The 47,387-nt window shown below is 67.4% G+C and carries 44 protein-coding genes; 28 read left to right on the forward strand and 16 right to left on the reverse strand.

Annotated elements, in window-relative coordinates:
- Nucleotides 1–91 precede the first annotated feature (91 nt).
- Nucleotides 92–1,174, reverse strand: a complete 1,083-nt coding sequence (gene disA, locus ACWDTI_RS26335) for a DNA integrity scanning diadenylate cyclase DisA (protein WP_449741090.1) — start codon at nucleotides 1,172–1,174, stop codon at nucleotides 92–94.
- Between the two features lie 71 nt (nucleotides 1,175–1,245).
- On the opposite strand from disA, the gene ACWDTI_RS26340 reads away from it, so the two are divergent.
- Complete coding sequence (locus ACWDTI_RS26340; RefSeq protein ID WP_449741091.1) at nucleotides 1,246–1,794, forward strand: PaaI family thioesterase; 549 nt, start codon at nucleotides 1,246–1,248, stop codon at nucleotides 1,792–1,794.
- Between the two features lie 5 nt (nucleotides 1,795–1,799).
- On the opposite strand, the gene radA is transcribed toward ACWDTI_RS26340, so the two are convergent.
- Together radA and ACWDTI_RS26350 are read right to left on the reverse strand one after the other, a co-directional pair.
- The gene (gene radA / locus ACWDTI_RS26345; protein ID WP_449741092.1) at nucleotides 1,800–3,176 is read right to left on the reverse strand and encodes a DNA repair protein RadA; all 1,377 of its coding nucleotides are present in this window, start codon (nucleotides 3,174–3,176) and stop codon (nucleotides 1,800–1,802) included.
- A gap of 66 nt (nucleotides 3,177–3,242) precedes the next feature.
- Nucleotides 3,243–3,884, reverse strand: coding sequence for a hypothetical protein (locus ACWDTI_RS26350; protein ID WP_449741093.1), 642 nt, complete (start codon nucleotides 3,882–3,884; stop codon nucleotides 3,243–3,245).
- Nucleotides 3,885–4,235: 351 nt separating this feature from the next.
- Here ACWDTI_RS26350 and ACWDTI_RS26355 point away from each other — a divergent pair, with 351 nt between their 5' ends.
- The 7 genes from ACWDTI_RS26355 (at nucleotide 4,236) to ACWDTI_RS26385 (ending at nucleotide 10,892) form a co-directional block, all read left to right on the forward strand.
- Complete coding sequence (locus ACWDTI_RS26355) at nucleotides 4,236–4,724, forward strand: CarD family transcriptional regulator (protein ID WP_449741094.1); 489 nt, start codon at nucleotides 4,236–4,238, stop codon at nucleotides 4,722–4,724.
- Between the two features lie 43 nt (nucleotides 4,725–4,767).
- Nucleotides 4,768–5,574 (forward strand): 2-C-methyl-D-erythritol 4-phosphate cytidylyltransferase, encoded by an 807-nt coding sequence (ispD, locus tag ACWDTI_RS26360; RefSeq protein WP_449741095.1) that lies wholly within the window; start codon nucleotides 4,768–4,770, stop codon nucleotides 5,572–5,574.
- Nucleotides 5,571–6,035 (forward strand): 2-C-methyl-D-erythritol 2,4-cyclodiphosphate synthase, encoded by a 465-nt coding sequence (ispF, locus tag ACWDTI_RS26365; protein WP_449741096.1) that lies wholly within the window; start codon nucleotides 5,571–5,573, stop codon nucleotides 6,033–6,035. Before ispD ends, ispF begins: the two co-directional genes overlap by 4 nt.
- 11 nt (nucleotides 6,036–6,046) lie before the next feature.
- A complete protein-coding gene (cysS, locus tag ACWDTI_RS26370; RefSeq protein ID WP_449741097.1) occupies nucleotides 6,047–7,441 on the forward strand; it encodes a cysteine--tRNA ligase in 1,395 nt (464 codons plus the stop codon).
- A 1-nt stretch (nucleotide 7,442) separates the two neighbouring features.
- A complete protein-coding gene (gene rlmB / locus ACWDTI_RS26375) occupies nucleotides 7,443–8,396 on the forward strand; it encodes a 23S rRNA (guanosine(2251)-2'-O)-methyltransferase RlmB (protein ID WP_449741098.1) in 954 nt (317 codons plus the stop codon).
- A 90-nt stretch (nucleotides 8,397–8,486) separates the two neighbouring features.
- Complete coding sequence (locus ACWDTI_RS26380; protein ID WP_449741099.1) at nucleotides 8,487–9,251, forward strand: LamB/YcsF family protein; 765 nt, start codon at nucleotides 8,487–8,489, stop codon at nucleotides 9,249–9,251.
- Between the two features lie 72 nt (nucleotides 9,252–9,323).
- The gene (locus tag ACWDTI_RS26385) at nucleotides 9,324–10,892 is read left to right on the forward strand and encodes a carboxylesterase/lipase family protein (protein ID WP_449741100.1); all 1,569 of its coding nucleotides are present in this window, start codon (nucleotides 9,324–9,326) and stop codon (nucleotides 10,890–10,892) included.
- A gap of 3 nt (nucleotides 10,893–10,895) precedes the next feature.
- Here ACWDTI_RS26385 and ACWDTI_RS26390 read toward each other — a convergent pair whose 3' ends face one another.
- Nucleotides 10,896–11,696 carry an alpha/beta fold hydrolase gene (locus ACWDTI_RS26390; protein ID WP_449741101.1) on the reverse strand — a complete coding sequence of 267 codons (801 nt, stop codon included), beginning with the start codon at nucleotides 11,694–11,696 and terminating at the stop codon, nucleotides 10,896–10,898.
- 269 nt (nucleotides 11,697–11,965) lie between these two features.
- Here ACWDTI_RS26390 and ACWDTI_RS26395 point away from each other — a divergent pair, with 269 nt between their 5' ends.
- From ACWDTI_RS26395 to ACWDTI_RS26410, 4 genes are read left to right on the forward strand one after another with little or no spacing between them, the layout of a single operon-like run.
- Nucleotides 11,966–13,897, forward strand: a complete 1,932-nt coding sequence (locus ACWDTI_RS26395; RefSeq protein WP_449741102.1) for a hypothetical protein — start codon at nucleotides 11,966–11,968, stop codon at nucleotides 13,895–13,897.
- Complete coding sequence (locus ACWDTI_RS26400; protein ID WP_449741103.1) at nucleotides 13,894–15,414, forward strand: hypothetical protein; 1,521 nt, start codon at nucleotides 13,894–13,896, stop codon at nucleotides 15,412–15,414. The genes ACWDTI_RS26395 and ACWDTI_RS26400 overlap by 4 nt, the downstream gene beginning before the upstream one ends.
- On the forward strand, nucleotides 15,411–16,940 hold the full coding sequence (locus ACWDTI_RS26405; RefSeq protein ID WP_449741104.1) for a glycosyltransferase: 1,530 nt from the start codon (nucleotides 15,411–15,413) through the stop codon (nucleotides 16,938–16,940). The genes ACWDTI_RS26400 and ACWDTI_RS26405 overlap by 4 nt, the downstream gene beginning before the upstream one ends.
- Nucleotides 16,937–18,595 (forward strand): glycosyltransferase family 39 protein, encoded by a 1,659-nt coding sequence (locus ACWDTI_RS26410; protein WP_449741105.1) that lies wholly within the window; start codon nucleotides 16,937–16,939, stop codon nucleotides 18,593–18,595. Before ACWDTI_RS26405 ends, ACWDTI_RS26410 begins: the two co-directional genes overlap by 4 nt.
- A 6-nt stretch (nucleotides 18,596–18,601) precedes the next feature.
- Here the strand turns inward: ACWDTI_RS26410 and ACWDTI_RS26415 are convergent, their stop codons facing one another.
- Complete coding sequence (locus ACWDTI_RS26415; RefSeq protein WP_449741106.1) at nucleotides 18,602–19,732, reverse strand: beta-mannosidase; 1,131 nt, start codon at nucleotides 19,730–19,732, stop codon at nucleotides 18,602–18,604.
- 40 nt (nucleotides 19,733–19,772) lie between these two features.
- On the opposite strand from ACWDTI_RS26415, the gene ACWDTI_RS26420 reads away from it, so the two are divergent.
- Complete coding sequence (locus ACWDTI_RS26420; RefSeq protein WP_449741107.1) at nucleotides 19,773–20,267, forward strand: DUF2599 domain-containing protein; 495 nt, start codon at nucleotides 19,773–19,775, stop codon at nucleotides 20,265–20,267.
- A 21-nt stretch (nucleotides 20,268–20,288) separates the two neighbouring features.
- Here ACWDTI_RS26420 and ACWDTI_RS26425 read toward each other — a convergent pair whose 3' ends face one another.
- From ACWDTI_RS26425 to ACWDTI_RS26450, 6 genes are all read right to left on the reverse strand, one after another.
- A complete protein-coding gene (locus ACWDTI_RS26425) occupies nucleotides 20,289–21,158 on the reverse strand; it encodes a metal ABC transporter permease (protein WP_449741108.1) in 870 nt (289 codons plus the stop codon).
- Nucleotides 21,155–21,958: a metal ABC transporter ATP-binding protein gene (locus ACWDTI_RS26430; RefSeq protein WP_449741109.1), complete on the reverse strand. Its 804-nt coding sequence runs from the start codon at nucleotides 21,956–21,958 to the stop codon at nucleotides 21,155–21,157. The genes ACWDTI_RS26425 and ACWDTI_RS26430 overlap by 4 nt, the downstream gene beginning before the upstream one ends.
- 4 nt (nucleotides 21,959–21,962) lie before the next feature.
- On the reverse strand, nucleotides 21,963–22,901 hold the full coding sequence (locus tag ACWDTI_RS26435; protein ID WP_449741110.1) for a metal ABC transporter solute-binding protein, Zn/Mn family: 939 nt from the start codon (nucleotides 22,899–22,901) through the stop codon (nucleotides 21,963–21,965).
- Nucleotides 22,902–22,988: 87 nt separating this feature from the next.
- Nucleotides 22,989–23,771, reverse strand: a complete 783-nt coding sequence (locus tag ACWDTI_RS26440) for an N-acetylmuramoyl-L-alanine amidase (protein ID WP_449741111.1) — start codon at nucleotides 23,769–23,771, stop codon at nucleotides 22,989–22,991.
- Between the two features lie 53 nt (nucleotides 23,772–23,824).
- Nucleotides 23,825–24,391, reverse strand: a complete 567-nt coding sequence (locus ACWDTI_RS26445) for a TetR/AcrR family transcriptional regulator (RefSeq protein ID WP_449741112.1) — start codon at nucleotides 24,389–24,391, stop codon at nucleotides 23,825–23,827.
- On the reverse strand, nucleotides 24,384–25,622 hold the full coding sequence (locus tag ACWDTI_RS26450) for a cytochrome P450 (RefSeq protein ID WP_449741113.1): 1,239 nt from the start codon (nucleotides 25,620–25,622) through the stop codon (nucleotides 24,384–24,386). The genes ACWDTI_RS26445 and ACWDTI_RS26450 overlap by 8 nt, the downstream gene beginning before the upstream one ends.
- Nucleotides 25,623–25,753: 131 nt before the next feature.
- Between ACWDTI_RS26450 and mshA the strand changes: the two genes are divergently transcribed.
- Together mshA and ACWDTI_RS26460 are read left to right on the forward strand one after the other, a co-directional pair.
- Nucleotides 25,754–27,094, forward strand: coding sequence for a D-inositol-3-phosphate glycosyltransferase (mshA, locus tag ACWDTI_RS26455; RefSeq protein ID WP_449741114.1), 1,341 nt, complete (start codon nucleotides 25,754–25,756; stop codon nucleotides 27,092–27,094).
- Nucleotides 27,095–27,121: 27 nt separating this feature from the next.
- Entirely contained in the window at nucleotides 27,122–27,736 is a 615-nt protein-coding gene (locus tag ACWDTI_RS26460; RefSeq protein WP_449741115.1) for a YbjN domain-containing protein, read from the forward strand.
- A 21-nt stretch (nucleotides 27,737–27,757) separates the two neighbouring features.
- Here the strand turns inward: ACWDTI_RS26460 and ACWDTI_RS26465 are convergent, their stop codons facing one another.
- The 4 genes from ACWDTI_RS26465 to ACWDTI_RS26480 form a co-directional block, all read right to left on the reverse strand.
- Entirely contained in the window at nucleotides 27,758–29,182 is a 1,425-nt protein-coding gene (locus ACWDTI_RS26465; protein WP_449741116.1) for an APC family permease, read from the reverse strand.
- 123 nt (nucleotides 29,183–29,305) lie between these two features.
- A complete protein-coding gene (locus ACWDTI_RS26470; RefSeq protein ID WP_449741117.1) occupies nucleotides 29,306–30,103 on the reverse strand; it encodes an IclR family transcriptional regulator in 798 nt (265 codons plus the stop codon).
- 73 nt (nucleotides 30,104–30,176) lie between these two features.
- On the reverse strand, nucleotides 30,177–31,394 hold the full coding sequence (locus ACWDTI_RS26475; RefSeq protein ID WP_449741118.1) for a M24 family metallopeptidase: 1,218 nt from the start codon (nucleotides 31,392–31,394) through the stop codon (nucleotides 30,177–30,179).
- A 37-nt stretch (nucleotides 31,395–31,431) separates the two neighbouring features.
- On the reverse strand, nucleotides 31,432–32,745 hold the full coding sequence (locus tag ACWDTI_RS26480; RefSeq protein WP_449741131.1) for an MFS transporter: 1,314 nt from the start codon (nucleotides 32,743–32,745) through the stop codon (nucleotides 31,432–31,434).
- 461 nt (nucleotides 32,746–33,206) lie between these two features.
- Between ACWDTI_RS26480 and ACWDTI_RS26485 the strand changes: the two genes are divergently transcribed.
- The 4 genes from ACWDTI_RS26485 to ACWDTI_RS26500 all read left to right on the forward strand — a co-directional run bounded on the left by ACWDTI_RS26485 (nucleotide 33,207) and on the right by ACWDTI_RS26500 (nucleotide 36,616).
- The gene (locus ACWDTI_RS26485; protein ID WP_449741119.1) at nucleotides 33,207–33,953 is read left to right on the forward strand and encodes a phosphoglyceromutase; all 747 of its coding nucleotides are present in this window, start codon (nucleotides 33,207–33,209) and stop codon (nucleotides 33,951–33,953) included.
- Nucleotides 33,954–34,024: 71 nt separating this feature from the next.
- Complete coding sequence (locus tag ACWDTI_RS26490) at nucleotides 34,025–34,357, forward strand: GNAT family N-acetyltransferase (protein WP_449741120.1); 333 nt, start codon at nucleotides 34,025–34,027, stop codon at nucleotides 34,355–34,357.
- Nucleotides 34,358–34,464: 107 nt separating this feature from the next.
- Complete coding sequence (locus ACWDTI_RS26495; protein ID WP_449741121.1) at nucleotides 34,465–35,907, forward strand: sensor histidine kinase; 1,443 nt, start codon at nucleotides 34,465–34,467, stop codon at nucleotides 35,905–35,907.
- 22 nt (nucleotides 35,908–35,929) lie between these two features.
- Nucleotides 35,930–36,616 (forward strand): response regulator, encoded by a 687-nt coding sequence (locus ACWDTI_RS26500; protein WP_449741122.1) that lies wholly within the window; start codon nucleotides 35,930–35,932, stop codon nucleotides 36,614–36,616.
- 528 nt (nucleotides 36,617–37,144) lie between these two features.
- Here ACWDTI_RS26500 and ACWDTI_RS26505 read toward each other — a convergent pair.
- Nucleotides 37,145–37,978, reverse strand: a complete 834-nt coding sequence (locus tag ACWDTI_RS26505) for a hypothetical protein (RefSeq protein ID WP_449741132.1) — start codon at nucleotides 37,976–37,978, stop codon at nucleotides 37,145–37,147.
- A gap of 158 nt (nucleotides 37,979–38,136) precedes the next feature.
- On the opposite strand from ACWDTI_RS26505, the gene ACWDTI_RS26510 reads away from it, so the two are divergent.
- The 9 genes from ACWDTI_RS26510 to ACWDTI_RS26550 all read left to right on the forward strand — a co-directional run bounded on the left by ACWDTI_RS26510 (nucleotide 38,137) and on the right by ACWDTI_RS26550 (nucleotide 47,114).
- Complete coding sequence (locus tag ACWDTI_RS26510; protein WP_449741123.1) at nucleotides 38,137–39,129, forward strand: Ppx/GppA phosphatase family protein; 993 nt, start codon at nucleotides 38,137–38,139, stop codon at nucleotides 39,127–39,129.
- 103 nt (nucleotides 39,130–39,232) lie between these two features.
- The gene (locus ACWDTI_RS26515) at nucleotides 39,233–41,089 is read left to right on the forward strand and encodes a hypothetical protein (RefSeq protein WP_449741124.1); all 1,857 of its coding nucleotides are present in this window, start codon (nucleotides 39,233–39,235) and stop codon (nucleotides 41,087–41,089) included.
- A gap of 25 nt (nucleotides 41,090–41,114) precedes the next feature.
- On the forward strand, nucleotides 41,115–42,071 hold the full coding sequence (locus ACWDTI_RS26520; RefSeq protein WP_449741125.1) for a sugar phosphate isomerase/epimerase family protein: 957 nt from the start codon (nucleotides 41,115–41,117) through the stop codon (nucleotides 42,069–42,071).
- Nucleotides 42,016–42,861, forward strand: a complete 846-nt coding sequence (locus ACWDTI_RS26525; RefSeq protein WP_449741126.1) for a thioesterase family protein — start codon at nucleotides 42,016–42,018, stop codon at nucleotides 42,859–42,861. Before ACWDTI_RS26520 ends, ACWDTI_RS26525 begins: the two co-directional genes overlap by 56 nt.
- A 42-nt stretch (nucleotides 42,862–42,903) precedes the next feature.
- A complete protein-coding gene (gene proC, locus ACWDTI_RS26530; protein ID WP_449741127.1) occupies nucleotides 42,904–43,752 on the forward strand; it encodes a pyrroline-5-carboxylate reductase in 849 nt (282 codons plus the stop codon).
- A gap of 212 nt (nucleotides 43,753–43,964) precedes the next feature.
- The gene (locus ACWDTI_RS26535; RefSeq protein WP_449741128.1) at nucleotides 43,965–44,210 is read left to right on the forward strand and encodes a helix-turn-helix domain-containing protein; all 246 of its coding nucleotides are present in this window, start codon (nucleotides 43,965–43,967) and stop codon (nucleotides 44,208–44,210) included.
- A gap of 255 nt (nucleotides 44,211–44,465) precedes the next feature.
- Nucleotides 44,466–44,567, forward strand: coding sequence for a 30S ribosomal protein bS22 (locus ACWDTI_RS26540; protein WP_003402602.1), 102 nt, complete (start codon nucleotides 44,466–44,468; stop codon nucleotides 44,565–44,567).
- A gap of 132 nt (nucleotides 44,568–44,699) precedes the next feature.
- Entirely contained in the window at nucleotides 44,700–45,752 is a 1,053-nt protein-coding gene (locus tag ACWDTI_RS26545) for an NAD-dependent epimerase/dehydratase family protein (RefSeq protein WP_449741129.1), read from the forward strand.
- A 180-nt stretch (nucleotides 45,753–45,932) separates the two neighbouring features.
- Nucleotides 45,933–47,114 (forward strand): lysophospholipid acyltransferase family protein, encoded by a 1,182-nt coding sequence (locus tag ACWDTI_RS26550; protein ID WP_449741130.1) that lies wholly within the window; start codon nucleotides 45,933–45,935, stop codon nucleotides 47,112–47,114.
- Nucleotides 47,115–47,387: the final 273 nt, after the last annotated feature.

The following is a 47,387-nucleotide window of genomic DNA, read 5'->3' on the forward strand; positions in this document are numbered from 1 at the left end:
CATCACTACGCACCCAAACACCGAAAACTACAGACCACAACACAATTCAGGCCCCAACACAATCAGCCCGAATCAGCGCGAAAAATCTAGGCTAGTCGTAGCGCTCGATACTCGTCTCGGCCAGCCGGGACAGCCCCTCGCGGATGTGCCGCGCCCAGATGCTGCCGATGCCCTCGACCGCCTGCAGGTCGGCGGCGCTGGTTGCGAGCAGCGCCTGCAGGGTGCCGAAGGATCGGACCAGCCGGTCGATGTGGGCGAACTGCAGCCGCGAGATGCGGGCCAGCATGCGGTAGCCGCGCGGACTCATCGCGGTGTCCTGCGCCTCCATGGTCGTGGGGTAGCCGAACGCACCGGCCAGTAGCGTCAGGTCGAGCAGGTCGGTGTCGGACAGGTGCTCGACGGTCTCCAGGGCCTGCCGGACCTCATCGGTGGTGGCGGGCTCCGGACTCGCGTAGTAGTCGCGGACCAGCAGCTCCCGCATGGTGTCGAGGTCGTTGATGAGCTCCTCGAGTTGCAGACTCACCTGCCGGCCGTTGGTGCCGAGTTCGAGAACGTACTCGTCGATCTCCACCGACACTCGGCGCACCATCTCCATCCGCTGCGCCGTGACGATCGCGTCGCGCAACATGACGTAGTCCTCGATCTCGGCTCGCGACAGCTGCGCGACCACCTCGTCGAGGCGGAGCTTGTAGCGCTCGAGTGTGGCGAGTGCGACGTTGGCGCGCGACAGGATCGGGTCCGGGCTCTCCACGACGCGCCGGGCCCCGTCGACGTAGACCGACACGATCGACATCGACGCGCTCACCGAGATCACCGGGTGGCCGGTCTGGATCGCCGTGCGCTCGGCCGCCCGATGCCGCGTCCCCGACTCCTCCGTCGGGATAGACGGATCCGGCACCAGTTGCACGTTCGCTCGCACGATCCGCTTGCCGTCGGTCGAAAGAACAACGGCGCCATCCATTTTCGCAAGCTCACGCAGTCGGGTGGGCGCGAACTCGACATCGAGGTGGAAGCCGCCGTCGCAGATCTTCTCGACGTCGGAGTCGTGACCGAGCACGATGAGCGCGCCGGTCCCGCCGCGCAGGATGCGTTCGAGGCCGTCGCGCAGCCCGCTGCCGGGGGCGACCCGGGCGAGCGTCTCGCGGGTCAGCTCGGACTTTGCGATCTCGACCATCTGTTCCTCTTCTGCGGCAGGCGGCCTGGCCACATCGGCTCGGACACGCGCATGCCCTAGGGTAACGGGACGTGAAGAGCAGTTTCGTGGTCCCCTCTGACCTTGATCCCGTCGAGCGGCATCCCAAGGCGGTCGCGCCCGGCGAACGGATGCGGATGCACAATCCGCTCTGCTACGGCTGCGGTGAGGAGTCGGTCGAGGGACTGCACCTGCAGATGTTCGCCGGCGAGGACTTCGCGGTGACCGCCACGATGGACGTGGCGCCACGTTTCGAGGGTGGCCCCGGTGTGATCCACGGTGGCGTGCTCGCGACCGCGTTCGACGACGTGATGGGCATGGTGCCGCTCCTGGTCGGGCCGTCCGCGGTGACCGTTCACCTCGAGATCGACTATCAACTGCCCATCCCGATCGGTTCGACACTGCAGTTCACCGCGACACTGCTCGGGCGTCAGCGTCGCAAGATCTATGTCGAGGCGGTCGGCCACCTCGGCGATCCGGACAAGCCGGTGGCGACCGCACACGGCATCTTCGTGACCATCAACGCCCGTGAGCACTTCGCCGACCACCTCGAGAACAGTCGACTCGGCGACGAGTACAAGGCGAGGCTGTCGCGGCCGTAGGGCCGTCAGAACGACGTTTCGACCACACTGACCATTCCGGCGCGAACGGCCTGATGCAGGTCGCCGACGCGGCTGACCCGGATGCCCGACGGCAACTTCTCGTCGGTCCCTGCCGGGACGATGGCGTGGCGGAAGCCGAGCCGCTTGGCCTCGGCGACGCGCCGGGCGACCGCGGACACGCGCCGGACCTCACCGGCCAGGCCGACCTCGCCGATCGCGACCGTGGTGTGCGGGACCGGCGTCTGGTTCATCACCGACGAGACCGCCAGTGCGATGGCCAGATCGGCGGCCGGCTCGGTGACGCGCATACCGCCGACGGTGGCGGCGTAGATCTCGTGGTCGCCCAGCGGTGCGCCGAGGCGGTTCTGCAGCACCGCGAGCACCATGGCCACCCGCGCCGAATCCAGTCCGGATACCGCCCGCCGGGGTGTGGGCATGGGGCTCTTGTTCGCGAGCGCCTGGATCTCGCCGACCAGGGCGCGCTTGCCGTCCATCGCCACCATCGCCGTCGAGCCGGTGACATCCGAATCGCGCTGATGGACAAAGATTCCCGACGGGTCGGTGACCTGATGGATGCCGTCGTCGCGCTGTTCGAAGCAGCCGACCTCGTCGGCCGCGCCGAAGCGGTTCTTGATGCCGCGCACCATGCGCAGAGTCGAGTGCCGGTCACCCTCGAAGCTCAGCACGACGTCCACGAGATGCTCGAGCGATCGTGGACCGGCGACCGCGCCGTCCTTGGTGACGTGACCCACCAGGATCACCGCGATCCCGCGGTTCTTGGCCAGCGACACCAGCGCGGTGGTGACGGCGCGGATCTGGGTGACACCGCCGGTCACGCCGTCGGATCCGGTCGCCACCACGGTCTGCACCGAATCCACCACCACCAGTGACGGATTCACCGCGTCGACGTGTCCGAGGATGGTCGCGAGGTCGGATTCGGCGGCGAGATAGACCTTCTCGTGCACAGCACCGGTTCGTTCGGCCCGCATCCGGACCTGCCCGGCGGATTCCTCTCCCGTCAGGTAGAGCGCGGTTCGGCCGCCCTGCGCCCAGTGCTTGACCGTCTCCAACAGCAGGGTGGATTTTCCGACACCCGGTTCACCGGCGAGCAGGATCACCGACCCGGGCACCACGCCCCGGCCGAGAACCCGGTCGAGTTCGGCGATGCCGGTCGGCAGGGCCGCCGACGAGTTGGCGTCGATCTCGGTGATCGGGCGGGCGGGACTGGTGGGGGTGATGCCCCCGACCCCGTTCGGCCGCGTCGTCGCCGCGGCGACCTCGTCGATCGAGCCCCATTCACCGCATTCGGGGCAGCGGCCCACCCACTTGGCCACGGCGTGGCCGCAGGCGCTGCAGCGGAACGAGGACTTGGATCTGGCCACGTCGGACAGAGTAGGTGCGGCTACCGACAACCGGTCATGCCGGATGGCACGACGGCGCTCGGCTGCTCAGTGACCGCCGGAATGCTCGTCGGCCGGTGCTTCGGCCTCGCGGACCTGGTCCTGACGCTCGGCGAGCCCACTCGCGTCGACCGGCGTGCGGACCGTCACCGTGCCGGCCTTCTCGAAGCGGAACTGCAACGGAGTCGTCAGGCCCGCGGCGACACTGTCGCCGGCGTTGTTGAGCACCACGGTGATGCGCTGCTCTTCGGTCTTGTCCTGCACTTCCTCGGGCAGCAGCAGACCGGCCGGTTTGCCGGCGCGAAGCGCCTGGCCGGGGGGGATCTTGGTGCCGTCGCCCGTGGCGGTGATCGTGACCGTGCCGCCGTCCGGTGCGGTGATGCCGAGCAGGCGGTCCTCGACGGTCTGGCTCAGATTGTTGATCACGAAGGCGACGTCGAAGGGGCCGCCGTTACCGAAGACCTCGTCGGCCTTGTCGGTGGGGTAGATGATCTGGACGTCGCGCAGCTGCAATTCACCGACGTTGGCGTAGTTCCCGTTGACGGCGGGCTCCTGGTTGGCGGTCTGCGAGATCTGACCCGCGCCGCATGCCGAGGTCCCGAGTGCGACCGCGATGCCGAACGCCGCAACCGCTGCGGCCTTGGTTGCGCTGCCGGCCGAACGCCGAGCGGTTTTCCGAAGCACAGACACCCGTTCCTCCCAGGTCATCAAAGGCCGATCAGCCATCACGCGAACCCTGCACTACGCAGCGTAGTGGGCGGTGGCCGGAAAAGTCCGACGGGGTGCCAGATTGATCCCGTATCCGTGTCGGGGCGGCGCCTCGCCGACGTCCGGGCGCCGGTCGCGGACACCGTGACCCGAGGCCGGCGAAAGGGCGTCGAACGGGGGCACTGTGCGAGCGATCACGCAGCGCTTTCCGCTGGTCCGTGACGCCTCCCGGGGGTGCCCAACCGGACGGTACAGCGCGTTGACCTGCACCGTTGTGTGGGCCCCTTCGGACGCCCGTGCTAGACTGGGTCTACTCGAAAGGGGCATGGAACATTGAACTTCAAAGTTGGCGACACCGTTGTCTACCCCCATCACGGTGCTGCTCGAGTCGAAGACATCGTGACTCGGACCATCAAGGGAGAACAGGTCGAATATCTCGTTCTCAAAGTTGCCGATGGTGACATGACCGTTCAGATCCCCTCATCGAAGTTGGAGTACGTCGGAGTTCGCGACGTCGTGGGTGAAGAGGGTCTCGACCAGGTGTTCCAGGTGCTCCGCGCACCGCACACCGAAGAGCCGACCAACTGGGCGCGCCGCTTCAAGGCCAACCAGGAGAAGCTCATCTCGGGCGACATCATCAAGGTCGCCGAAATCGTGCGTGACCTGTGGCGTCGCGAGCAGGACCGTGGCCTGTCGGCGGGGGAGAAGCGCATGCTGACCCGCGCCCGTCGGGTGCTTGTCGACGAGCTCTCGCTGGCGCAGAACACCGACGACGAGAAGGCGACGAGCATTCTCGACGAGGTTCTCGCCGCCGCGTCCTGACGCATCACGTGACCACGCCGCTGCATCCCGTGGTGGGGTGCGCGTGTCGGTAGGTGTGATCGTTCCGGCCGCGGGTTCCGGCACGCGGCTCGGTGAGTCGATCCCCAAGGCATTCGTCGATCTCGACGGCCGCAGCATCCTCGAGGTGTGCGTGGCGGGGATCGTCGATGCCGCGGTGGCCGACACCATCGTCGTGGTGGTGCCCGCCGACCTGATCGGCGAGGCGCAGCGTCTGGTGCCGGATGCGGTCATCGTCGCAGGCGGCGCGCATCGATCGGAGTCGGTCCGGGCGGGAATCGCAGCGCTCGGGCCGAATGCGGACATCGTGCTGGTGCACGACGCCGCGCGCCCTCTGGTGCCCGCCGGTGTGTTCGGCCGCGTCGTCGGCGCCGTCCGTGCAGGTCACCGCGCTGTGGTGCCCGGTCTGCCCGTCGCCGACACCCTCAAACAGATCGATCCGGTGGCGCAGGATTCGCCCGTCGGAGCCGAGACCGTCGTCGCCACCGTCGACCGCGACCTGCTGCGTGCCGTCCAGACGCCGCAGGGCTTCACGCGCGATGCGCTGCTGCGCGCACATGCCGACGACTCCGGGCTCGCCACCGACGACGCCGGGCTCGCCGAACGGTGCGGTATCGACGTGCATCTCGTCCCCGGCGACCCGCTGGCCTTCAAGATCACCACGCCGTGGGATCTGCGTATCGCCCGCGACGTGCTGGCCGAGGGATTCTCCGCCGGTCTAGTAGTCGACGAGCGCAGCGAGGAGACGTATCCGGTGGGTCGGGTAAGCCGGGCGACGAAGGAGTCGGTGCAACGAGACCGCTCCCACGCCGAGGATCGGAGGCTCCCATGAGGGTCGGCATCGGAACCGACGCGCACCGCGTGGACCCGGACACACCCTGCTGGATGGTCGGCCTGCACTTCCCCGACACGCCCGGGTGCGAAGGGCATTCCGACGGCGATGTGGGCGCCCACGCGCTCTGCGACGCGGTGCTCTCGGCGGCCGGTCTCGGTGACGTCGGTTCGGTGTTCGGCACCGGCCGCCCGGAGTGGGCGGGCGTGTCCGGGGTGGCGATGCTCGAACATGTGCGGGAACTGGTCGCCGCGGCCGGATTCACCGTCGCCAACGCCGCCGTGCAGGTGATCGGCAATCGGCCCAAGATCGGGCCCCGCCGCGACGAGGCACAGCGGGTGCTCGGTGCCGCGCTCGGCGCGCCGGTCTCGGTGTCGGCGACGACGACCGACGGCCTGGGGATGACCGGGCGCGGTGAAGGTGTCGCCGCGGTGGCCACTGCGCTGTTGCTGAGCAGGTAAGATCGCACGTCGTGACCCTGCGCTTGTATGACACCGCCACCCGAGAGGTGCGCGACTTCACGCCGCTGCACCCCGGCCGTGCGACGGTCTACCTGTGCGGCGCGACGGTTCAGGGAGTGCCGCACATCGGGCACGTGCGCAGCGGCATCGCCTTCGACATCTTGCGTCGCTGGCTCGAATACCAGGGTCTCGACGTGTGGTTCGTCCGCAACGTCACCGACATCGAGGACAAGATCCTCAGCAAGGCGGATGAGGCCGGCCGGCCGTGGTGGGAATGGGCGGCGACCCACGAACGCGAGTTCACCGATGCCTACGACGCGCTGGGTGTGCAGCCGCCGTCCGGCGAGCCCCGTGCCACCGGCTTCGTCACGCAGATGATCGAATACATGGAGCGGCTCATCGAGCGAGGGCACGCGTATGCCGCCGACGGCAACGTCTACTTCGACGTGCGGAGTCTGCCGGACTACGGGTCGCTGTCGGGCCACAAACTCGACGACGTACACCAGGGGGAGAGTGCCGGCACCGGCAAGCGTGATCCCCGGGACTTCACCCTGTGGAAGGCGGAGAAGCCCGGTGAGCCGTCGTGGCCCACCCCGTGGGGTCGGGGACGACCGGGCTGGCACCTGGAGTGCTCCGCGATGGCCACGTCGCTGCTCGGTCCGGAGTTCGACATTCATTGCGGCGGAATGGATCTCATCTTCCCGCATCACGAGAACGAGATCGCCCAGGCGCACGGTGCGGGGGACCCGTTCGCGCGCTACTGGCTGCACAACGGGTGGGTCACCATGGGTGGCGAGAAGATGAGCAAGTCACTCGGCAACGTCGTCGCCATTCCGGCGATGCTGCAACGGATCCGCGCGGTGGAACTGCGCTACTACCTCGGCAGCGCGCACTACCGGTCGATGCTCGAATACTCCGAGGGTGCGCTCACCGAGGCCGCGGCCGGGTATCGGCGGGTCGAGTCGTTCGTGCACCGGGTGTCCTCGCGTGTCGGCGAGGTGGCGATCGGCGAGGTGCCCGACGCATTCGCGGTCGCACTCGACGACGACCTCGCCGTGCCCGCGGCGCTCGCCGTCGTCCACAACGTTGTGCGCGAAGGGAATACCGCGCTGGAGTCCGGTGACGGGGCCGGTGCGCTGGCCGCCGCCGCCGCGGTGCGCGGCATGATGGGCGTGCTGGGCGTCGACCCACTCGATCCCCATTGGGCCGACACCGACACCGACGACTCCGCCGCGCATTCCGCGCTGGACGTGCTGGTGCGTGCCGAACTGGCCCGGCGCGCGCAGGCACGCGCCGACAAGGACTGGGCCACCGCCGATGCCGTGCGGGATCGCCTGTCGGAGGCCGGAATCGAGGTCACCGACACCCCGGACGGTGTGCAGTGGTCGCTGAAGGGAGCGTCCTGACATGGCGGGTAACTCCAAACGCAAAGGCGCGGTGCGCAAGTCGGGCTCCAAGAAGGGGCAGACCGTCGGTTCCGGCGGGCAGCGTCGTCGCGGACTCGAAGGCCGCGGCGCCACCCCGAAGGCCGTCGACCGTCCGTACCACGTCGCCCACAAGCGGGCCAAGGCCGCCGGGAAGTCCGTGGCCGGACGTGGCGGCGCACGGCACCACAAGGACGACGGTCCCGAATACGTGTTGGGACGCAACCCGGTTCTGGAGTGTCTGCGGGCCGGGGTCCCGGCCACCGCGCTCTATCTGGTGACCACGTCCGAACCCGACGAGCGGGTTGCGGAGGCGGCGAAACTCGCCGGCGACAAGGGCATCTCGATCCTCGAGGTCGGCAAGGGAGAGCTGGATCGGCTGTCCGCCAACGGTTTGCACCAGGGCGTCGCTCTGCAGGTGCCGGAGTATTCCTACGCGCACCCGGACGACCTCATGCAGGCGGCGAGGGACAGCGGCACTGCGCCGTTGCTGGTGGCCCTCGACAACATCACCGACCCACGCAACCTCGGTGCGGTGATCCGGTCGGTGGCCGCATTCGGCGGTCACGGTGTGGTCATCCCGCAGCGCCGCAGCGCGAGCGTCACCGCGGTGGCGTGGCGGACCAGTGCCGGCGCGGCCGCACGACTGCCCGTCGCCCAGGCGTCGAATCTCACTCGCACACTGAAGGATTGGGCTGCGTCGGGAGCCCAGCTCGTCGGGCTGGACGCCGACGGCGACGTCACGCTCGACGAGTACGACGGCACCGGCCCCACGGTGATCGTCGTGGGGTCCGAGGGCAAGGGCCTGTCGCGGCTCGTGCGCGAGACCTGCGACTCGATCCTGTCCATCCCGATGGCCGGTGACGTGGAGAGCCTGAACGCGTCGGTCGCCGCCGGCGTGGTGCTCGCCGAGTTCGCGCGCCAGCGGCGACAGTAGACGGGCGGGACTTCCGCGGAGGTCGTGCTCCGGCCCGATCCCCGGGCCGGATCGCAACATCGTCCTGGTGCCGCCCATACACTCGGAGGAGTGGCAGTCACGCAACGTTCGTCCGGCCTGATCGTCGACCTGAACGCCGACCTCGGCGAGGGTGTCGGCGACGACGAGGCCATGCTCGGACTCGTGACCAGTGCGAACGTCGCCTGCGGTTTCCATGCCGGCACGCCGGCCGAATTGCTGGCGACGTGCCGGGCGGCGGCCGCCGCCGGCGTCCGCGTCGGCGCCCAGGTCTCCTACCCCGACCGGGAGAACTTCGGGCGACGCTTCATGGACGTCGATCCCGCCGCCCTGACGGCCGACATCCTCTATCAGATCGGCGCCCTCGACGCCATCGCCCGGTCCGCGGGGACATCGGTCACCTACGTGAAACCGCATGGGGCGCTGTACAACTCGATTGTCGCGCACGACCGCCAGGCGAAGGCCGTGATCGACGCCGTCGCCGAATACGGCGGGCGGCTGCCGCTGATGGGTCTGCCCGACTCGCTGTCGCTGCGACTCGCCGAACGGGCCGGCATACCGGTCATCACCGAGGCGTTCGCCGACCGCGCATACCGGCCGGACGGAACCCTGGTGCCGCGGTCGGAGAGCGGTGCGGTGCTCTCGGACACCGCGCAGATCGCGCACCGCGTCGTGACGCTGGTCGTCGAGGGCACGGTGACGGCGTCGGACGGGTCGGTGATCCGGATCGACGCCGCATCGGTGTGTCTGCACGGAGACACGCCCGGTGCCGTCGAGCACGCCCGTGCGGTACGGCGCTCGCTCGACGACGCCGGGATCGTCGTCGCCGCGCACTGACGCAGGGCTGCTCGGACAGCGAAGTGGCGTGGGCCACACACCCCGTTCGGAGAGCGGGCTATGGTAGTCATCATGACAACGACCGATAGCAGGGTTACCACGGCCGATGGCATCGTCGAGGGGGCGCGCGGCAAACGCAGCCGCCGCGGCACCATCAGCTGGAAGGGGATCCCGTTTGCTGCCCCGCCGGTCGCCGGTGACCGGTTCCGGGACCCGCAGCCGGTTCATCCGTGGCCGGGCGTCCGCGACTGCTCCCGTTTCGGGAAGGCGGGAATCCAGGAGAAGCGGTTCGTCGCCGTCGCGCCGGGCAAGTACCAGCCGATGAGCGAGGACTGCCTCACGCTCAACGTGTATGCCCCCGACCGGCCGTCGTCGAGGCCCCGTCCGGTGATGGTCTTCATCCACGGTGGTGCCTACATCCTGGGCACCGCGGCGACACCGCTGTACGAAGGGTCGCTGCTGGCCCGCGGCCAGGACGTGATCGTGGTGACCGTGCAGTACCGGTTCGGCCCGTTCGGTTACCTCGATCTGTCGGCCTACTCCACCGACGAGCGGACATATGACTCCAATCTGGGATTGAAAGACCAGGTGGCTGCGCTGCAATGGGTGCAGCGCAACATCGCGGCCTTCGGCGGCGATCCGGCCAACGTGACGGTCTTCGGCGAGAGCGCGGGCGGATCGGCCGTCGTCACACTGCTGTCCACCCCGGCCGCCGAGGGCCTGTTCGCGCGGGGGATCGCCGAGAGCCCGGCGTGCGAGCTGATCGTCACCGCCGACTCGGCCCGGACCTACGCCGACGAGTTCCTGCGCCTGCTGCGCGATCCGGAACGGCGGACCGGCAGCGGCGCCGTGAACGCGGAACGTCTCGCGCCCGAGGATGCGCAGCGGCTGCTGGCGCGCTCGTCACCGCGGGAGATCCATCGCGCCGGTGACCGCCTGATGAAGTATGCGATGCACGCCGACACCGCGGAGACGGTGCCGTTCGCCCCGGTGATCGACGGCACCTACCTGCCGTCGTCGCCGCTCGAGACGGCCTCGCGGGGCAAGACGCTGCCCGTGCCGCTGATGGTCGGCAGCAACCACGACGAGGGATTGCTGTTCACCAAGCTGTGGAACGTCCTGCCCGACGCCGAGAAGACGCTCCTGCGAGTGGATGACGAGCAGGCTCGCACCGAGCTGTCGGCGCTCTACGACGGCGACCGTGACCGCATCGAGCTGACCGGGGACGCCGTCTTCTGGGGTCCGATGACGGCGTTCGCCGCCGGACACGCTGCGGTCGCCCCCACCTACGTCTACCGCTACGACTTCCACACCCGGCTTCTCGCGGCGGCCGGCGTCCGGGCCACGCACGCCACCGAGCTGTTCGCGGTCTTCGGTGCCTACCGGACGGCGTTGGGCGCCGGGCTCGCGGTCGGCGACTGGCGCTCGACGGGGCGTGTCATGACCGACGTCCAGGAGCGGTGGGGTGCGTTCGCCGCGGGCGGTGTTCCCGGGGTCGGCTGGCCGACCTACGACCACGACCGCAAGGTCCTCATCATCGACGACCCCGACCGGATCGAGGTCGACCCGGAGGGTCGTCGGCGCGAAGCGTGGAGTCGAGTGCACGCCTTACCCGAGCAGCGGGATTCGGTGGCGGGGTAGGGCCTACGGCCCCCAATCGCTCGGCGGGTCGGCGGCGAGGAACGAGATCACGAGCGGGTTGAACAGTTCGGGTGACTCCAAGGGCAGGATGTGCGTGCCCGGCAGGACGGCGAGCCGGCCTCTCGGCAGGGTGCGGAACATGGCCAGCGCATGTTCCAGCCGCACCACGCCCCGGTCGGCGGCGACCACCAGGGTCGGCGTGGTCACCGCGGCGAACTGGCTCAGCGCATATTCCGGCTCGACCTCGAGCATGGTGAGTGTCTTGTCCATGACATCGTCGAAATGCCCTGCGCCGTCGGGTGATACCGCTGCGTACCCGTTGCGCAGGTAGTTCACTGTCTGCGGATTGCGATCGCGGATGTGACGAAGGAACTCGTCGGCGTCGCGACCGCTGCTGTTGAGGTAGTTTGCGACGACGACCATGCGATCCACCAGATCCGGGCGTTCGCGCGCGACCAGCAGGGCGATCACCGCGCCGTCGACCCATCCCACGAGATTCGCCGGCCCGCCCACCTCCTGCTCGAGATAGGCGATCGTCTCCGCGGTCATGTCGGCAAAGCTGAACGGACCCGGGTGGTCGGGTGAATGGCCGTGCCCGCTGCGTTCGGGCACGTAGAGGTCGAATCCCGCGCCGGTCAGATCGTTGATCTGGGCGGCCCACGACGACGCCGACCCGAACGCGCCGTGCAACAGGACCGTCGGCCGACCCGAGGGATCGCCGTCGCGGAAGTGCCAGATGCGGCGCCCGGCGACGTCGGTATAGACGCCACCGTCGATCATCGTCCCGGTCTGCACATTGGCCACCTCGACCAGTGTGCAGAAACGCGGTCAGTGATGGGAAACGGTTGTGACTCGAATCCGAAACGAACCGGACCGCGGTCCAACGTCTCGGTGCGATGTCAACCGCCGGACAACGGCCAATCCGTGGTCTAGCTTTACAGACGGGCGCCGTTAGGTCGGCAAACGACAGGGATCGGGGTCCCACGCGCGGTTCAGGACATTCATGCAGTCGAAACATCGCGACACGACCCCATGTCGCGGGTGACGACCTTCGACATGGTGGAGGATCTGACATGCAGGCGTTCCGGTGGTGGCGAGTGATCGGTGCCGTCGCGGCAAGCACGTTGCTCGTTGCCGGACTGTCGGGAATCGTCGACGGCCCCGCGTCGACGGCCCCGGGCGACACACCGCCGCCGATGAGCCTGCGCGACATCGGTCTGGACTCCACCCTCACCCTGCCGGGCGAGCAGGGACAGATCAGCCTGTCGATACCCGTGCCGGCAGATCTGACACCCGACACCCTCACCGGCACCACGGTGCTACCCGCGTATGTGACATCGGGGTTCGTCGACGTCCTTCAGGGCAATCGCCTGCTGTCGCGCACTCCGGTGAACACCGCACCCAACGCGCGGATCGTGCTGCCGCTGCGGGGCGTCACGGTCGACCGCAACGCCGCCGACATCACCGTGCGGTCCTACCTGCGGACCGACGCCACCTGCCAGTTCGATCCCGACGACGCCTTCCGCATCGTCAACACGGCCATCACCTACTCCGGGACGGAGGCCGCGCCGACCACCGTCGCCGACTTCCTCCAACCGATCCTGCGCAAGCTCACGATCTATATCCCGTCCGACGTCACCCAGACCGAGGGCGAAGCGGCAGTCACCCTGGCGACCGCGGTCGTCGCGCACTACGGCACCGCGCCCGTCGACGTCGAAACCGCCTCGCTCCCACGGTCATCGATGACCCCCACCCAGCGTCCCGGCGCGTTGGAGCGGCAGATCGTCATCAGCAAGGACGCCCCGGAAGGGCTGACGCTGCAGAACGGGCCGGGCGGTCCGTACCTGTCGATCGGTGGCGCCGAGTCGTCCCTGCTGGCCCAGGTGCAGTTCCTGACCTCGTCGTTGGAACCGATCGCGCTCGCATCGAAGGCCGTCCCGGGACAGCTGTACGAGGCCCCACAACTGCCACCGGACGTGCAGACGCTCGCGGATCTCGGTGTGGCAGACCAGGAGGTGACCTCCGCGGCATGGCCGAGCCTGACGATCGGCATCGACCAGTCCCGGATGGGGCGCCCGTCGAAGAACATCCGCGTGCAACTGACGGGTTCCTACACCCCGCCACCCGACAACAGCGGCGGCCGCGTGTCGGTCTGGGTCGGTACCCGGGTGATCGACTCGTGGGAGACCGATGCGTCGGGCACCATCGACCGCTGGGTGAGCATCCCCGACGACGTGGTGCGCCGCTACACCGAACTCCGCGTACGGGTGGAGCGTGGCGACACCCGCAACGGCTGCGGCGACGGGTATCGCACCACGCTCAGCCTGTCGGCGGCCGGCGAGATCACCTCGGAGCGGGCCGATCCGCCCGTGCCGTCCGGATTCCAGTCACTGCCGCAGGCGTTGATGCCGCGGATGGATCTGGCCTGGACCAAGGGAGACGTCGCCGACGTGTCACGCGCGGTCAGCATCATGACCGGCCTGCAACACCTGTCGGCGGTGCCGCTCGGCGTCGACGTGGTGAGCATGAGTGACGCCGGATCCGCCACTGCGCCCGCGGTGCTGATCTCCGCGGACGGCGCCGATCTCCCGGACATCGAGCTTCCGGTCACCGCCGACTCCGGACAGATCACCGTCACCGATGCGTCCGGGCAGAAGTCCGACGTCACCTTGACGCCGGCGGTCGGCTTCGGCGCGTTGCAGGTGGCGCGGGCCGACGACCGCACGGTTCTGGTGGCCACCTCGACCAACGATCCCGCCGATCTCGACGGGGCCCTGGCCTGGCTCCACGCCGACCCGGATCGCTGGGCGGCGCTCAACGGGGACGCGATGCTCAAGGTCGCGAACCGGGATCCGGTCTTCGTCGGCAGCAGCGAGACGTCGTCGGCACAGGAGAGTGGTTCGTCGATGAGCGCCGCGGCCATCGTCGCGGCGATCCTCGCCGTGATCGGCGTACTGATCGCCATCGCCATCGTGGTGTTCACGTTGCGACGACGCGGGCAATGATGACCGTCGTTGCGCCCGATCAGCCGGTCGAACGCCGTCGCATCGGCGACGCGATGCGGTCGAATGTCGTGGTCCGCGCCGCCCTCCGCTGGGTGTTCCTCGCCGTGATCACGGTGTTCGCCTACTGGCACACCCTGGCGGCCTTGGCCATCGAGTTCCGTGTCCCCACGCTCGTCACGTATATCCCGGCGGCGGTGGTGCTCTCGTTGATGGCGGCCGTCGGGATCGGTCTGCGCCAGGGTGACGAACTCCCGATCTACGACCGGCAGACCGATGTGATCGTCGGTGTCATCGTCCTGATCCTCGCCGTCTGCTTCCAGGCGCTGCTGACTCCCCGCTACCAATCGACCTACCTGCTGCTGCATCTGGATCTGTTGTCGCTGTGGTTGTTCCTGCTCGGCGGGGCGATCATGCTGTTCGGGCTGCGGCCCGTCGCCCGGTACCGCTGGATGTGGTTCCTGCTGCTGTCGATCTTCCCGGCGCCTTATCGACTGGTGGTGCTGTCCCTCGGCGTCTCCCGGCTGAGCGTCGGTGTGGTGACACTGTTGATCGCGGTGGTGGCGGCGGCAATCGCGGTGGGCCGCACCCCGCGACGGGCACTGGCCGGTGCCGCGATCGCCGCGGTCGTGGGGATCGCACTGCTGGCGGGGCTCACCGTGTTCTTCCCCGAGGCGTCACCGATTGTCTACCAATGGGTTCCGTCGATCGGCTGTGTGTTCGTCACCGGGGTGATCATGTACGTCGATTACCGCCGTCGGTGGCACTCGCTGCGCCCGTTGAATCGTCCGGTGAATCCGCTCACCGCGCCGGCGGTGGCGCGAGCGGCGATCTTCGTGGCCCTGGTCGGCCTGCTGGTGCACTTCGTGCCGGTGCCTTCGGTTCATCCGAGACCTGGCCCGACCGTGAGCGGACTCAACACCTCCCCGCCGCTCATCGTGACCGACGGCTGGCGACAGACCTCGATCACCCCGTTCGACGTCGTCGACGTCTACGGCCCCGGGTCGGTCGCCGCCCGCCAGAATCTGGAACAGACGGAAGGCGACATACGATTCGACAAAGATGCCCGTCCCCGCAAAGTGGTCGCCGACGTGATCGCCACGCCACGGCCGATGACCCTCGACGTCTACGGCGTCATCCTCGACTACGACGTGGTCGGCGACCGGTTCAGCGCCCCGGAGCCGGTGGCGCTGCCGCACGGCGTGACCGGCCAGTTACAGACCATCGTCGATGACCGCCGGTTCCTCACCTACAACCGACTGCTGTGGCGGTGGAACAACGGGTCGTCGGCGCAACAGGTTTCACTGCTGTCGGTGGACAACCACGAACCCGACGCGTACTTTCCCGCACCTGAATTGGTGTTGTGGCGCAACCTGAATTCGTTCGTCACGGTGCTGCTGCGCGGTAACTCGGTCACCGAGGACCTGACCCCGGTGTTCAAGGACCGGGACCTGTTGGTGGAGTGCGCCACTTCGTTGATCAACGCGCAGGTTGCGCCGACGGAACGAGCGGTCGGATGAGCCGCCCGAGTGAGGAGATGTCGCGGCCCGGCGACGACGGCCGCCCGGTGCCGGAACGGCTCGACGACAGGGACTTTCGCGACGCCGCTCTGCACGATGCGGTGAACGGCCTTCGTGAGCGTTGGCCGGAGATGTCGGCATCGGTGGCCTTCACGCGCACGCAGAAGATCATCGGGTTCGCGTTGCTCGCGGTGATGGTCGTGGCCTTCATCCTCGCCCCCGTCGGCACCGCGGCGACCTTCGTCTCGATCATGACGGTCGTCTACATCCTCGCGCTGGCCGACCGCCTGCTCATCTTCCGGCGCGGACTCGTCAACGGCGCCATGAGAATCAGCGATGAGGCCGCCCGTGAGATATCGGACGAGGATCTGCCGCGCTACACGGTTCTGGTCCCGGCATACAACGAGCCGGAGGTGGTGGGCGACCTGATCGCCAACATGGAGGCCCTCGAGTATCCCGCCGACAAACTCCAGGTACTGCTACTGCTCGAGGCCGACGACCAAGCGACGATCACCGCGGCCGAAACGGTGGCCGCCTCGGCAATGGTGGCCGTGGTTCTCGTGCCGCCCGCCGACCCGCGGACCAAGCCGAAGGCCTGCAACTACGGTCTGCACTTCGCCACCGGCGAGCTGGTCACCATCTACGACGCCGAAGACAAGCCCGATCCGCTGCAATTGCGCAGGGTGGCAAAGGCATTCAGCGACAGCGATGACGACGTCGTCTGTATTCAGGGCAAGCTCAGCTTCCACAACGCCACCGACAACATCCTCACCGCCTGGTTCACCGCGGACTACGGCATCTGGTTCGGCTACCTGCTGCCCGGGATCATGTCGGTGCGGTCGCCGATCCCGTTGGGTGGCACGTCGAATCACTTCCGGCGCGATGTCCTCGAACGGATCGGCGGCTGGGATCCGTTCAACGTCACCGAGGACGCCGACCTCGGAGTGCGGATCGCCGCGCGCGGGTACCGCACGGCGGTGATCGACTCGGTGACGTTGGAGGAGGCCAACATCGACCCGATCAACTGGATCAGGCAACGATCCCGCTGGTACAAGGGCTACATGCAGACGTGGCTGGTCCACATGCGCCGACCCCGAGAACTGCTCAGAACCCTTGGCCCGGTGCCGGTCTACCGCTTCACCCTGCTGATCGCCGGAACCCCGTTCATCGCGTGCGTGAACATGATCTTCTGGATGATCCTGCTGGTGTGGATCGCCGGACAGCCCGCGGTCATCGCCTCTCTGTTCCCCGGGCCCATCTACTACCTGGCCCTCATCTCGCTCATCTTCGGCAACGGCGCCGCGATCTACATGAATCTCATCGCGATTCGTGAAGACGGCCGCGACGATCTGTTCTGGCCGGCATTGATCGTCCCGGTGTACTGGCTGCTGATGAGTGTGGCGGCGATCAAGGGGATGTGGCAGCTCCTGCTCAATCCGTCGTACTGGGAGAAGACCTTCCACGGGCTGGCATCCTCGACGTCGGAGGACGAGTCGTCGACTTCGGACATCGCGAGCGCCTCATGACCCGGCGCCAGGTGATCGCCCTGTTCGTGGTGGCGTGGATCGTCTACTGTGCGTTCGGCCTGTATCTGACGATCGGACAGCAGGTCTTCATCGGCGACGCGCTGTCCCGTGTCCAGTCCGCGCAGGCCGTCCTGTTCAGCCGCGATCCGCACCTGGCGGCCATCGGTTTCATCTTCACGCCGCTCACCACGGTGGCGCAGCTCCCCCTCGTCGCCTTCGCGCCGTGGTGGCAGCCGATGACCGCCGACGCCGTGTCGGGCGTGATCATGTCGTCGGCGTTCATGGCCGGGTCGGTGGTGCAGCTGTCGGGTATCGCGCGTGACCGCGGAGTGCCGTATTGGCTGGGCGTCTCCGTGACGGTGTGCTACGTGGTCAACCCGATGATCCTCTTCTACGGGGCCAACGGGATGAGCGAGGCGCCGTACATCTTCTTCCTGGTCTGGGCGATCCGGCGGCTGATCCGGTGGGTGGATACCGACGATGTGCATGAACTGGTCGTTGCCGGGGTCGCGCTGGCACTGGCCTACCTCACGCGGTACGACGGAACCGCCGCCGCGTTCGCGGCGGGCATCTTCGTCGCGGTCGTGTCCTACCGCCGCCGGGATCCGCGGCGGCGGGTGCAGCGGGCGATCATGGACATGTTCATCGTCGCCGCACCCAGCGCGACGGCGTTTCTTCTCTGGGCCTTCACAAGTTGGCTGATCTCCGGGAACTTCTTCGCCCAGTTCGCCTCCGAGTACGGGAACTCCTCGATCGTGGAGCAGTCGGGTGGCTCCGGTTCCGACACCGCCGCCAGGGCGTTGGGTTTCTCGCTGACCGAACTCGCGTTGCTGCCGCCGCTGCTCCCCATCGTGCTCGTCATGGTGTTCCTGGTCCGGTTCCGACGGCGACGGCTCTATCCGCTGATGGCGGCGGTTGCGGTGATCGGTGCCGTCCTGCTGTTCCAGACGATCAGCTACGCCCGGGGTTCCACCTTCGGATTCCTGCGTTTCTACATCACCGTGATCCCGTTGGCGGCGATCGTCGCTCTGCTGTCGGTTCCCTCGACACGACCGGTCCCGTTCCGTCGGCCCGGCCGCCATGCCGACCCCCGTCCGGTCTCGAGATGGGCACAGTATCCCGTGTGGTATTCGGTGGTGGGGGTCGTCGCGGCACTGTCGATGGTCGTCGCGATCAGCTCCGCCACCTGGGGTATGACGTCGCCGAAGTACGCGCCACAGGAATACGAACTCACGGCGGTGGTGGTACCGCGTCCCGATTCGACCGACCAGACGTACCTGGACGCCAGCCGGGTGGCGCGCTCTTTCTCCACCGAGAGAGCGTTGTCGGAGTACCTCGATTCGCTGGGCCTACCCGACGGAAGTATCTTGTGCGACACCGTCTACGGGTTCGCGGTGGTGGTGCGCTCCGCGCGGCCGAAACAGTACGTCATCCCGTCGGATCAGGACTTCACGAACATCCTCAACGACCCCGCGGCCAATGGCGTCCAGTACATGCTCGCGGTTCCCAACGAGGGGCGTGGCGTCTCCGATGCACTCAACACGCGGTTCCCGACGCTCTACGAGAACGGGGCCGGGATCGGATCGCTGGTGCTCGAGGCGCGCAATCAGGGTGCGGATCTTCCGAAGTGGCGGCTGTATCGGGTGATCCGTTGACCGCGATCACCGGACGGACTCTCTGACCACCTCCCATAGGGGGTCCGCGGGGCCGATGTCGAAGGTGCATTCGGCGGCGCGCGCATCGGGGACGAATGCCCACAGCAGCGCGCCTGCGGTGCCCGCTTTCCGCTGCGCCGCGATCTTCTCCCGGATACGGTCGGCGCGCTCCCCGACCGGCAGGCACGCACCGGCCTCGATTCCGATCTCGTTGACGATCAACGGCTTTGACAGTCGCTGCGCGATCTTGAGCCTCGCCTGCAGGCTGTTGGCGCCCTCTCCCGGGAGACTGGCGTCCTGCTCGTAGTCGTGGAAGTCGAGGACGTCGATCCCCGACGACGAGCCCACGGTGGCGTAGTCGCCGGCGGCGATGCCGCACTGGTCGCCACCGGCGAGGCCGGAGAAGATCGGGTGCCGGTCGTCGAGCGCGCGGATCTCGTTGCCGACGTTGTCGAAGAAGGTCCGCAGGACGTGCGCGGCGTCGGACGGGCAGCTGCGGTTCTGCCAGGAGCAGTCTTTTCGATTGCAGACGCTCGCCTCGGGTTCGCCGACCGGCTCCCAACCCGCCAGGGCGGGTTCGTCGCGCCAGCGTTCGATCGCCGTCCGCAGCCAGGTCTGAAACGAGACGGCCCCCTTCGACGGCGCCTTCGTCCACCCGCTCACGTACCACGCCCGATCCTTGAAGATGTTGTTCTCGCATGCGCCCTCGTTGGAGGTGAGGACGGGTAGCACCATCTGCCCGTGGCGCTGCGCGGCGGCGAAGACGGCGTCCAACGGACCGTATGACGGAAGTCCGGTGTCGCGGTCGGCGGCCAGGGAGGCGAACAGGTCGAAGCGCGTCAGGGCACGGGGCGGCAGGGCGGCGAAGTAGGCGTCGAGATCCACCGGGCCGCCGCAGCCCTTGTTCACCGACCAGTCGGTACCGAGTTGGTAGGCGTCGAATCCCGTCGGCCACCACAGGGTGCCGTCGAGCATCAGTCCCGTCGCCGTGGTCGAGACCCGCCCGGCGAACGCGTGAGTGGTGGACGGGCCGTGTTGGTCGGTCGGTGACTGTGGCGCACACCCGGCGAGTGCGAGAACACCCGACATCAGGACGCACAGACCGCCGACGAGAAGGGACGCGGATCGCCGCTGCACCTTTCGGAGGGTACCGGGCGGCACCCGCTATGTTCGGACCATGGGCGGACCGAGGACGACCGTGTGCGCGGGGCTGGTCGCGGCGGTCCTGTGCGGGGCATGCGGGACCGCCGGCCCGGAGACCGCACCGGTGTCCTCGTCGACGGTCGGCACATCGACGGTCGGCACGTCCACGGTCGGCACGTCGACGGTCAGCACGTCGTCGGCGACTTCCGCGGCCGTCTACCCGGCGCCGTTCATCGACCACGTTCAGTGGGTGCAGACCACGCTCGGCCGCAGCTTGCAGATCTACCCGACGACTTCGGGCCGGCGCACGGAGGCCGACACCGCGATGGCGGCCGCCTGGGCCGAGGTGCTGCGGCAGGCACCGGACGCCGACACCCCCGGCATGCGTGCGCAATTCGACTGCCACTGGAACTATGCGAGGGCCGCCGAACCCGACAAGCCGAGCTGGAACATCGAACCGTGGCGGCCGGTGGTCAGCGACGAGGAGATGATCGCCACCCGCTGCAATCCCGGCGGTCCCGAGGAATAGGTGCCGGCGGGTGCGTCCGGCTCAGCGCGTCACGAACGTCCGTCGGCTGCCCACCCACCGGCAGATCACGTAGATCACGAACGAGATCGTGGTCACCAGCACCGATACCGGGAGGCGCGGCGCCAGCGACAGGATGAGTCCGCCGACGGCGGCGATCTCCGCGAACAGCACCGAGAGCACCACCACACGAACGGGATTCGCGGTCAGGCGGGCGGCCGCCGCGCCCGGGGTTATCATCAGCGACATCACCAGCAGCGCCCCGATCACCTGCACGCTCTGCGCACACGCGAGCGCCATCAGGATCGCGAACACCACCGACAGCGTCCGCATCGGCACACCCTGCGCCTCGGCGGCACGCGGGTCGACCGACGAGAACCACAAGGGGCGGTAGATGATCCCCATCCCGACGAGGACGACGACGGTGGTGATGGCGATGGCGGTCAGCCCGCCGAGACCGACGCTGACGACCTGGCCGGTCAGCAGCGCGAAGCCGGTTCCGGTACGTCCGTACAGCGACAGGAACAGCACGCCGAGGCCCAGGCCGAACGCCATGACCACACCGATCACCGAATCCCGTTCGCGTGCACGGTTTCCGAGATAGCCGAAGACCGCCGCCGCGATCACCGCGCCGATCACCCCGCCGATGTTGAAGCTGACCCCGGCGAGCAGGGCGGCGGCGGCACCGGTCACCGACAACTCGCTCACCCCGTGCACCGCGAACGACATCTGCCGCGCCACGATGAGTGGTCCGAGGACGCCGCCGAGCAGGCCGAGGAGCGCCATCGCGATCATCGCCTGGATGACGAAGTCGCGGCCGAGCAGATCGGCGGTCAGCGAGAAGTTCCAGAAATCGGTGAAATTGAGCTTGGCGGCCAACGAGGTCGAGGTCACTGGGGGTGGGTCTCCTCGATCGAATGGTCGACGCAGTGGTGGGCGTCCTCACCGCCGAGGACCACGAGTCGCCCGTTGACCCGGATGACGTCGATCTGGCTGCCGTACAGTTCCGACAGCGTCTCGGTGGTCATCACCGCATCGGGTCTGCCGATCCGGAATCGGCCGTCGACCAGGTAGACCACCCGGTCCACATACGGCAGAACGGGATTGATCTCGTGGGTGACGAACACGACGGCGGTGTTCGCGGTGCGTCGTCGGGTGTCGATCAGTTCGACGACGAGTTCCTGGTTGGCCAGGTCGAGGCTGGCGAGCGGTTCGTCGCACAGCAGCAGCGCCGGGTCTCCGGTCAGCGCCTGCGCGACCCTCAGTCGTTGTTGTTCACCACCGGACAGCAGACCGAGGGGGGCGTCGGCATAGGCCCGGGCCCCGACCTCGTCGAGCGCCGCGTCGACCATCCGGCGCCTCCGCTTGCGTCCGAGAAGACCGATACCCCAACGGTTTCCGTCGACTCCGAAGCCGACCAGATCGCGGCCGCGCAGGGCCATCGGATCGGAGTCGTCGGCATGTTGCTGGGGGATGTAGCCGATGACCCCATTGACCGCGAGTTCGCCTGCGGTGAGGTGATATTGGCCCAGGAGGGTGCGCAGGAACGAGGTCTTGCCGGAGCCGTTGGGGCCGAGGACCGCGATGAACTCGCCGGGCGCGATGGCGAGATCGAGGTCGTCCCAGAGGATTCGGCTGCCGAAGGCGAGTCGGGCGTGCCGGAACTCGGCGACCGGGGCGGGGGCTGTGGTCATCGTGCTACGACGCCGGTGCGGCCAATGCCGAGGACAACGACTCGATCTGGCTGCGCTGCCAGTCGATGTAGCTGGTGACCCCGTCGGGCAGGGTCTCGGAGAACTTCACCACCGCAACGTTGGCAGACTTCGCCACCGACAGCAACGCCTCGGTCACCGGATCGACCGCCTGGGTGTTGTAGATCAGCGCGTGCGCGGTGTGTGACCGCAGGAGGTCTTCCATGGCGGCGCGGTCGGCGGCCGACGGCGATTGTCCGTCCTCGACGGCGGCGGTGAAGGACTCCGGTGCGATGTCGACGAGCCCGGCCTCGGTCAGCAGGTAGCCGGCCAGCGGTTCGGTCTGCGCGACCTTGGTGCCGTCGTGCGCCTTCTTGATGCCGGCCAGCTGACCGCGCAGCTCGGTGATCTGGGTGTTGAACGTCGTGGCGTTGGCCCGGAAGGTGTCGGCGCCGGCGGGATCCTTGGTGGCGAGCGCGTCGGCGACCTTGGTGGCCACCAGCCCGGCGACGGACAGGTCGTAGAAGACGTGTTCGTTGTGCGCGCCGTGATCGTCGGAGTCGTGGTCCTCGGCGTGCTCGCCGTAGAGCAGGTCGTATGCGTTGACCACCGTGGCGTCCGATCCGCTGATCGCATCTTCCATGTACTGGTCGTAGTGGCCGCCGTTGAGGACGACGACGTCGGCGTCGGCGATCTTCGCGGTGTCGGCGGCCGACGGCTCGAACTCGTGCGGATCGCCGTCGGCGGTGGTGTAGAGCGAGGTCACCGAGGCGGCGTCGCCGGCGACGGCGGATGCGACGGCACCCCACACGTCGGTGGAGGTGACCACGGTCGGCTTGCCGCCCGAGTCGCCTGACTTGTCATCGCCGCCACCCGAGCACCCGGCCAGCACGAGGATGCCGGCGCCGAGGACGGCGAGCATCGACCACAGGGTTCGTCGGTTCATGACCCACCTTCACGCAAATGACAATCGTTACCGACAACAGTGTAGGGGACCGCGGTGGGGTGCATCGAATCGGACGGTGGTGTCCGGTCAGCAGTGTGCCGGAGGGGTGGACGCGGTGATGCCGTCGCTGATGCCGCGGGCATAGCGGTCGAGGTCGGCGTGGGCGACCGGGTCGGCGCCACCCCCGCCGGACGCGGGCCCGAACTCGTTGTACACCCAGGGGACGTGGGTCGATATCAGCGAGATGATCGGGATGTTCCCCGCCCAGAGCGGATAGCGGCCTCCGAAGTCGTTGTCGGTCACGCGGACCTGATGATCCTCCGTGCTCGAGCGCGACGCGGCGATCCGTACCGCTGCCCGTTGAGACCGCCCGGCGACGGCAGCGTCGGTGAACGTCACCCGCACCGGGTCGCCCGACGGTCCGGGGCCTTCCCGGTACAGGCCGACCCGCTGGGCGAAGACGGCGTTGTCGCCGGGCGAGGTGTGGATCGAGACGCCGAGCGCGGCGCCGGCCTGCTCCGCCCGGTGCACCCGCACGCGGTAGTCGGCGTCGTCGGACAGCGACGTCTTCACCAGGATCGCCCGGTAGCCGGAGTTGGTCTCGAGCATGCGTTGTACGGACCTCGCCACGTACATGTCGTCGGCGGCTTCGGCGCCGTTGGGGTAATCCACCATCTTGGCGCCGGTCACCGGATCGAAGCGCGCGATCGGTGCCGGCGAGTGTCCCGGGTCGAGCGCGATGACCGTTGGCGCGCAGGGTTTGGCCACCGGCGGCGGTGCGCTCGTGCGGGACGCACTGGATGTGGCGGCCGGCAGGTTTTCGGCGCCGCCACATGCCGCGGTCGCCGTGAGTACCGCCGCAAGCGTCACCGCTGCGACCGTTGGGCGGGTCCCGCGACGCGCATGCACCTGATGCACGCTACTCAGGCCAGGATCACCGGGATCACGAACCGGTCGAGCATGTCGCGCTCGGCGTCGACGGACTCCCCGGGGGTGGTCAGCAGCGACACGATGACGCGAACCAGCCAGCGTGCCCGATCCCGGAGGTCGTCGTCGACGGCGTCGGGCAGCAGAACGGTGAGGAAATCGGCGGTCACCTTCTCGATCCGCGGGGACAGCAGGGCGAGATGGCTCGACGTGCCGGCGGTTTCCGGGGAGAACCACGCGATCAGCGCGGCATTCGCACGGACGCCGGCGACGGCGGTGGTCACCGCGGCACGCAGCCGGTCGTGGGGGTCCTGTTCGTCGGCGACGGCCGCACCGATGGTGTCGGCCAGATCGTGGGTGGCCCGATCCACATAGGCGGCAAGGACTTCCGATTTGCCCGGAAAGTAGCGGTACAGCGTTGCCCGAGAGCATCCGACGGCGGTGGCGAGCTGTCGCATGGTGACCGCACCGACGCCGTGCTCGACGAAGAGTCTTTCGGCGACGTCGAGGATGCGCTGCGACGCGAGTTCGGTGCGCTCGGCCGCGAGCCAGACCTCAGACATGGAACGGCACGTAAGTCGGGCGGCGGACGTAGTTGCCCTCGGCCCACGTGATGCCGTCGACGTCGACCGTGAACGCGGGATGGCGGGCCAGGAGTTCGGTGAGCGCGACGCGCGCCTGCATCCGTGCGGCCGCGGCGCCCAGGCAGTGGTGATTGCCGTGGCTGAACGTGAGGATTTTGCGGGGCCGGCGGGTCACCGCGACGGTGTCCGCGTCGTCGCCGTACACGTCCCGATCGCGGTTCGCCGATCCGTAACAGAGCAGCACCTTCCGGCCGGCGGGGATCGTGACCGGCTCGTCGAGCGTGTTCGGGTACGTCACGTCCCTGGTGGTGGTGCGGGCCAGGCCCTGCACCGGCGACGTCAGCCGCAGCAGTTCGTCGATGGCGCCGGGGAGCAGGCCCGGGTCGTCGATCAGGCGTTGGCGCTGGTCGGGGTGCTGGTGCAGCAGTGCGACGCTGCCGCCCAGCATGCCGGTGGTGGTGTCGTTGCCGCCCGCGACCATCGTGAACGTGAAGGACAGGATCGACAGCAGGCCGGACGGATCGTCGGGGTCGTCGGCAAGCCCGGCGGAGACCAGCTGCGACACCGTGTCGTCGCCCGGATGCCTGCGTCGGTGCGCGATCAGTTCGGTGAAGTACCCGAGCATCTCCATCGTCGCGGCACCCGCCGACTCCGTGGCGGCGGCCATCCCGCCGACGCCCGACGTCGCACCCACCACGGCTTCGGTCCACCCGTCGAACCGGCCCCAATCCTCCTCGGGGACCCCGAGATAATGTGCGACGACCATGCTCGGCAGCGGCTTGAACAGCTCGCCCACGATGTCGGCGGGACCATCCGATCCGAGCCGGTCGAGCCGTTCGACCACGAACTCGCGGACCTTCGGCTCGATCTCGACGACCTGTCGCGGAGTGAAGCCGCGCGACACCAGCTTGCGGAACGCGGTGTGGGTCGGCGGGTCCCGCATCACCAGCGGGGGATTGTCGACCATGCCGATCGCTTCGAGTTCGCCGTAGGTGACGGTCAATCCCTGCGCCGACGAGAACGTGGCCGGGTCATCGACCGCGGCCAGCACGTCGGCGTGGCGGGTGAGCACCCAGTAATCACCGGTCGCAGCCTCCACCCGGTGTACGGGTGAATGCTCGCGCAACGCCGCGTACATCGGATACGGGTCCGCCCACGTCGCCCCGGATCGCAGGGTGAACGTGGGGCTGGTTGACACATCGGAGATCATGTTCTGAGGCTGAGACACTGTGTGGAATGTGTCAAGGGTGCGGGTGGTGCGCGGCCACAGCCGAGCCATGAAAAGTCCTGCTCGGCAGAGGTGAAACGAGTCGACCATCGGCCCTTCTCTAAGGTGGAGGGATGACCAGCCCCCTGCAGCCGAGACGTGTCGCATTGATCTCGGTGCACACGTCGCCGCTGGCCCAGCCGGGGACCGGGGATGCCGGGGGGATGAACGTCTACGTCTGGCAGACCGCAACCCGCATGGCGCGCCGCGGGGTGGAGGTCGAGATCTTCACCCGGGCGACGTCGTCGTCGGACGACCCGGTCGTCGCGGCCGCGCCCGGCGTGACCGTCCGCAACGTCGTCGCCGGCCCGTTCGAGGGGCTCGACAAACGCGACCTGCCCGCGCAACTGTGCGCCTTCACCGCCGGCGTGCTGCGGGCCGAGGCTATGCAGAAGCCCGGCTACTACGACCTCATCCATTCCCACTACTGGCTTTCCGGCCAGGTCGGCTGGCTGGCCCGCGACCGTTGGGGGGTGCCGCTGGTGCACACCGCGCACACCCTCGCCGCGGTGAAGAACGCCTTCCTGGCCAAGGGGGACACCGCCGAGCCGCAGTTGCGGGTGATCGGCGAACAACAGGTGGTCGACGAGGCCGACCGCATGGTGGTGAACACCGAAACCGAGGCGGCGGAACTGGTTTCGATGTACCACGCCGATCGCTCACGCATCGATGTGGTCACCCCCGGTGCCGATCTCGACGTCTATTCGCCGGGATCGAAGGAGGCCGCGCGGATCGACCTCGGACTGCACCCGGAGGAAACCATCCTGACCTTCGTCGGTCGGATTCAACCCCTCAAGGCGCCCGATGTCCTGCTCGCGGCGGCCGCACCCCTGATCGAGAAGTACCGCGGCACTTCTCATCCGGTGCGGGTCCTGATCGTCGGCGGACCGTCGGGCAGTGGTCTCGAGCGCCCGACGGCGCTGATCGATCTGGCCGACGACCTCGGTGTCGCCGACGCCATCACCTTTCTGCCGCCGCAGTCGGCGCCGAACCTCGCCCAGGTGTACCGGGCATCAGATCTCGTTGTGGTACCCAGCTATTCGGAGAGTTTCGGTCTCGTCGCGATCGAAGCCCAGGCCTGCGGCACCCCGGTCGTCGCCGCGGATGTCGGCGGACTCGGGGTGGCGGTCGCCGACGGACGTTCGGGTGTGCTCGTCGCCGGGCACGATGTCGGCGACTGGAGTACCGCCCTCGGTGGGCTCCTCGTCGATCCGACGCGGATGGCCGAACTGGGTCGCAACGCGCGCATCCACGCTGAACAGTTCTCGTGGGAACACACTGCCACCCAACTGCTTTCGAGCTACTCGGACGCGATGGGATCGTTTGCGACGCGCAATCCGACCTCGGCCGCGGCGGTGTCGATGCGGCGCGGTTCGCGCCGGTGGCGTCGTCGCAAGGCCCGGATGCCCGCCTGACTTCTCCCGCCCGACAAGGAAGACTGCGTGAACCGATCCGAGATCGTCGACATCCTCGAGACCACCCTGATCAACGGTGAGATCTCGTTCAGCCACAGGGATTCCGGGAGCCCGCACACCGAGCATCTGGTGCTCGATCTGCCGGGGGAGAACAAACTCAAGACCACGGTGCTGCTGACCGCCGGCCCGCACGGCGTGCGGGTGGAGGCCTTCGTCTGTCGCCGGCCCGACGAGGACCACGAGGCCGTCTATCGCTATCTGCTCAAGCGCAATCGGCGCCTCTACGGGGTGGCGTACACGATCGACAACACCGGCGACATCTACCTGGTCGGTCGGATCTCGTCGGATGCGTTGTCCGAGCACGAGATCGACCGGGTTCTCGGCCAGGTGCTCGAAGCCGCGGACGGGGACTTCAACACCTTGCTGGAGATCGGCTTTCACACGTCGATCCAGCGGGAATGGGCCTGGCGGGTGTCACGGGGGGAGTCGCTGCGCAACCTGCTGGCCTTCGAGCACCTCATCGACAAGGAGTCGTTGCCGGAACCGGGTGCGCCCCTGCCAGACCGGTACGTTCCGGGGGAGACCTCGGCGCTCGACCGGGCCGCCGATCGGCCGGACGCGTCCGAGCTCGACGAGGACTGACGGCGACACGACGCCATTGAATCAGTTCACATCCTCCAGATGCCCCTCGGGGACATGATGGCGCTTGTGGTGCCAGAACGTGAACGCCCACAGGATCACACCGAACAGCAACAGCCACCCGGCGATCACGTACTGTTCGGGGTTGCGCCCGGTCACCGGGAGCGTGAGGTAGAAGCAGGTGATCGCGCCGAGCACCGCGATGGGCGTCCTGGTACGGAAGTGCTTGTGATCGACCGGCTTCCGTCGCAACACCAGCACCGAGACGTTCACCACCGTGAACACGCCGAGCAGCAGTAGGGCGGTGGTGCCGCCGAGCAGGCCGACGATGGAACTCTTCGGGTCGGCACTGACGTACACCAGCAGGACGAGCGCGATGACCGTGGTGAAGATGATCGCCGCGAACGGGGTGCGCCGGCCCGGATGCACGTAGGACAGGAATCCCGGCAGCACACCCTGTTTCGACATGCCGTAGAGCAGTCGGCTGGCCATCATCATGTTGATCAGCGCGGTGTTCGCGACGGCGAACATCGAGATCCACGGCAGCAGATCGCTGATCGGGAAATCCGGTGCGGCGGCCTGGACGACGTCGACCAGCGGCGTCTCGCTCTCCGCGAGCACCCCCACCGGCACGATCGCCACCGCGCAGATCGCTATCAGCACATAGACCGTCGCGGTGATCGCCAACCCGCTGAGCATGACCTTCGGGAAGATCCGCACCGGGTCCTTGCATTCCTCGGCCATGTTCACCGAGTCCTCGAAGCCGACGAGTGCGAAGAACGCGAGCGCGGTCGCCGACGTGATGGCGATGAACACCGTCTTGTCCTCGGGAGTCTCGAAGGCCACCACGGCATCCCAGTGTTGCGCGTTGCCGCCGACGATGAACCAGTAGCCGATGAAGATGACCATCAGCAGACCCGACAGCTCGACCAGGGTCAGGACGACGTTGGTGCCCACTCCCTCGGCGACGCCGCGGAAGTTGATGAACATGACCAGCAGTAGGAACCCGATGGCGACGAACAGCAGGGCGGGGTTGGTCGCGTCCGGGGAGTCGCCACCGTTGAACGCCGTCAGCATGTTCACCGCGAATGCCCGCGATGCCGTCGTCGCCGACGTGATGCCGGAACACATCACGGTGAACAGCACGATGAACGTGATGAAGTGGATACCGAATGCCTTGTGTACGTAGAGCGCGGCGCCCGCGGCCTGTGGATACTTGGTGACCAATTCCAGATACGAGAAGGCGGTGAGAGTCGCCACCGCGAAGGCGATCAGGAACGGCAGCCAGGCCGCGCCGCCCACCTCGCCCGCCACCTGGCCGGTCAGGGCGTAGACGCCGGTTCCCAGGATGTCGCCGATGATGAACAGCAACAACAATTTCCAGCCCAGAACCCGTTTCAGTTCCGGCTCGCCGGCAGTAGTCGAGCCGGTATCCGCCGATGTCGTCATGTTCCGACGGTAGACCCGTTTTGTCCGTTGTGCCCGATTTATCCCAGGTTGTTGCCGGTTCGGTACTGGCTGGATCGACGCCGGCGGCGCCCTGGCTGCAGGACGGGCGTGGTGGGCCCGGATTCACCCTCGGGCTTCGGTGCTCCCGAGCCGGGCGGACACCTCGGCAGCGCACGCCACGACGTCGCGCGCGAGGATCTCGATCAGTGTCGGCGGGACCCGGAACCGCGGAGCCGACAGCAGCACGGCCGCGACCGTCGCCCCGCGGTGATCGTGTACCGGTGCCGCGATCCCGACCTCCTCCGCGGAGGTGCGGCCGTCGTTGACGGCATACCCCTGTTCCCGCACCTGGGCGAGCTCGTCGGGCAAGCAGTTCGGTTCCGCGGCGTCCCCGTGGCTGGTGACCAGCAACCGGCGATCCAGCAGACGTTGCACCTCGACGGCGGGCAGGTCGGCGAGAAAGACCTGCACCGACGCGCTCTCGCAGGTGTCATAACGGGTACCGATGGCCGCGGTGTGTTTGACCTGTTTGGGGCTCATGACCTGCTCGACGACCACGGACTCGTGGCCGTTCCACACCATCAGTGCGCTCGTCTCCGCGGTGCGCCCGGTGAGCTGCTGCAGCGAGGGCCCCGCGACCCGCCGGACGTCGAGATCGGCCAGGAGTGGGCCGGTCAATGCGATGAGACCCAATCCCAGACGGAACCGACCACTCTGCGCCTCGCGTTCGACGTATCCGGCTTGTTCTAGGGTGGCGAGGATGCGGGACACGGTGCTCTTGTGGAACCCGACGCGGCGTGCGATCTCGGTCACGCCGAGCACCGGCTCCTCGATCGTGAATGCCTCGAGCACCGCCAGGCCGTTGAGGAGTACCGATGCCGCACGCTTGTCCGACGTCGCAGCCGTTTTGTCGTCGGGCACGACCCACCTCCTTGTGTCTCGCGCGGCGGCCCCGCGCGGCTCCGGTCGTCGCCGGGCACGCGGGGCGCCGTCGTCAGACGCCGAGGATGTTGTGCTCGGGCCCGAACGGGAACCCGGTGATGTTCTCGGCGCCGTCGTCTTTCACGACGAGGATGTCATGCTCGCGATAGCCGCCCGCTCCCGGTTGGCCCTCGGGAACCATGATCATGGGTTCCATCGACACCACCATGCCCGGCTCGAGAACGGTCTCGATGTCCTCCCGCAATTCGAGTCCGGCCTCGCGCCCGTAGTAGTGCGAGAGCACGCCGAAGGAGTGCCCGTAGCCGAAGGTGCGGTTGGCCAGTAGCCCTTCGGATGCGTAGATCTCGTTGAGTTCGGCTGCGATGTCCTTGCACACGGCGCCCGGTCGGATGAGTTCCAGACCGCGTCGGTGAACGGCGACGTTGACCTCCCACAGTCGCAGGTGCTCGGCACTCGGCTCGCCCGCGAACAGGGTGCGTTCAAGCGCGGTGTAATAACCGGCGATCATGGGAAAGCAGTTGAGCGACAATATGTCTCCGCGCTGGACCCGACGTGTTGTCGACCAGTTGTGGGCACCGTCGGTGTTCACCCCGGACTGGAACCACACCCAGGTGTCCCGCAGTTCGGCATGCGGGAAGGTGCGGGCGATCTCGCGAACCATCGCCGATGTTCCGGCGAGCGCGACCTCGTATTCCGGAACGCCCTCGGCGATCGCGTCGCGCACCGCTGCGCCGCCGAGATCTCCGATGCGGGCGCCGTGTCTGATCAGCGCGATCTCCTCCGCCGACTTGATCATCCGCCGACGCATGATGGGTGTGGACACGTCGACGAGGTCCATGCCGGTGTAGTCGGCGATCTGTTCGCGGAGCGCGGTGTTGAGGTGGTCGTCCTCCACACCGAGCCGCCCCGACGCGATGCCGTCGCGCTGCAACACCTGCTGCACAGCGTGGAGATGGTTGTCGCGCTGCCAGTCGGTGTAGACGATGTTGTCGCCGTGGGAGCGGCGCCAGGGCATACCGGCGTCGATATTGGCGGTCACCGTCGTCGACGACGACTGGGTCACGACGAGGTAGTAGTTGCGGCCGAACGCGGTGTACAGGAAGTCCGAGTAGTAGTTGATGTTGTGATAGCTGGTGAGGACGACGGCGTCGACGCCGTCGTCGGCCATGAGCTTACGGAGTCCGGTGAGGCGGCGGTCCATCTCGGCATCGGAGAAGGTGGGAAAGGCCTTGTGCCCGTTCGGGATATCCTTGAGTCGGTCGAGGTGCATGGTGCTGATTCCTTTCGTGTTTCTTCGTGGGTCGAGGTCAGTTGTCGGCCAGTGGCCGGCGGCAGGTCTCGCGGGCGAAGCTCATCGCGATCATCGCGACCATCGCCGCGGCCACCAGGTAGCCGGCGGGCGCCAGCTTGTTGCCGGTCAGGTGGATGAGCAGAGTGGCCATGAAGGGAGCGGTGCCACCGAACAGCGCGTTGGCGGTGTTGAAGCTGAAGGCGAATCCGCTGTAGCGGACCGAGGTCGGGAAGATCTCGGCAAGGAAGACGGGCAGCGTCCCGTCGTTCATCGTCAACAGGAAGTTCAGGGTGATCTGAATGGCGATGATCCCGACGAGGCCGACCGCCCCGAGCGCAGCGAACAGCGGCACGGTGAGAACTGCGAAGCCGATCGACGCGGCGATCAGCACTCGCTTGCGGCCGAAGCGATCCGAGAGTGCTCCCATGCCGAAGATGAAGGCGATGTAGCAGGTGAGGGTGATCGACGACGCGATGAACGACGCGGTCGCGGAGACCCCCAGCTCGGTCGACAGGTAGGTCGGCATGTAGCTCAGCAGCAGGTAGAAGCCGACTGCGTTGAGGCAGGTGACGCCGAACGCGATGACAATGGCCCGTCGATGACCCGTGAACAGCTCGCGCAGCGGTGCGTTGGCGTGTTCGCGGAGTTCCAGTTCATGGAATTTCGGTGTGTCTTCCAAGCGCAACCGGATGTAGCGACCGATGAGTCCGAGTGGTGCCGCGAGGAGGAACGGGATACGCCAACCCCAGCTGTCGAGTTGATCGGTGGTCAGCGAAGCGGTGAGCAACGCTGCCAGAAGGGAACCCACGAGCAGTCCGCAGGCCGTTGATGCCGGGACCACGCTGGTGAAGAGTCCGCGTCGACCCTCGGGCGCGTATTCCGCGAGAAATGCTGATGCGCCGGCATATTCACCGGATGCCGAGAATCCCTGCACCATTCGGACGATCAGCAGCAGGACAGGTGCCGCGATCCCGATGGTGGCGTAGCCGGGGATGAGGGCAACGCAGACGGTCGCCGTGGACATGATGAGGATGGACAGCGACAACGCCGTGCGCCGTCCGATCCGGTCACCGAAGTGGCCCCAGACGAGACCGCCGATCGGACGGATCACGAAGGAGATCGCGAAGACGGCGAAGGTCGCGAGAAGTCCCGCGGATGCCGATGCCTCGGGAAAGAAGACGTGGGCGATGACGGTGGCGAGGTAGCCGTAGACCGCATAGTCGAACCACTCGACGAAGTTTCCGATGAAACTTGCGGCGACCACGCGTCGCAGCACTTGCGGTGGAGCAGTAGGCGTTTCTGCCATGTCGTCCATGGTCGGGGTGGTCATGTCAGATCGCCGGGTGGACAACGGTTGGGCCGGTGCCGATTCGGGGGTGGAAGTCATGGGGTCATCTCCGGTGCGCGATGAGGCTGGATATGTGTTGCAGTTACAGCAACAGTGATGCATCTAACGGAACGGTAGGACGACGGGGGACGCGTGTCAAGACCTGGCCTGAGGATTCTTCCCGGTACGCGAGCGCCGACCTCATGGCGTTATTCATCTCAAAAAGGCTGCAGCGCAACGGGTCTTGTGATGGAGGGACGTCCGTGTAGACCGCATTGGCCGTTATGTTGACTTGATTGCAACATCGTTGCAATAAATGAAACTCGAATCCGCGGGTCGCCGGGGCTTCGGCGACCCCGACCACACCGTGAGGGGATACCGGGGCGAAACCTATCGAGAGAGACACGAAGCCGCCTTGCCTGACTGCCATGAAGGGGCGCCTGCTCTGTGGAAAACTGACACCCATGAGCAACGGCACCTTGATTCTGATGCGGCATGGCGAAAGCAAATGGAATGCGTCCAACCAGTTCACCGGATGGGTTGACGTAGCGCTCACGGAGAAGGGGGAAGCGGAAGCGGTCCGCGCGGGCGAGTTGCTCGTCGAGCACGATCTGTTGCCCGACATTCTCTACACGTCGGTGCTGCGGCGCGCGATCCAGACCGCGCAGATCGCGCTCGACAAGGCCGATCGGCACTGGATTCCGGTCATCCGTGACTGGCGTCTCAACGAACGCCATTACGGTGCGCTGCAAGGTCTCAACAAGGCCGACACCCTGGAGAAATACGGCCAGGAACAGTTCATGCTCTGGCGCCGCAGCTACGACACGCCGCCACCCCCGATCGATCCCGAGGCCGAATACAGCCAGACCCACGACCCGCGCTACGCCGACCTGCCCGCGGTGCCGCTGACCGAATGTCTCAAGGACGTCGTCGCCCGGATGATCCCGTACTTCACCGAGACGATCGCCGCCGACATCAAGGCGGGCAAGACCGTGCTGGTTGCCGCCCATGGCAATTCGCTGCGCGCACTGGTGAAGTATCTCGACGACATCTCCGATGCCGACATCGCGGCCCTGAACATCCCGACCGGCAACCCGCTGCGCTACGACCTCGACGACGACCTCAAGCCGCTCAACCCGGGCGGCACCTACCTCGATCCGGAGGCGGCTGCGGCCGGTGCGGCAGCGGTCGCAGCACAGGGCCAGAAGTAGCAGGAGTGCCTGAGCTCTTGTAACAGAATCGTCATGGTGCCGACCCTGTGACGCAGGCTACATTGGATGCCATGGTGAATGTCGGGACGCTGAGGATCAATCATTCCCCTGCTCAAGAGCGTTACGAAGCGGTCTTGAGTCCGGATTCGGGTGCCGATCTGACGTCCGGCGACGAAGTCGTCGGATATGTCGACTACGTTTCGGAGCCATATCAGGTGGTGGTCACCCACACGGTGATCCGCGAGCAGTTCAGCGGCCACGGATATGCCGGCCAGCTGGTCCGGACGGTGCTCGACGACATCCGGGCCAGCGGCAAACGGGTGGTCCCGGTGTGTTCGTACGTGCAGCGCTTCATCCAGCAGAATCCCGAGTACGCCGACATCGCCGAGTCGGTGCCCCAGTAGCCGAACCGGGTCGTCGCATCGGCCGCGCTGTCGAACAACGAGTGAACAGCCGCGGAACAAATGTGACGCAGGTGCGGTAGTCGTTCGGTGCGCCGTAAGCTGCCAGTGTGACCGTTGCATGGGTTGCCGCGGCGCTCGCACTGGCGTTGGTCTGCGGTGTGTTGCTGGGGATGGGTTGGCACCGCCGAGGTATGAGGTCGGTGACCGCGCCGCCATCGATTCCCGCGGACGCCGCGGCACAGTCGGTGGTGGCGACGGCGTCAGTGGAGCCGCGAATCGTACCCGCCATCGCCCCCCGCGAAGTGGCCGAGACTGCCGAGCTGCGCGACTCGGATGTGGCGGTGACCACAGACGACGGGCGGATGACCAAGGCCGGATTGCTGAGCCTCATCGTGAGCCACGCCGAGAACGGTGTCGCCGTCGTCGACCGGTTCCGTGACGTCGTCCTCTACAACCAGCAGGCCCTCGACCTGGGGTTGGTCCGTGATCGGCTGCTGGCCGACGCGGTGTGGGATGCGGCCAAGGAAGTGCTGGACACCGAGGTCGAGGCGCGTTTCGAGTTCAGCCCACCGCAATCGGCGCTGGGATTCGTCTCGACCGGACGGGCGACCGCCTCCAGCGTCGACTCGGTGCGCTGTCTGGTGCGCCTCGTCGCCCACGGCGAGGAGCATTACGCCGTGGTCTACGGCCAGGACGACACCGAACACTCCCGCGTGGAAGCGACACGACGCGACTTCGTCGCCAACGTCTCGCACGAACTCAAGACACCTGTCGGTGCGATCGGCCTGCTGACCGAAGCCCTGCTGGAGTCTGCCGACGAGCCGGACTCCGTCGAATACTTCGGCAAACGCGTCGTCTCCGAGACCGAGCGGATGGGCAAGATGGTCAGCGAACTCATCGCCCTGTCACGACTGCAGGGCGGCGAGACGTCGGCATTCGAGATCGTCGACGTCGACACCCTGATCAGCGACGCCATCGACTCGGCCATGGTGAGTGCCGAGGCCGCCGGCATCGCCTTGCACGCCGATGCCCCGTCGGGCCTGACCGTCCGGGGCGACCGTCCGCTTCTGCTCACCGCGCTGAACAATCTCATCGTCAACGCGATCGTCTACTCGTCGGCCAACACGACGGTGTCCGTCAGCCGGCGCATCACGCGGTCCGAGGGACGGCCGATGGTGTCGATCGCGGTCACCGACCGCGGCCTCGGCATCGCACCCGACGATCAGGAGCGGGTCTTCGAACGATTCTTCCGGGTGGACAAGGCGCGTTCGCGGCAGACCGGTGGTACGGGGCTGGGGTTGGCGATCGTCAAACACGTCGCCGCCAATCACGGTGGGGCGATCAAACTGTGGAGCAAGCCGGGCACCGGATCGACCTTCACGCTGCAGATCCCGCAGGATCTCACCGCCGACATCGCCGACATCGGCGACATCGACGATGCCGACACGGATGAGCCGGTCGGCGACGTCGACGTGGCGGGCAAGCTCGCCGGGGCGTTGTGCCCCACCGACCAGGATTCGTTGTCGCAACCCGCGACAGAACGTCCATGACTACCAAAAAGGAAATGCATCGGTGACGCACGTACTGATCGTTGAGGACGAGGAATCCCTCGCCGACCCCCTGGCGTTCCTGCTGCGCAAGGAGGGATTCGAGGCCAGCGTGATCAACGATGGGGCGCAGGCACTTTCGGCCTTCGACCGGATCAGCCCGGACATCGTCCTGCTCGATCTCATGCTGCCCGGCATGTCGGGCACCGAGATCTGCAAATCGCTGCGCGCGCGGTCGAGCGTGCCGGTGATCATGGTGACCGCACGAGACAGCGAGATCGACAAGGTGGTGGGTCTCGAACTCGGCGCCGACGACTATGTCACCAAACCGTATTCGGCCCGCGAGCTGATCGCCCGCATCCGCGCGGTCCTGCGCCGCGGTGGCGATGTCGGCGACGAGGATCTGTCGATCAGCATCCTCGAAGAAGGGCCCGTCCGGATGGACGTCGAGCGCCACACGGTCGCCGTCAACGGGACGTTGATCACCCTGCCGCTCAAGGAGTTCGACCTCCTCGAGTACCTCCTGCGCAATGCCGGCCGGGTGCTGACGCGCGGACAGCTCATCGACCGCGTCTGGGGTGCCGACTACGTCGGCGACACCAAAACCCTTGACGTGCACGTCAAACGGCTCCGCTCGAAGGTCGAACCCGATCCGGGTAACCCGAAACATCTGGTGACCGTGCGGGGTTTGGGCTACAAGTACGAGCCCTGAGGTTCGTTGGCCGGGAAAGCGTTGCCGCCTTTCGCCGGTCGAGTTATCCACCCGCTGATCGAGTGAGTATCGCGGCTTGCGTGGGCCGGGGAGAGTCCTCCATTCGCTGATCGAGTAAGGCTCCGAGCGCAGCGAGGCGCCGCATCGAGATCGGCTGTCTGACAACGGGTGAGGTCTCGATTTGGTCGTCGCCACGCTCCTCCCTGATCCGAAGAGTCGCCACCTCCGCTGATCGAGTAAGGCCCCGAGCTTGCGAGGGTCCGCATCGAGATCTCGTTCACCGTTGATCTCGATGCGCTCGCTCGCAAGCTCGCGGGCTTACTCCTTGGATCGAGTCAGGGAGGAGCTTGCGACGACCGCATCGAGATCGATCAGCGAAAAGGGCTGCGACTCTTCCCAGCCCACGCTGGCCGCCTGCGGCGGCCCTGGTTACTCACTCGATCAGCGGTAAGGGCGTGGCACTCACTCGATCAGCGGTAGGGGCTGCGGCACTTGCTCACTCAGCGGAGTGGTGCGTCGGCCATCCCGTCAGTCCTCGAGCAACTCGTACTTGATGTCGGTCTCCCGACGCGTGGTGGCGGCGGCGGTGGCGGGATGAACCGCGACCAGGCCCAACCCTTTTCGGCGGCGGCACGCGGTGGCGAGGGCGTCGTAGGCGGGTTTCCCGATCAACTCCGTCAGCTCGGGGGCGTAGGACTCCCACACCTGCGTGGCGCCGACGTGTGCGTCCGGCGATCCCGAGCAGTACCACTTCAGGTCGTGCCCGCCTTCGCCCCATCCGCGGCGGTCGAACTCGGTGATCGTGGTGCGCAGCACCTCGGTGCCGTCGGGGCGCTCCACCCACTCCTGCGCGCGCCGGACCGGAAGTTGCCAGCACACTTCGGGTTTCACCGTGAGCGGTTCGAGACCTCGACGCAGCGCCATCGAGTGCAGCGCGCATCCGGTGCCTCCGGCGAATCCCGGACGGTTCAGAAAGATGCAGGCGCCCTTGTATTTCCGTGTCTTCAGGGTCGGCTCGCCATCCTCGTCGGCCTCGCCCTCCTCGAGGTAGCCGCGCGGCCCGAGCGGGTCCTTGCCGGAGCCCTTCTTGTAGTACTGCCAGTCGTCCTCGGTGAGCATGGCCATCGAGCGGGCGAGGTTGCGCCGGTCGTCCTTGTCGGACAGGTAGGCGCCGTGGCTGCAGCAGCCGTCGTGCTCGCGGCCCTCGATGATGCCTTGGCAGGCCGGGGTGCCGAAGACGCACGTCCAGTGCGACAGCAGCCAGGTCATGTCGGCGGCGATGACATGTTCGGGATTGGCGGGGTCGACGAACTCGTACCACTCGCGGGGAAAATCGAGATCGACTTCGGGCGCGGGCTTGATGCGCGTCGATGCGTTGGGGCTGGGCACGCCTCAACGGTAACCGTCGTCGGCGAAGTCGCACGCCGACGTGCCCGGCGCCGTCCGCGGCGGGTGCCGGCGCACCCGAATTACAGATCCACGTATCTACTCTCGGGCGTCAGGCACTAGGGTTGTCTGACGTGCGTCTAGGAGTGCTCGACGTGGGCAGCAACACGGTCCACCTGTTGGTCGTCGATGCCCATCGCGGCGGTCATCCCACGCCCATGAGTTCCACCAAATCGGTGCTGCGTCTGGCGGAACAGATCGACAGCCGCGGGCGGTTGACCGACCGCGCGGCCGAGAAACTCGTCGAGTCCGTCGACGAGTTCACCCACATCGCGTCGACGTCCGGGTGCGAGCAGATCATGGCGTTCGCCACGTCCGCGGTCCGCGACGCGAGCAACAGCGACGAGGTCCTCGCCCACGTGGCGGACAAGACCGGCGTGGGGGTGACCGTGCTGTCGGGTCGCGACGAGGCGCGGTTGACCTCGCTGGCCGTCCGCCGCTGGTACGGCTGGGGTGCCGGTCGCATCCTCGCGCTCGACATCGGCGGCGGCTCCCTCGAGATGTCCAACGGCGTCGATGAGGAACCAGATGTGGCGCTGTCGTTGCCGCTGGGTGCGGGTCGCCTGACGCGGGAGTGGTTGCCCGGTGATCCGCCGGATCGCCGTCGGGTTTCGGTGCTGCGGGACTGGCTCGACGCCGAACTCAAACCCGCCGCCAAGGAGCTCATGGACCCCGGCAGGCCCGATCTCGCGGTGGCCACGTCGAAGACGTTCCGCAGCCTGGCGCGCCTGACCGGCGCGGCACCGTCGGGAGCCGGTCCGCGCGTCAAGCGTTACCTGACGGCCAACGGGTTGCGGCAGCTCATCGCGTTCATCTCCCGCATGACCCGCGACGACCGTGCCGAGCTCGAAGGTGTCAGCGCCGACCGCGCCGGTCAGCTCGTCGCCGGTGCGCTCGTGGCCGAGGCCGCGATGCGGGCATTGTCTATAGATACACTTGAGATCTGTCCGTGGGCTCTGCGTGAGGGGGTCATCCTGCGTCGACTCGACGAAGAACCGATGCGGACCGCCGAACCTGTCGGGACCAAGACCTCGGCGGCAAAGGGGACCGGCCGAGGCATTGGTTGACCCACGCGCCGAACGGCGTGGCGGTGCACCGCAGCTCGGGGGCGGATTGTGATGCGGTCCCGTGCCGGGACAGATCGATTGCGAGGACGGAGAACGAACGCTTATGGCTGGAGAATCGGCGTCGGGTGACGAGAGCGGAACCGGGTCCGGGGAGCAACCCACGGACTCCCGCCCGATCTCGGTGTCCGAACTGCTGGCCCGCAGTCGCGAGAGCGGCGGCCCCGCGGTCACCCCGCGCGAGGGCCGCGGCCGCCGACGTGTCGGCCGCGAGGGATCGGTGTCGGTGTCGGAGCTGACCGGCGAGATCCCGCGCATCGACACCGGTTCGTTCCCCCGGTCGTCGAGTCCGGTCGCCAGGCGTCGCGCCGACGACGGTGCCGTCGCGGTGCCGCCGTCCGGCCCCGAACTCCCCGCACCTGCCGAAAGCTCCGCCGGCCCCGAACCCACGAACGCGTCCGCGCGCACAGCCGCCAGCGGCATGCCGAGCTTCGCCCGGCCACCGGCCACGAGCGACTTCAGCGCAGGCAGCGTGACCGCACGGCTTGCCGACGAGTCGACTCAGACCGGCGCCGTCGTCGGCGCCGATCTCGACGAGGAGTCGGCGAACGCGGTCACCCGCATCATCCCGGTGGTCGAGGACGACCGCGACGACCTCGTCGTCGTGGAACCCGACGACATCGAGGGCGTCGATCTCGCGTCGTCGAATACCCCCGGCACCCCCGCCGCCGATGGGCGCCCCGAGGTCGTCGGGGACTTCGACGCGTACCGCAACTTCAGCGACGTGGCGGTCGAGGAGAAGCCCGCCAAGAAGCGTGGGCTGTTCGGACGGTTCAAGAAGGACAAGTCACGGCAACCGGGCGCCGACGCGCAGGCTGCGGCAGGCGATGACCAGGTCGGCGAAGACGCCGCCCCTGAGTCGACCGGGCACGCCTCGGCCGCCACCGCCGCGCTTGCCACGGCCGGAGTCGCCGGAGTGGCCGGTGTGGCTGCGGCGACGCGAGCGACCGACACCGAGGACGCGCCGGCCGATGAGTCGTCAGCCGAGTCCGCAGCCGACGAATCGCCGTCGCTCGACACCCCGGACGACGCTTCAGCCACCGACGACGCCACACACGAGGACATCGAGGACACGTCGACCGAGGCCGAGGCCGTTGATGGGGACGTCGAAGGCGCCGAGATCACGGACACCGCGGAAACGGTCGACGAGCACCCGGAGGAACCGGAGCCGGTCGACGAGAGCACCGATGCGGGTGCCGACACCCTGCCCGCTGAGACCGACGCCGACGAGGCCACCGACCAGGCCACCGACGCCGACCTGGACACCGAAGGGGACCAGGCCGCTGGGGCTGACCAGGCCGACGGTGACCAGGCCGCCGAAGAGGATCAGGCCACCGTCGCCGACCAAGCCACCGTCGCCGACCAAGCCACCGTCGCCGACCAGGACACCGTCGCCGACCAGGACACCGACGCCGACCAGGACACCGACGCGACCGAGACGTGGACGGACACCGACGAGTCCTCCGACGTCGAGGCCGGCCCGGTCGTCACCGAGGCCGACGCCGAGGAAGGCGCCGCTCCCGAGTCCGCAGCGGCCGACGCGCAGATCCCGGTCGACGACGAGCAGGCCCCGGCCGTCGAGACAGCGCCGTCAGCCACAACCGAGACCGCCGACACCGACTCCGGTACATCCGACCACGAGAAATCGCCGATGGCCGCCTGGCTGATGATCATCGGGGAATCGCTGGCCGGCGTGGCGGTCGGCATCGGGCTGTTCTGGGGCTTCACCGAACTCTGGAAGTGGAACGTCTACTTCGCGCTGGTGCTGGCCGTGCTCGTGATCTTCGGCATCGTGACGTTCTCCCACGTCGTGCGCCGGACAAAGGACCTGACCACCACACTCCTTGCGCTCGGCGTCGGACTCATCGTCACGATCGGCCCGCTCGTCCTGTTGGCGACGTGAGCCGGCCACCCGTCGTGTGCGCCCGGTGACGCAGCCGAGCCAGCCGCACCTGGTCGACATCCCCATCGGGCTGTCGACGGCATCGGTGTACCCCCAGAACACCGAAGCGGCGTTCCAGTACGCCGCCGAGCTCGGCTACGACGGCGTCGAACTCATGGTGTGGGGCGACTCCGCGAGTCAGGACATCGGCCACGTCGAATACCTGTCCGAGCGCTATCAGATGCCCGTCGTGTCGATCCACGCGCCGTGCCTGCTCATCTCGCAGCGGGTGTGGGGACGTGACCCGCTGGTGAAACTGGCCCGGTCGGTCGAGGCCGCCGAGGACCTCGGCGCCGAAACCGTCGTCGTGCATCCGCCGTTCCGCTGGCAGCGCGCCTACGTCGAAGCATTCGACGATCTCGTCACCGAACTCGAGGACGACAGTGGCGTTGCGATCGCCGTCGAGAACATGTTTCCGATGCGGGCCGACCGCCTGTTCGGTGCGGGGGAGCGGTCGGTCAAGCGGCTCGAGAATCGTGGCGGTGGGCCGGGCCTGGCGGTGTCGGCGTTCGGCAAGTCGATCGATCCCACCGACGACGGTTATGACCACTACACGCTCGACCTCTCGCACACGGCCACCGCCGGGATCGATGCGCTTGACCTGTTCGATCGCATGGGGTCGAAGCTCACCCATCTGCACCTCGCCGACGGCGACGGTGCGTCCACCGACGAACACCTGCTGCCCGGTGACGGGGGACAGCCCTGCGCCGAGGTGTGCCGCCGTCTCGCCGACAGCGAGTTCGCCGGCGCCGTTGTGTTGGAGGTCACGACCAGCGCGGCGCGGACGAAACCCGAACGAAGTGCCCTGCTGGCCCGTTCGCTAGATTTTGCCCGGCAGCACCTCACACGGCGGTTGCCACCGGCGCCGGGCGGACGAGAGCGGAGCGATGTCGAACAAGTTGGCCGAATTGTTGACCCTCACGGAGGTGGCGCGGGCCGGTGACGACCGCATCAGCTACCAGGCGTTCGTCGATCCGGTGTTCACCATCGGCCCCAAGGTGCACGGCGGCAGCCTGCAGATGGTGGTCGCCCATGCCGCGCGATCGGCGCTGACCGCCCTGGGCGATGCGGCGGTCGACGAGGCCAAGATCCCGGTGGCGATCTCCAGCGACTACCTCACCGCACCCGCCCCCGCCGAGCTCACGCTCGACGTCACGATCCGCAAGCGTGGTCGCACGGTCACCGTGATGTCGGTCGACGCGGTGCAGGACGGCCGCACGATGGTGTCGTCGTCGGTCACGCTGACCGCCCCGGATACCGGCCCCTCCCATCATTCGGCGCCCACGCTGCTCGACGCGACACCCGCCGAACCAACCGCCGACAGCCTGCCCCTGGAGGGATCGCCGATGGAGGCGTTCAACCATCTGGGTGGTGCATTGCATCTGGTGCTCGATCACAGCGCGGCTGCGTTCAGCCGCGGGGAGAAGGGGGACCCGGTGGTGCGCGGGTGGGCGCGGCCGAGAGACGCCGAACCGGACGAGGACTTCGCGGTTCTCGTCGGCGACATCTCACTGCCCGTCGTCGCCAACATCGGCCTGGCCGGCTGGGCGCCGACGGTCCAGCTCACCACCTACGTGCGTCGACGCCCGGCCCCGGGCTGGCTGCGATTCGCCGCGAGCAGCATCGAGATCGGACCCGGCATGTTCGAGGAGGATCACCTCGTGGTGGACTCGGAGGGCACGGTGATCGCGCAATCACGGCAGCTCGCCCTGATCCCCAAGTACACGCGCTGACCCACCCACCCGACGACCACACACTCAGGAAGGCAACCAGTCGTGACCGAACGCATCGCCATCATCGGAGGCGGAAAGATCGGTGAAGCCCTGCTCGCGGGACTCATCCAGGCGGGCAAACACACCAAGGATCTCGTCGTCGCCGAGAAGATGCCGAGGCGGGCGAAGGAGATCGCCGACGAATACGGCGTGCTGGTCACCGACGACGCGACTGTCGCCGCCGAGGGCGCGCAGTACGTCTTCCTCGCCATCAAACCCGACGACGTCGACGCTGTGCTGCGCAAGATCGCGTCGGCCGACGACGACGCCGAGTCCGAGCGCGTCGTGGTCACCCTGGTGGCCGGGCTGCCCATCCAGAAGTACGAGAACGCCCTGCAGGCCGGCTCCCCGGTCATCCGCGTCATGCCCAACACGCCGATGCTGGTCAACGAGGCGATGTCGGCGATGTCGGCCGGACGGTACGTGAGCAACGAGCAGGTCGAGGCGGTGCAGGCCCTGCTCATGTCGGTCGGCAAGGTCGCGGTGGTGCCGGAGTCGCGGATGGATGCGGTGACGGCGATCTCCGGCTCCGGGCCCGCCTACGTCTTCCTGATGGCCGAGTCGATGATCGACGCCGGAGTCGCGCTGGGCCTCACGCGGGCTCAGGCGAGCGAGCTGACCGTCCAGACCATCCGTGGTGCGGGCCTGCTGCTGAGCGAATCGGGGATCTCGCCGGTGGATCTGCGGGCCGCGGTGACCTCGCCGGGCGGCACCACTGCGGCGGCCATCCGGGAATTCGAGGCCAATGGCTTCCGCCACGGCGTCTACCAGGCAACTCAGGCGTGTGCGAGCGTCAGCGCGAAGACTGGCCATCGACCAGACATTGAGGGTTTGAGCAGCGGAAAGGCGTAGCGCTCAAACCTCGAAACCCCATGAATTGGGGTTGTACGGCAGTAAAACCCCAGGATCTTGGGGTCGAAACGACAATAGGTGCAGTTTTCACACAACTCACGTCGCTTTTTTCACATCTGCCACGTTAAGCTGCTTTAAGCACGTGCGTGTCTGATGTCCGCCGGAGGGGAAGCCGGCGGCCGCGACGCGTGCACCGGAGGTATGAGTGATTCATGGCTGCAGCAGAAAAGCCTGGTGATAGGACCGGCGGCACGGGAAACCCAGTGGGTAACGCCTCGTCGGGTTCGCAGTTCCTCACGGTCGCCGAGGTCGCATCGTTGATGCGTGTTTCGAAGATGACGGTCTACCGACTGGTGCACAGCGGCGAGTTGCCCGCCGTGCGCGTCGGCCGTTCGTTCCGGGTGCACGCGAAGGCCGTGCACGACTACCTGGAGACCTCGTACTTCGACGTCGGCTGATGCCATGACATCGGGTCAGACGACCTGACGTGCTGGTTTCGCTCCCTCGGGTGGGCCGCGCAGTGCTGCGGCCGACCCGGGGGAGTCGTCGTTTCCGGGGGTCGGCACCGGTTCGACCCGGCCAATTTTCGTCTGACGGTCACCGGCCGGTAATGTTGATGGTCGCGTGCCGATGTTTCTGCCGCGCCGAGGACATCGGCCGACAGCGAACTCGCTGTCCGAAGAAAAACGAAGAAGATGTGAGGAAGCGACCCGATGGGTTCTGTGATCAAGAAGCGCCGCAAGCGCATGTCGAAGAAGAAGCACCGCAAGCTGCTGCGTCGGACCCGGGTGCAGCGTCGCAAGCTCGGTAAATAGGCCGCGCGCGAGTCCTGCTCGCGGTGTCGTCCACGAAGAACCCGCCGATCGCGGGTTCTTCGTCGTTTCTGCGTCGCCTCGTGTGAACAGACGCGTTGAGCGGGGTGCTGTCGCATGTCCTAGCCTGGGGACATGTCAGACGAGACGTCGACGACGCCACGCACGGTCCTGGTGACCGGTGCGTCCACCTTCCTCGGCGGATACCTGGTCGCCCGCCTGGCGGCCAACCCCGCCATCGAGCGGGTGCTCGCCGTGGACTCCCGGGTCCCCCGCAAGGACCTCATGCGGCGAATGGGCCGTGCCGAGTTCCTGCGCCTCGACATCCGGCGTCCGGCCATCGCCAAGGCGATCGCCGGCTACGAGGTCGACACCGTCGTGCACGCGGCAACCTCGATCATGGAGACCGCGCCGCACTCGTCGGCGATCAAGGAGTTCAACGTCGTCGGTGCGATGCAGGTGTGTGCCGCCTGCCAGCGAAGCCCTTCGGTGAAGCGCCTCATCCTCCGGTCGACGGCCATGGTTTACGGGGCCAGTGCTCATGACCCGTCACATTTTGCCGAGGAGACGACCGCGCGCCGCGAACCCAAGCGCGGCTATGGGCGCGATCTGCTCGACATCGAAGGCTACGTTCGCGGTCTTGCTCGACGTCGACAAGACATCGAGGTGACGATAGTGCGGCCGCAGGCGATCCTCGGTCCGCGGATCAACACCCGGATGGGGTCGTACCTGTCGCTGCCCATCGTGCCGACGGTGATCGGATACCAACCGCGACTGCAATTCCTTCACGAGGAGGACGCGCTCGCCGCCATGGAGCACGTGACGCTGTACGGCAAACCCGGCACCTTCAACATCTCCGGCGATGGGGTGGTGACCCTGACACAGGCCATCCGACGTATCGGGCACATCGAATTGCCTGTTCCCAGTGGACTTCTCGCGCCCATCACCGGAGTCTTCCAGGACCTGCGGTCGGCCAAGCTGCGCTCGAGTCAGACCGAGTTCCTGACCTACGGACGCGTCCTCGACACCACTCGCATGCGTGCGGAGTTGGGGTTCGCGCCGCGCTACTCGACGATCGAGACAGTCGACGACTTCGTCGCCCGCGGGGGCTCGAGTGCCGTCATCGCGCCCGAGACGTGGCGATCGCTGGAGCGGCGTGCGGTCGACGCGGCGCATCAACTGCAATGACACGCACTGTGACTTAGCGCACATCAATGCACAACGCAGTTGCAACCTCTACACTCGGAGCACATACCCGGTCGTATGTGCGGGTAAGATGATGACGGATCGCGTCAGACTAGTGACGAATCACATACGGTGGCGGAGCGCCACCACGGCCCGCGGGTCGATCGTACGAGCAAGATCGGGGTGAGCATCTTGGCAGGTGGCGGCGCAACGGACGCACGTACCGCAAAGGTGATTCAGCTCTACGCAACCCCATCGGGTCCCGACGTGACCGGTCAGCGTGGCGCCCGCGGGCGGCACCCGAGTCAGCATCCAGGCCAGGCGACGACGAAACCCGCACCCGCGCAAACGAAGTCGCGTCCCACCCAGCCCGTCGGGCATCCCAACACCGATGGCTTCGGACGACCGCCCGCCGCGGTCACGCCGATCAACGACGACGTGCGGGCGGCTGCGGAGTCACTCGGCCCCGAACATCGCGGTCCGAACCGCTCGAGTCCGCTGTTCTCGCTGTCCGGGATTCGCGGTGCGGTCGCCGATTCGTTGACCGCCACCGCCGGGTTCATCCGCGAACGGATGACCGGCGAGTACGAGGTCGACGAGTTCGGTTTCGATCCGCACTTCACCGAATCGGTGTGGTTTCCCGCCGTCCGCCAGGTCTACGAGAAGTGGTTCCGGGTCGAGGTCAGCGGCGTGGAGAATCTGCCGCTCGAAGGCGGCGCACTGCTCGTCGCGAACCACGCCGGCACCCTCCCCGTAGATGCCCTGATGACGTCGGTCGCCGTCCACGATCACCACCCGACCAACCGCTATCTCCGCGTGCTGGCCGCCGACATGGCCTTCGACACCCCGGGCGTCAGCGAGGTGGCCCGGCGCGTCGGTGCGACCCTCGCCTGCACCAACGACGCCGATCGCCTGCTGCGCGCGGGTGAGCTCACCGCGGTGTGGCCGGAGGGGTTCAAGGGAATCGGCAAGCTCTACAAGGATCGCTACAAGCTGCAGCGGTTCGGTCGCGGTGGTTTCGTCACCACCGCCCTGCGCAACGCCGCACCGATCATCCCGGTGTCGATCGTCGGTTCCGAAGAGATCTACCCGATGCTCGCCGACCTCAAGCCGCTGGCCAAGGTCCTCGGGCTGCCGTACTTCCCGATCACACCGACCTTCCCCCTCCTCGGGCCGCTCGGCCTGGTCCCGCTGCCGTCGAAGTGGCACATCCACTTCGGCCGGCCGATCGAGACCGGTGGCTACGACGAGACGTCCGCCGACGATCCGATGGTCGTCTTCGACCTGACCGACCACGTCCGCGAGGAGATCCAGCAGACGCTCTTCCGGATGCTGAGCCGTCGGGGCAGCGTCTACTTCGGCTGACCCTCACTTCCATCCGTCGAGCGGGCAATTCCCGCGTCGGCTGGGCGCCCTCCCGCGTCGGCTGGGCGGCGGTTCTCGTCGACTGGGCGCCCTCCCGCGTCGACTGGGCGCCCTCCCGCGTTGACTGGGCAGCGTTTCGAGTCGACTGGGCGGCGGTTCTCGTCGACTGGGCGCCCTCCGGTAATTGCCATACTTGGTGTGAGTCACTCCTGATAGAAAATGGAGCACACGAGGATGTCACCGGGATTCACGGTTGAGGAGATGACCGAGTAC

The sequence above is a fragment of the Gordonia sp. NPDC003424 genome (assembly GCF_053588655.1).

Excerpts from the sequence above, each read along its gene's own strand:
- disA (WP_449741090.1), bottom strand. The coding sequence starts at position 1,174 with ATGGTCGAGATCGCAAAGTCCGAGCTGACCCGCGAGACGCTCGCCCGG.
- ispF (WP_449741096.1), top strand. The coding sequence starts at position 5,571 with ATGAGGGTCGGCATCGGAACCGACGCGCACCGCGTGGACCCGGACACA.
- rlmB (WP_449741098.1), top strand. The coding sequence starts at position 7,443 with ATGGCGGGTAACTCCAAACGCAAAGGCGCGGTGCGCAAGTCGGGCTCC.
- ACWDTI_RS26385 (WP_449741100.1), top strand. The coding sequence starts at position 9,324 with ATGACAACGACCGATAGCAGGGTTACCACGGCCGATGGCATCGTCGAG.
- ACWDTI_RS26395 (WP_449741102.1), top strand. The coding sequence starts at position 11,966 with ATGCAGGCGTTCCGGTGGTGGCGAGTGATCGGTGCCGTCGCGGCAAGC.
- ACWDTI_RS26400 (WP_449741103.1), top strand. The coding sequence starts at position 13,894 with ATGATGACCGTCGTTGCGCCCGATCAGCCGGTCGAACGCCGTCGCATC.
- ACWDTI_RS26405 (WP_449741104.1), top strand. The coding sequence starts at position 15,411 with ATGAGCCGCCCGAGTGAGGAGATGTCGCGGCCCGGCGACGACGGCCGC.
- ACWDTI_RS26410 (WP_449741105.1), top strand. The coding sequence starts at position 16,937 with ATGACCCGGCGCCAGGTGATCGCCCTGTTCGTGGTGGCGTGGATCGTC.
- ACWDTI_RS26420 (WP_449741107.1), top strand. The coding sequence starts at position 19,773 with ATGGGCGGACCGAGGACGACCGTGTGCGCGGGGCTGGTCGCGGCGGTC.
- ACWDTI_RS26430 (WP_449741109.1), bottom strand. The coding sequence starts at position 21,958 with ATGACCACAGCCCCCGCCCCGGTCGCCGAGTTCCGGCACGCCCGACTC.
- ACWDTI_RS26435 (WP_449741110.1), bottom strand. The coding sequence starts at position 22,901 with ATGAACCGACGAACCCTGTGGTCGATGCTCGCCGTCCTCGGCGCCGGC.
- ACWDTI_RS26445 (WP_449741112.1), bottom strand. The coding sequence starts at position 24,391 with ATGTCTGAGGTCTGGCTCGCGGCCGAGCGCACCGAACTCGCGTCGCAG.
- ACWDTI_RS26450 (WP_449741113.1), bottom strand. The coding sequence starts at position 25,622 with ATGATCTCCGATGTGTCAACCAGCCCCACGTTCACCCTGCGATCCGGG.
- mshA (WP_449741114.1), top strand. The coding sequence starts at position 25,754 with ATGACCAGCCCCCTGCAGCCGAGACGTGTCGCATTGATCTCGGTGCAC.
- ACWDTI_RS26465 (WP_449741116.1), bottom strand. The coding sequence starts at position 29,182 with ATGACGACATCGGCGGATACCGGCTCGACTACTGCCGGCGAGCCGGAA.
- ACWDTI_RS26475 (WP_449741118.1), bottom strand. The coding sequence starts at position 31,394 with ATGCACCTCGACCGACTCAAGGATATCCCGAACGGGCACAAGGCCTTT.
- ACWDTI_RS26480 (WP_449741131.1), bottom strand. The coding sequence starts at position 32,745 with ATGACCACCCCGACCATGGACGACATGGCAGAAACGCCTACTGCTCCA.
- ACWDTI_RS26485 (WP_449741119.1), top strand. The coding sequence starts at position 33,207 with ATGAGCAACGGCACCTTGATTCTGATGCGGCATGGCGAAAGCAAATGG.
- ACWDTI_RS26490 (WP_449741120.1), top strand. The coding sequence starts at position 34,025 with ATGGTGAATGTCGGGACGCTGAGGATCAATCATTCCCCTGCTCAAGAG.
- ACWDTI_RS26515 (WP_449741124.1), top strand. The coding sequence starts at position 39,233 with ATGGCTGGAGAATCGGCGTCGGGTGACGAGAGCGGAACCGGGTCCGGG.
- ACWDTI_RS26525 (WP_449741126.1), top strand. The coding sequence starts at position 42,016 with ATGTCGAACAAGTTGGCCGAATTGTTGACCCTCACGGAGGTGGCGCGG.
- ACWDTI_RS26535 (WP_449741128.1), top strand. The coding sequence starts at position 43,965 with ATGGCTGCAGCAGAAAAGCCTGGTGATAGGACCGGCGGCACGGGAAAC.
- ACWDTI_RS26540 (WP_003402602.1), top strand. The coding sequence starts at position 44,466 with ATGGGTTCTGTGATCAAGAAGCGCCGCAAGCGCATGTCGAAGAAGAAG.
- ACWDTI_RS26545 (WP_449741129.1), top strand. The coding sequence starts at position 44,700 with ATGTCAGACGAGACGTCGACGACGCCACGCACGGTCCTGGTGACCGGT.